Genomic DNA, 57,671 nt, shown 5'->3' with positions numbered 1-57,671 from the left:
AATCCGAAAGGGTGAGTGCCTTGGAAAGATATAATTCACTCGCAGTCGATAATAATTGCTCATCCTGAATTTGTGGGATTTTATGTAAGTCTGCAATGCACTCATTTGGTGTTTGCATACACACTTTGGCTTCTTTGCCAGACATCGACAGGACATTGAGGCTGGCTTCGCTGAGCTTTTTTTGCGTAAGAATACTATTACGTTCGTTAGCAATCGTTACATTCACTGCTTGCTGCTTAAGACTGACAACTTGGCAGCCACTGATCAGCATGGTGCTGAATAGAGAGATAAAAAATAAACGTTTATTGGGGTTAAATGCTAGCATGATATGTCAGCAAGTTCGTTGGGAGATTCTTGCTATAATACGAAAATCGAATGTTTTTTCAATGACAGATAAAAAAATAGACTGTACACGACAGTCTATTTTTACAAATCTAACCAGTTCCAATTAGTTGAGAACTTGCCATACATTCCAGCGTTTGCCAGTTTCAACTTCTTTGATCAAGCGGTCAGTCACTTCCGCTTCATCTGGATAGCTTACTTTGTAGTTTTTCAAAGTTTGAATCGCATTTTTCTTTTGCTCTAACCAGAGATAGTTGTTGGCAGCAGAAAGATAAGCTTCTTGAACACCACCTTTCATGGCTTTGTCTAAATAAGGAATGGCTTCACGTTGACCGCCACCTTCAGACAAGCCAAAACCAAACCAGAAGTTAGTTTCTGGGTCATTTGGGTTAATTGCAAGAATACGTTGTGCATAAGTCAAGGATTTTGAGGTGTAAGCGGTACCTAAGTCGAGGTTACGTGCCATCACACTTGCTTTAAAAGCACGCGTCAATACGTCTAGAGAGGCATTTGGCTTTTCAGCTAAAGCATCTAATTTCTGTGTCGTTTCTCTTAACTTGACTTCATAACCTTTACGTTCTTGACGTTCAGGGAAACGAGGTGGGTAGTGGCGGGCTTTACCTTCTACCAGTTGTAAAAAGTCATCAATTTCAGTGACATCAACTTCATTATCACCAGCAAGAACTGCATATTTCATGCTGCGTTGCTTGTTATCAATGGTTGGAATAATCAGTTTGTTGATATCCAGCGTGGTTGATTTTGTTGGATCGCTTTGTAAGGTCACGACCATTTTTGTGACAGGCTGAGCAGCTGCATCTTTGATCGCAACTTCAAAGCTTGGTGGAGCATCATATTTAACTGGATTTAAAGCATAGAATGCAGGAGTTGGATCTGGTTCCTTGAACACAAATGGTTCAGCAACCTTGTCTTTTTTAACTGGGGCGATGCCACAGGCCGTCAAAAAAGAAGTTGAAAGTACAAGTAATGCCAAAGGCTTAAAATTCATGCTTTACATCCATTAATTTTAGTTAAATGAGAAGTAGATCGTTGGTTTCACCAGTCTAGGAAAAGCAAAACCAACTTGCAATGAAAAGCGTGTTACATTTTTTATATATGTGACTATGTTGCTGAAGTTTTGTTCTGTGCTTCGCACTCACGTCTAACTTCTTCAATAATTTTGAGTTCTTCTTTACTCAATGGTTGAGTTTTTGAGTTTTGTGGTTTGAAACTTGGATCAAGTTCAGACAATCGCTTGCAGAGTACATTCATTTGTTGTTCATTTTTCTGCATACGATCTAATAAAACACGAATACCTTCCAGAATTGGATCAGATTGATCTTGGGTCGTGGCATAAGGTTGGAAACCAATGCTTTCAGCATAGTCACGACGGCTAGCTTCGTCTGGTTCAATTTGAGTCTTGTCTTTAAAAATATAGCGGGCAGGGTTGCCGACAGCAGTTACACCTTCTGGAACCTCTTTGGTGACGACAGCATTTGAACCAACCTTAGCGCCTTTATGTACCGTAAATGGTCCTAAGATTTTTGCACCAGCCCCAACCACTACACCATCTTCGAGGGTCGGATGGCGCTTACCTTTATTCCATGTTGTTCCACCTAAGGTCACGCCATGATACAAGGTGACATCATCACCAATTTCAGCTGTTTCACCAATCACCACCCCCATGCCGTGGTCGATAAAAAAGCGTTTGCCAATTTTTGCACCAGGATGGATTTCAATTCCAGTGGCAAAACGGCTAAATGAAGAGAGTAGGCGAGCACTGCCTTTGTATTCTTTTTTCCAGAGTTCATGCGCCATGCGGTGCATGATCAAGGCATGAATCCCAGGGTAGGTGGTGAGGACTTCGAGCGTATTGCGGGCCGCGGGATCACGTGCAAATACAGCTTCGATATCTTCTTTTAGCTGTTTAATCATGAGTATGATCCTCCGTATTTGTTTTTTTCCATGAACCTTTGGCAAGCGCCTGTACGCGACTGAAAATCCCGCGCAATAAATGGTACTCCATACGATCTAATTGTATCCTTCCGAACAGGCGACGCAAGCGTAATGGCAATAAACGAGGATTATTCGGATCAAGAAACTCGATTTCTGTCAGCATTTTTTCTAGATGGGGATAGAACTGTTCCATTTGCTGTTGCGTGACTAAAGGCTCATCCCACTCCATGCTTTGTTGCTGTTTGAGTTGCATGTGATCAGTTGCTGTTTCTGTCACAGTGCTGTTTTGTTCCAATGCAGCCATTCTAAGTTCATAACAAACCACTTGAATGGCTTGAGCGACATTCAAAACACCGTATTCAGGATTTACTGGAATGGTTAAGTGATAATTGGCTAAAGCCAATTCTTCATTGGTGAGGCCACGATCTTCACGGCCAAATACAATTGCAATATGCTGTGCTTTGGTTGCGGCTTGTAGTGCTTCCTGTGCAGCAGGGCGAACATCCAGTAATGGCCATGGAATAGTGCGGCTACGGGCACTTGTTCCAAAAACCAAATGACAATCTTGAATCGCTTGTTCTAAGGTCTCAACAATTTCAATTTGTTCAATTAAATCTTGTGCACCTGCTGCCAAAGCATCGATATCGGGATGTGGGTAGGTTTTTGGTGCAACCAAGACCAGTTTTGATAAACCCATGGTTTTCATAGCGCGTAAGGCGCTACCAATATTGGCTGGCAGAGTGGTATTGACCATAACAATACGCACATGATCCAAATGTTTGGACACGCTATTTGAGTCAAACAGGTTCATATATCATCCAAAATTAAGAATATTGAGAGACATCGGCTTGGTAAAGATCAAGCGCTTCATCCATAGACATATTGTCTGGTGGCGGTGGCACAACACTGACTTTCGGTGCTTCAGCGACTTTGGCCGCTTTTGATTTTACTTGGTATTCGATGAAGATCGATTCTTTACCAAAATAATCACGAAGCTTACCAAGCAACTCATCCAGTGGCACCACTTTCCATTGCGGACCGAGATGGAGTTCCGCATTTGCAAAGCTTTGTTCTAGTTGAATTTGTAATCCAATGTGCTGGCACATATCGACATTGCAATAAGGCAATAGAATATTTTGCAAATCTTTGGCCAAAGATTTGGTCATGAGATCATGAGGTAGGCGAACCTGAATACTTTGCGCGCGTTTCTGACGAATTTCATTTAAGTTGAAGGCTTTGCTGAGGCGTGCCATTGGGCGATCAAAGCCTTCACGCTCGTAAATTTCACCTTCAATCACCACGACTTGTTCTAAGCGAATAATGTCTTTATAGCGCTGGAAACGTTCGTGGTTACAACTGATCTCAACACGGGCTGTACCATCATCTAGTGTGATCATGATACGGTTTGGGAAGTTGGCAATATCCACCACCAAACCCGCAAAAACCGTGGTAACACCTCGACGAGTCGGCGTCAGTTCATTGAGTTTTGCAGGGATAAATGATTTTAATTCAGGGCGATACACATCAATTGGATGACCTGTTAGGTAGAGACCAAGTGTATCTTTTTCACCTTTTAAACGGACTTCATCCGACCATGGTTTGACGGGCTTGGCGGGTTTGCGCTGAACTTCTTCAACTTCACCAAACAGATCCATAATCCCTGTTTCACGGTTGCTACGTGCTTGTTCAGCCGCTTGTACCGCTTCAGGTAACTGTGCCATCAGGCTAGAGCGTTCAATCCCCAGACAATCTAATGCACCTGCACGGATCAGTGCTTCTAAGGTACGCTTATTGATTTTTTTCAGATCAATACGATGGCAGAAATCAAATAAATCTTTATATGGACCTTCATTGATACGTGAATCGATGACCGATTGCATCGCTTGTTCACCGACACCTTTGATTGCGCCTAAACCATACACAATGGTTGCTTCGTCGCTGGCATGGAAATGATACAAAGACATATTTACGGAAGGTGGCAGTACCTCGAGTTTATTATTACGGCAGTCATCAATCAAAAACACGATACTGTCGGTATTCTGCATTTCCGAAGATAAAACGGCTGCCATAAATTCAGCAGGGTAATGCGCTTTTAACCAAGCCGTGTGGTAGGCAACCAAGGCATAAGCAGCCGCATGGGATTTGTTAAAACCATAGCCTGCGAACTTTTCCATATAGTCGAAGATATGGTTCGCAGTCGCTTCATCAATATCCTTTTTCGACGCACCTTCGATAAAGATCTGGCGCTGTTTCACCATTTCTTCAGGTTTCTTTTTACCCATAGCTCGACGGAGTAAATCGGCGCCACCGAGGGTATAGCCAGCACAGAACTGTGCAGCCTGCATCACCTGTTCTTGGTAAACCATAATCCCGTAAGTGGGTTCTAATACACCTTCAAGCAATGGGTGCAGATATTCAAACTCACCCCCATGCATACGATGGATGAAGTCTGGAATCAGATCCATCGGGCCAGGACGATACAAGGAAACGAAGGCAATAATTTCTTCGAATTTACTTGGTCTTGCTTCCTTGAGCATTTTTTTCATGCCCACGGATTCAAACTGGAATACCGCGGTGGTGTTGGCTTCCGCAAAGACTAAATAGGCATCTTTATCGTCAAGTGGGACATTGGAGATATTCAGTGGAATCTCAGATTTGATGCGTTTATTAATATTTTGAATCGCATCTTCAATGACGGTTAAGTTACGTAAGCCCAAGAAGTCGAACTTGACCAGACCCGCGGCTTCAACATCATCTTTATCGTATTGCGCAACACGGTTGGTGCCATCGGCATCACACAGGACTGCGGAATAATCCGTAATTTTCCCTGGCGCAATAACAACACCACCCGCATGTTTCCCGGTATTACGGGTGATCCCTTCGAGTTTGAGCGCCATTTCCCAAATTTCAGCCGCATCGTCATTGTCAGGGTTGGATGGGTTGGTGACGATATCTTTAAGCTGTGGCTCCATGTCAATCGCTGTGACCAAATCGACACCCAGCGGTTTAGTTGGAATCATTTTGGAAATACGGTCAGCAAGACCATAAGACTTACCTAAGACACGTGCCACATCTCGAATCGCACCTTTTGCCGCCATGGTACCGAATGTGGCAATCTGTGATACCGCTTGGCGACCATAGTTCTGTGCCACATATTCAATCACACGGTCACGGCCTGCGATACAGAAATCGACGTCGAAGTCGGGCATCGAAACACGTTCTGGGTTTAAGAAACGTTCAAACAGCAGATCATAACGTAAGGGGTCAAGGTCAGTAATTTTTAAACTATAGGCGACCAGTGAGCCTGCACCTGAACCACGGCCAGGGCCAACAGGAACACCGTTATTTTTCGCCCATTGAATAAAGTCCATGACGATCAGGAAGTAGCCAGGGAATCCCATTTTGAGGATAATATCGACTTCGTACTTGATCCGCTCATCATAAGGCTTGCGAATCTCGACCCAATCCTCATCACGTTCTTCAATTGGATAAAGATGGTTTAAACGTTCTTCCAAGCCCGTGCGTGATAAATGCTCGAAATAAGTATCGATGGTATAGCCATCAGGAATCGGGAAGTCGGGTAAGAAATAGGTGCCGAGTTGCAAGGCAACATTACAGCGTTTTGCAATTTGATAAGTGTTTTCAATCGCGCTTGGAATGTCTGAGAACAGCTCAGACATTTGCTCGCCCGTTTTAAAGTATTGTTCAGTGCTGTAGTTTTTGGGGCGTTTATCATCACCTAAGACATAACCATCAGCAATACATACCCGTGCTTCATGGGCTTCAAAATCGTCTTGTTCAACAAAGTGCACATCGTTATGTGCGACCACACCAACTTGATATTTGGCAGCGAGCTTGACTGCTTGCTGAATAAAATCTTCTTCACCGACGCGATCAGTGCGTGTTAAGGCCAAATAGACACGGTTACCAAACTTCTCAATCCACGCTTCTAACAAAGGTTCGGCTTTTTGCGGATTAGAAGAGCAGAGCATTTTGCCTACATCACTATGCTGTCCAAGCAAGACGATCAGATCATCGGATTGCTCAAGTACCCATTCTTTTTGCACGCATGGAATACTGAGTTGTTGACCTTCAATAAAGCCACGTGACACGATTTCAGTTAGATTCAGCCAACCTGTGCTGCTGGTTGCCAATAAGGTTGCACGGTGTTCTGCATCGTTGAGTCGAATCACGCTACCTAATATAGGTTTAATGCCTTTTTTTAAGCAAGCCTCATAAAACTTGACTGCGGCATGCAGGTTGGATAAGTCAGTGAGTGCTAAAGCAGGCATCTCATCTTTTATGGCAGCCTTGACCAAATCAGGTATGCGAACAATCGATTCCGTGATCGAAAATTCTGTGTGGATACCGAGATGAACAAACCGCATAGAAGGACTATCCTTTTTCAAAGCAACGCATAGTTTAGCATGCAAACCGAAAATGACATGCCTAATATTTTGGCAAACCGTGTTTTTGCTTTGTTATTTTTATAGAATATTAAAAATTAGTTTTTGATTTTTATGTAAATATAAATATTGGTTTACATAAAGTGTTTTGCCGTTAGAATATAACCGCATAAAAATGTAGCAATGTGAGCCAAATAATGAAATTAAAAAATATCGTACTTTCAATATTATTAACCAGCAGTTTATTTAGCATAAGCCATGCAGATGATGTGCCGTATAGCCCAGAATTGGTACAACAAGCTAAAAATGGTGATGCGATTGCTCAGAATAACTTAGGTGATGCTTATTATTATGGCATTGAAGTCGAACAGGATTTTGGTAAAGCATTGGAGTGGTTTAAGAAGTCTGCAGCAAAGGGTAATGCCGATGCAATTTTCTCTGTCGGCTATATGTATAACTATGGTGAAGGCACTGAAGAAGACAACCCAACCGCTTTAAAATGGTATACCCAAGCAGCGCAGAAAGGGCAGTTGAGAGCACAGTATTATCTCGGTTATATGTATCTGAATGGAGATGAAGGTGTTAAAGCCAATACCAAGAAGGGTTTAGAGTGGATGACCAAGTCTGCTGATGCGGGGCTGGATTTGGCACAAGTTGAGCTCGGTCATCTTTATAAAGAGGGAGATGAAGAGAAAGGTGTTGCTCAGGACTTGAATAAGGCGGTGCATTATTATCAATTGGCAGCTAAGCAAGATGAAGCTGGGGCGATCAATAATCTCGGTATTTTCTACTTAGAAGGGAATAGCGTGATTAAGCAGGACTATAAAGAAGCGATGCGCTTATTTAGTTTGGCATCCAAAGCGGAAGAGGCTTTAGGTTCTTATAATATGGCGTACATGTATGAAGAAGGCAAAGGCGTCGCGAAGAATTATAAAAAAGCGGTTGAATTTTATGAGCTGGCTTTTTCACAAGATGAAATGGATGCTTTGCTGTCTCTATCTCGTTTGTATGAAAAAGGCGGGTTTGGTTTAACCAAAAACTTAAAGAAAGCCAAAGAATACGAAGATTTATGGGATACCCTTCAATCAGCTGACGATTAATATGCTTTGATGGTGAATATGAAAATGAGGTATCTCCGCAAAAGATACCTCATAACTTAAATTTAGCGCATTTTTGCCAAGAAACGGCCTAAGCGATTAATAGCTTCACGCAGTTCATTTTCGGCAGGCAAGAACACCACGCGGAAGTGATCCGGTGTTGGCCAGTTAAAGCCAGTACCTTGAACCAGCAGCACTTTTTCGGCCTTTAAAAGATCCAGCATCAGTTTTTCATCATCTTCAATTGGATAAACTGTTGGATCAAGTTTAGGGAAGCAGTACATCGCACCATCAGGTTTAACACAGCTCAGACCTGGGATTTCATTCAGCATTTCCCATGCAATATTGCGTTGTTCGTATAAGCGACCGCCTGGGCGAATCAAATCATTAATCGACTGATAACCGCCGAGCGCAGTTTGGATCGCATATTGTGCTTGGTGATTGGCACATAGACGCATGGAAGCCAACATGTCTAAGCCTTCGATATAGTCAGCCGCACGTGCTTTGTTGCCTGTGATTGCCATCCAACCCGCGCGATAACCTGCAATACGGTAGGCTTTTGACAAACCATTGAATGAAATACACAGTTGATCGCCAGCCAAAGCTGCAACTGCCACATGCTCAATGCCGTCATAAACGATTTTGTCGTAAATTTCATCGGCAAATAAAATCAGGTCATGTTTTTTCGCTAGGGCAACAATTTGCTCCAACACATGGCGTGGATAGACGGAACCTGTTGGGTTGTTCGGATTGATAATTACAATACCACGCGTATTTGGTGTGATTTTGCTTTCCATATCCGCAATGTCTGGATACCAATAATTTTCAGAATCACATTTATAGTGAACTGCAGTTCCACCTGAAAGATTCACTGCCGCTGTCCATAGTGGATAGTCGGGCATAGGTACCAGCATTTCATCGCCGTCATCAAGCAGACCTTGCATCGCCATCACAATCAGTTCAGAAACACCATTTCCGACATACACATCATTGACATGCATATCAAAGATACCTTTCTGCTGGTAATACTGGCAGATGGCTTTACGTGCAGGGAAAATCCCTTTTGAATCGGTATAGCCAATTGCATTTGGAAGGTTTAATGCAACATCGTTAATAATTTCTTGAGGGGCTTCAAAACCAAAAGGTGCAGGGTTGCCGATATTTAGCTTGATGATCTTATGTCCTTGCTCCTCCATTTCATTGGCGGCGCGTAATACTGGTCCACGAATGTCATAACAAACATGCTCAAGCTTAGATGATTTTTTAATTTCTCGGCTTGATTGATTAGACTGGGAAACAACAGTATTTTTTGACATAGCTGGATTCACTTTTGCATATCGGTATAAATAACTTTTAAAGGTTTCGACGCTTACCAAATTCAGATCGTGTTGATCTCTCAACAATTCAACAATTTTTTCATGAGTAAAACCTGATTGTTGATATTGTCTGATCGTTGGTAAGAGGTTTTGAAAAACCACACTTTTTTTCTGAGACATTGTTTGCCCTATATCACCGTGCGAAATAAGCATAACACTATATTTGCTCACGAAGAAGACAATATTGTTAAAAGTTGCTTACTTTTGATTTTTAATTTGCTTTCTTTTTGCTATCAATAATTAAAGTGTTTAAATTTCACTAAATTATACGATCTGAGACTAGAGTTTTTTTTTTGAATGGCGTAAATATAAAACCTGATCATTAAGATAGTTCTAACATCAGAATAAAAGGTGCAGGTTATGGGAAAAGTGAATAAAACGGACCGAGAATGGCAAAGAGAATTATCACCTGAAGAATATCGCATCACTCGTCAAAAGGGCACAGAACCCGCATTTACTGGGCAATATTGGAACAATAAACAACATGGTACTTATGTTTGCCGTTGTTGCGGTGCGGAATTATTTTCTTCAGAAACAAAATATGATAGTGGTTGTGGTTGGCCGAGCTTTTTTAAACCTATTGATAGTGTTGCAATCGAAGAACATGAAGATGTATCACACGGTATGGTCAGAACAGAAATTGTCTGCCATGATTGCGATGCACATTTGGGCCATGTGTTTGAGGATGGTCCACAGCCGACAGGACTGCGTTATTGCGTGAATTCGGCATCATTACAACTTAAAACAGAAGAAAAGAACGACGAGGAAACGTATCCATGAGTAACATTTATCAGTTTGAAGCTGAATTGTTAGAGGGAGAAACAAAAGCGCTCGCTGATTATAAAGGCAAGGTCATGCTGATTGTAAATACTGCCAGCAAATGTGGTTTTACTCCGCAGTTTGCGGGACTTGAGAAACTTTATGAAAAATATAATGCTCAAGGCTTAGAGGTTTTAGGATTTCCATGTAATCAATTTGGAGGACAAGACCCAGGCACCAATAAGGAAATCGGGGCATTTTGTCAGCGCAATTATGGCGTCAGTTTTCCCATGTTTGCCAAGGTGGATGTGAAAGGACCTGAAGCACATGTGATTTTCCGTTATTTAACGCGTGAAGCGAAGGGGCTTTTGGGGAGTCGTAATATCAAATGGAATTTTACCAAGTTTTTGGTGGGGCGTAATGGTGAGGTTTTAGAGCGTTATGCACCTACTACCAAGCCAGATGCCCTAGAAGCTGATATTGAAAAAGCATTAGCGAAGAAATAAATGAGCAAAGTTTTGGTTGAGGTTTGAATTCTTTTGGACTCAACTGTTGAATTCTGGAGTGATCCAGACATGCCTTATGTGGAAACGCGTAGGGCATGTCAAAGTCGAATCTGCTATAAATCACATAGCCATCCGACCTTTTCGATTGGCGCAGTAGATGCGGGACAAAGTCATTTTTCAAGTTTTTTTGCCCAAGACCAACTGATTCAGGCTGGTAGTATTGTTGTTATTCCAGCTCATGTAGAACACTCCTGTAATCCTTTGCCAAATCAGGCATGGAGCTACCAGATGATGCATTTGGATGCGGCATGGTTGACTGCATTGATAGAGGAACTGCAACATCATACGGATCTAAACGTTGATTTTGATGCGCCGTATTTACCTCAATTAAAACCCAGTGTTATAAATGAGCTGAGTGTTTATCAGGCATTTTCGAGCTTAAATGCAGTTTTTTTTAATCCACAAATTTCACTATTAGAAAAAGAACATCATTTAATTCAGGTCTTAACCCATATATTACTCCCTTATTTTAACTGGGAGACAATTGAACCTCCTCGCTATTTTCAACAGTATTTACCTAATTTACTGGAATGTCTCGAGGACAATATTGAGGGACTGTCACTGCAACAGCTTGCTGAAAAGATGCAACTCAGCCGTTATGCATTAATTCGTTTATTTAAACATTATTTTGGCTTAACACCGCATGCCTATCAATTGAATGATAAGGTCAATCAAGCCCGTCAACGCTTGAGAAAAGGTTGTGATTTAGCGCAATTGGCATACGAACTGGATTTTACTGATCAAAGTCATTTTCATCGCGTTTTTAAACAACATACTGGCATAACGCCTAAGCAATATTATAAAAAATCTTAGTCCACGCAATTTTATACAAGAACGAAACGCAACACTTTTTTAAGCTGACTCCAATTCATTTGGAGAGTAGTTATGGAGCTATTTCTGAGCATTGCAATTACACATTTTATTGCGTTACTGACACCCGGCGCAGATTTCTTTCTAATTTTGAAAACCTTGATGCAGAGTCAGAAAAAGGCTGCGAGATTTACTTGTGCAGGTATTGCATTGGGGAATGCCATCATACTGATCAGCATCTATTTGAGTTTATTTATCATCGGTCAGGTGAATACCGAATTATTCATCCTCATGAAGTGGTTGGGTGTGCTTTATTTTGCCTATTTGGCGATTCAATGTTTTCGTTTGGCTCAATCAGCACAGAGGGTCAATCAACTTGCTGAGCAATGCGTTGATCAACCGCAAAAGTATGCTGAGTTGAAGGCTTTTCTATCAGGCCTACTTTCAAGTTTGTTAAACCCGAAAAATTTGATGTTCTATAGTGTCTTGGTGATCTTGATTTATCCGCAATATAATTTTGTTCAAAATGCTTTACTGTGTTTTTGGATGGTGGGTTTGGTGCTGATCTGGAATCTCGCTATCGTTCAATTGATCAGTTCAAACATTTACCTGTCTTGGTTAAATCGGCATCTACAGCATTTATATTATTTAGCAGGATTCAGTTTTTTGTTGTTTATGCTGGTACTGATTATGTATTAAATAAAAAGACGGTCAAATGACCGTCTTTTTATGCGAGTTTATTGAGTCTGTTCAACAGATTGAGGTGGTGTCTTCCTAAAGCTATGGATCTTGCGATTGATATCATCGATAAAGGTGTACACCACAGGAATCACCAATAACGATAAGAAGGTACTGGTAATCAAGCCACCAATGACCGAGATTGCCATTGGTGCACGGAAGCTTGGATCAGTCCCAATGCCGAGTGCAATTGGCAGCATTCCTGCACCCATTGCCAGCGTAGTCATGATGATCGGGCGTGCCCGTTTATGGCAGGCATCGAGTAGGGCATTGAATCGCGAATAATGCTTTTCATTCCTTGCGATAATCGCGTAATCGACCAGTAGAATGGAGTTTTTACTGGCAATCCCCATCAGCATAATCAGACCAATCAAACTTGGCATTGAGAAACTACTTTTGGCTAACAGCAGCATCACGAATGCACCACCCAGTGATAGAGGTAAGGCCACCAGAATGGTAATTGGCTGCAAGAAGTCTTTAAATAACAATACCAATACGACGTAGATACATAAAACGCCTGTCAGCATCGCTAAACCAAAACTAGAGAACAGTTCCTGCATCACCTCAGCATCACCAATATTGGTACGCTTTACCGTAGGGGGGAGATTCTTCATGGTTGGTAGTTGATCGACTTTGGCAGCAATATCCCCTAAAGGTTGATTATTTAGTTCAATATTAAAATTGATATTACGCAAGCGGTTAAAGCGGTCAATTTGTGATGGACCACTTTCAATATTAACGTCTGCAATAGTACCGAGCATCACAGGACCTCGACTCCCTTTCACCATCAAGCGTTTCATGAGCTCCTGATCTTGACGGGCAGTTAGTGGTAATTTAATCACTACAGGCACTTGGCGTTGAGACAGATTGAGTTTTGCCAAGTTTTGATCGAAGTCACCCGCAGTCGCAATGCGTAAAGTTTCCGCAATATCATAGGTGGTCACACCTAAATCAGCTGCTTTGGCAAAGTCTGGACGAATTACTAATTCGGGGCGAATCAAAGCCGCACTGGAGGTGATACTGCCTACATTTGGAATGGTACGTAATTCACGTTCAAGGCTACGGGCAGTTGCCATTAATGCTTCTGGATCATCACCTGATAAAGCCAGTTGGTATTGACTATTATTACCCGCTAAACCGACTTGAATACGTGCACCCGGAACTGGGGCAAGACGTTGGCGTAGTTGCTCCTCAATGTCTTGTAAGCTGGCACTACGATCAGAACGTTCCGTGGTTTGAATGGTGAGGGTCGCTTTACGTGGCTCACTGGATGCACCACCGGCAAAAGGATCTGTTCCCGCAGCACCACCACCAATGGTGGTATAGATGCTTTTAATCTCGGGATGATCTTTAATCAGTGTACGTGCATATTCAGCAGTGTTGAGAGTGTCTCCAAACTGTGAACCTGGGGTAAGCTCCAAACGAACCTGCGTTTGTCCTGTATCTGGTGGAGGAACAAAACCTGTTGGCAACAATGGAATCAGTAAAACTGAACAGACGAAGAAGGCAATTGCACCACTTAAAGTGAACCAACGATGATTGAGGCACCATGTCACCAATCGCATATAGCCACGCATGACTTTACCATCTTTGGCGCGGTCTTTGGCAAGACTGCTGCTACCTTGGTCGCTTATGACTTGGGCTGATGTAGATTCATCCTGTGGTTCGACTTTGCCTATCCAAGGTTTTAGCAGATAGGCGGACATCATCGGGGTGAGTAAACGCGCAACAAGTAGTGAAGCAAAAATTGCCAATGCCGCTGTCCAACCAAATTGAACAAAGAATTTACCTGCAATACCACTCATAAAAGCCGTGGGTAGGAATACCGCAATTAATGTGAAAGTGGTGGCAATCACGGCCAGACCAATTTCATCGGCTGCTTCCATGGCCGCTTCATACGGCGTTTTACCCATACGTAAATGCCGGATAATATTTTCAATCTCAACAATAGCATCATCAACCAGAATACCTACCACCAATGACATGGCCAATAGCGTCACTGTATTGAGGGTGAAACCAAAGAAATACATGCCAATTAAGGCAGGTAAAATTGATAATGGCAGGGCAGTTGCAGCAATGATGGTGGCACGCCAATCGCGTAAGAATAACCAGACCACCAAGATCGCTAATATCGCACCTTCATACAACAGTGACATTGAGCCTTCGTAGTTGTCCTGAACAGGTTTTACAAAGTTAAATGCTTCAGTAATTTTGATATCGGGATGTGCCGCTTTGAGTTTATCTAGAGCAACAACAACCCCTTTTTCAACATCGACCTCACTGGCACCCTTACTACGCGTGATTTCAAAGCCAATCACTGGTTGGCCATTCAATAAGGCTGCAGAGCGCCGTTCAGCCATGCCATCACGAACAGTTGCAACCTGATCCAAACGAATATGTCGGCCATCGCTGAGGGCAATATCCATTGCACCAATTTCAGCAGCGGTTTTTACCGTCGCAATGGTACGGATGGATTGTTCACTGCCTCCAATTTTGGTTTGACCACCTGAGGCATCTTGCTGAATCAAACGTAGTTGACGGGTAATGTCGGTTGCAGTTGCATTTAGTGCCAGCAGCTTTTCAGGATCAAGTTCGACTTCAACTTGACGCGTGACACCACCAACACGAGCGACAGCGCCAACACCTTTGACTTGTAACATGGCACGGGCAATATCATAGTCCACAAACCATGACAGTGCTTCTTCATCCATCTTTGGTGATTGGATGGTGTAGGTCAGAATCGGGGAACCAGAAAGATTGATTTTACTAACAATTGGATCTCTCAGATCGGCAGGGAGGTCAGAACGTACTTGTGACACGGCATTACGTACATCATCAACTGCTTCTTGCAGTGGCTTTTCTAGTTGAAATTCTGCTGTGACAGTGACGACACCATCTTGAATGTTGGTGTACTGATTCCTTAAACCTTGCAAGGTTGCGATTGAGTTTTCAATCTTACGTGCGACTTCGGTTTCAAGTTGCGGTGGTGCAGCACCAGGTAGGGCCGCAGTTACCGTCACCATGGGGAGCTCAATGTCGGGGAACTGCTGGATCTTCATCCATTTAAAACACAGCAATCCTGCCAAACCCAGCATAATAAATAACAGGATGCCGGGAATAGGATTGCGGATCGACCAAGCGGAGAAATTCATGCTATTTCTCCTGTGTAGTTACGAGCTGTTTGCTCAGTGGTGTTTCAGGAATTTCTTTGGCAATCGTGACCAGATCACCATCTGCCAAGAAACCTGTACCCGAGGAAACCACTTTCACGTTTGCAGCTAAATCTAACAGTTCAACACGATCTCCTAAACGGCGACCAACAGTGACTTTCTGTTGAGTGACACGATTCTTGTCATTAACAATAAAGACATAGGAAAAACCATCACGCAACAGTAGAGCTGTTTGTGGAACTGTCAATGCAAGTTTCTGACCTAAATCAAATTCACCTTTAACAAACATGCCCATACGCACAGCCTGTGTGGTTGGAATATCCACATAAACCAAGCCATAGCGGGTTTGTGGATCAATCACAGGTGCAATCATTCTGACTTTACCTGTCACTGCAGGTTGCGCAGGGTCAGGTGAAACAATATGTGCGGTCATGCCTTGTTTGAGCTTATACAAATCTGATGTGGTGACTTCCGCGCGCCATTCCAGACGATGATCCCGAATCAAACGGAACAGTTCTTGACCAGTTTGTGCAAGAGAACCGACTGTGGCTGTGCGGGCTGAAATTACGCCATTGTCTGGTGAAACCACTTGAGTCTGTGCTAAGCGTAATTGATTACTTTCGATTTGTGCTTTGGCTGCATCAAGCCGTGCTTGAGCAGTGGCTTGAGAGGTTTGATACTGAGTAGACTCTTGCGCTGAAATTGCGCCTGTGTTTTTTAATTGCTGGATACGTTTATTGTTGGTGATCGCATCAGCTAGGACAGCTTGTGCTTCGGCATAACTGGCTTTGGCTGCTGCCAAATCTGCACGGATAGTTTCACTATTAATTTCAGCCAAGACTTGACCACGTCGAACTTCATCGCCGACATTGACATTGACCCTGGTGAGGCGCTGGCCTGAGAGTTCGCTGCCAATCACCACTTCTTGCCATGCCGCAATGTTGCCATTGGCAGTAAAGGTTTGTTGCCAGTTTTGTTGTTGCGGCGAAACCACGGTCACGGTGAGTGCTGCTTTCTGTGCAGTTGGATTGGTATTTTTTTGCTTTTCAGTCACCGTTGATTTTGGAGCAGTTCCAATCCGCCAAATCCCGATTGCAGCAATTAAAAATACAGCAATGATTGCTAAAATGAGCCAACCCTTTTTCTTTATTTTCTTGGGAGTTTGTGAAGTCATCTTTCCATAGTCATCAAGTTTTGATGGCTAAGTATAGACGAAGATTTCAACAGTTGGTCAATCGCCCATAGACAGATAAAAAAATTAATAAGGTCACTTATCTATATTGCTGTTCAGTAGAATAAAAGTGTGAAACGCTTCAATTCCACTCTCTTATGCTGTCATAAAGGCGAACTGCTGCTTTAGAGTGGCAGTAAACGATTGGAGACCACGTTTTTCATAACAATGGTTGAGGTCAAACGCTGGACATTGGGTAAGGCAGACAGGCTGTCATCATAGAGTTTTTGGAAACTGGCCAAGTCTTTAGCCACAACATGCAGTAAATAATCTGGATTTCCAAATAAACGTTGCGCCTGAATGACATTGGCAATTTCAATGACTTTTTCTTCAAAGGCAGACAGGGCTTTTTTATCCCCATCTTTTAAGGTGACAAAGATGATCGCCGAAAAATTAAGGCCGATTTTTGAAGCCTCTAGATCGGCATGATAGCCCTTAATGACTCCACTTTCTTCCAATGCTTTAACACGACGATGGCATGGTGACAGACTTAAACCGATTCTTTCCGCCAGTTCCGTGATAGATAATCGCCCATTTGCTTGTAGTTCAGCAATAATTTTCTTATCAATGCGATCCATTTAGAAGAATCTCCCTTCGGGCTTTGAAGATATAGAAGTATTTGGAATAACATTTTCACCATTAAAGCATATCCTTTCTCAACAATCTTCACCAAATGGTGAAAAAGAAAACGATCAAAGGTCGTATTGTCGATGTGGGAAGGGCTTTGCTTATGGAACTTAGTGTGATTTTTGCTTTTTGGTGCGTTTCGATCTTATTCGTATTAACGCCTGGCGCCGATTGGGCTTATGTCATTCTTGCAGGCATCAAAGGTAAATTTATTCTAAATGCCGTCACTGGTTTAGTGTTTGGGCATCTCATGGCGATCTTATGTGTTGCAGCAGGTGTGGGCGCTTTGGTGCAACATTATCCGATTTTACTCACTGCAATGACGATCATGGGAGCCTGTTATTTGTTATGGATGGGCATCAATCTATTTATACATCCAGCGACCATTTCAACTGAGACCGATGCTACGCAATCGCTTGATTCAGCAGGTTCATGGCTGATTAAAGGGGTGGGAATTAGTGGCTTAAATCCGAAAGTCTTACTGTTGTTTTTTGCCTTGTTGCCACCGTTTATTCATCCACAAATGGCATTTTCACCAACGGTACAAATTATTTTGCTAGGGCTCATTCATTTAATCAGTTGTGCTGTGGTGTATATGTTTGTCGGGATAGCAGCCAAGAAATTACTTAGAAGCAGACCGCGTGCAGTAAAAGCAGTCAGTCGTATTTCGGGCGGACTGATGATGCTCATCGCAGCAATTCTATTTATTGGGCAAATTTAAAATAAATGTTCCATTCTGCCTATTTATAAAGCTTTAAATTTATCATCATTGAATTCATGATCTTAATTTTAATAGGGTTCGGGTTTTAAAAATCATAAAATTGTACAGTGGCACATATAGGTAAAAAATAGTGTAAAACGTATCAATTCTCATTTATTATGCGATTTTTTAAGTCGGCTGGTAAAGATCATGGGTAGACAACTTAAACCATTAGTGCTGATGATGGCATGTGCTTCAATGGGGACAACGGCTGTTTTTGCAGATGAAGTGCAACAGGGGCAAGCAGCGGATGCAACCGTGACATTAAATACAATTCGTATTACTGCCAGTGCGGATGCATCAGCAGATGGTTTAATGGATCCTTTTGCAGGTGGACAAGTTGCCAGTGGTGGTCGGGTCGGGATCTTTGGTAATCAGAAGAACCTGGATACACCATTCAACTTAACCAGTTATACCAATGAATATATTCAGTCCAAGCAAGCTAAAAGTGTAGGCGATGTATTAAAGGCTGATCCAAGCGTTCGTGTTGGGCGTGGTTTCGGAAACTTTCAGGAATCTTATTACATCCGAGGTTTTAATTTAGGGTCAGATGATACGGCTTATAATGGGCTGTATTCCATTCTACCACGCCAATATATTCCAACAGAGTTATTTGAACGTGTCGAAGTGCTTAAAGGTGCTTCATCTTTCTTAAATGGTGCGATGCCGGGCAATGGCGGAATTGGTGGGGCAATTAATCTATTGCCAAAACGTGCAGGTAATGAACCATTAAATCGTGTTACGGTTGGTACAGATTTTAACGGTGGCCAAATTGCCAGTGATATGTCTCGTCGCTTTGGCGAAAACCAAGAGTTTGGTGTACGTGTAAACACCGCTTATCATGGTGGCAATACCAGCGTTGATAATGAGAAAAATTCATTAGGTTTAGCTTCTATTGGATTAGATTACCGTGGCGATCGTTTGCGTTTGTCTGGTGATATGGGGTACAGCAATAACCGTTTAGATGCAACACGACCTAATATTTCTCTTGCAGGTTTGACTGAAGTACCTGCTGCAATAAAGGCGAGTCGTAACTATGCACAAAAATGGACCTATTCTAATGAAGAGGACGTGTTTGGTAGTTACCGTGCAGAATATGATTTAACTGATGCTGTAACCGCTTATGCAGCTTATGGTTTCCGTCATGGTGAAGAGCAAAATAGTCTGGCAAATCCGACTTTAACCAATGTCTCTAATGGTGATGCGAAATATTCACGCTTTGACAATGGTCGGGTCGATATGGTGAATACTGGTGAAATTGGTGTTCGCGGTAAGTTACAGACAGGTTCTATCCAGCATAATCTAGTGTTATCAGGCTCTGCATTCCAGCAAAATACCCGTAATGGCTGGGCCATGAGCGGAAGTAACACCACTAATATTCTGCATCCAGATTATAGCAATGCACCTGAATTGACGATTGGTAATCCAGAGCGTGTCAATGATCCTAAGCTTGGTACACGTACCCGTCTAAGAAGTATCGCGATTGGGGATAATATTTCTGCGCTTGATGATAAGTTGATCGTGATGCTTGGCGCGCGCTATCAAAAGATTATGCAGGAAACTTATAACTATCAGACCGATGGAAGTAAAATCAATCCAGCATATAATGAGGCGAAATGGACGCCTGCTTTAGGTGTGACTTATAAACTGACGCCAGAATTTTCTGTGTATGCAAACTATATCGAATCATTGGCGAAAGGGTTAAGTAATACTACAGTGGATGTCACTACCACTCTTAAACCTTTTGTTGCCAAGCAAAAAGAAATTGGTGCTAAATACGAAAATGATCGTTTAGGTGCGAGTATCAGTTTATTTGACATTAATAAGCAGCGTGGTGTCTTGCAAGATGGGGTATTTAGTGATGCTGGTGAATATGTTCATCGTGGTGTCGAGCTAAATACCTATGGCAAGCTGACTGATTCAATTACGGTATTGGGCGGTGCGTCGTGGCTACATGCCAAGCAAAAGAATACAGGATCTGCCTTATATGATGACAATAATGAAGTTGGCGTGCCAAAGTTCCAAGCCAATTTAGGTGCTGAATGGGCGTTGCCAGTTCCGCAAGATATCTCCTTAAATGCACAATTGACTTATACAGGCTCGACTTATGCAAGTCTGGACAATAAGTTAAAAGTGAATGACTGGACTACGCTGGATATCGGTGCGAACTATAAAACCCAGCTTGGACAAACACCAACCACTTTCAACTTTAACGTGAATAATGTCTTCAATAAAGATTATTGGTCTTCTGTTGGCTTATCTGACAATATCAATAGCACTTCAAATACCAATAATGGTTATGTTGTAGCAGGTCTACCGCGTACCTTTATGCTCAGCGCAAGCTTTGATTTCTAATGTATTGATTTAAAAAAAATCCCCGAATATTCGGGGATTTTTTTATTTATAGAATTGCTTTCAGGCGTTTGACCACTTCTTCACACTGTGCCAAATCTGCAACCAAAGCCATTCTGACATGACCTTCACCCGGATTACCTTGTTCTGTGTCACGAGACAGATAACGGCCTGGTAAAACCTTGATATGCGCTTTTTCCATCAACATTTTGGCAAAAGTTTCATCGTTATCGACTTTTAACCAGTAATAGAAGCCCGCATCTGGTTTTTGTAAAGGCAATAAATGACCGAGTTCAGACTGGAATAAATCAAACTTGGCACGATATTGCTGACGGTTTTCTTCAACATGTGCTTCGTCATTCCATGCCGCAATTGAAGCCAACTGATTTTGTACTGGCATTGCAGCGCCGTGATAGGTGCGATATTGCAGATATGGTTTTAATAAAGCCGCATCACCTGCAACAAAACCAGAACGCATGCCTGGTAAGTTTGAACGTTTAGACAGGGAATGGAACACGATACAATTCTTATAATCATCACGGCCTATTTCGGCACAAACTTCTAAAAGTCCGATCGGCGCTTGATCAAACCAAAGTTCCGAATAACACTCATCCGATGCAATCACGAAACCATATTGATCAGACAGGGCAATCAGCTTTTTAAACTGTTCTTTTGACAGGACCGTTCCTGTCGGATTGCCTGGCGTACACACAAACAGTAAGGCTGTTTTTTCCCAGACTTCCGCTGGGACAGCATCAAAGTCACCTAAGTAACCATTTTCTTCAGTACAGTTAATAAAATAGGGTTTTGCACCTGCAAGTAGGGCTGCACCTTCATAAATCTGATAAAACGGATTTGGCATCACCACATAGGGTGCATCTTCACGCTTAATCAAAGCTTGTACAAAAGAGAAAATACCTTCACGTGTACCAGAAACAGGCAGGATATGATCTTCTGCACTAATATGATTCAACTTGAAGCGATTGCTGAGCCACTGTGCAATACTTTGGCGCAACTCGGGCAGACCTTTACTGTTCGGGTAAGTCGATAGATGGGCAAAATTATCAATAATCGCTTGTTTGACGAACTCTGGCGCAGGATGTTTAGGCTCACCAATTGATAAAGGAATCAACGGTAAATTGGCAGGTTGCACATCTTTAAAAAGTTGGTTTAACTTTTCAAAAGGATAGGGATGCAATAACGACAAGCTAGAGTTCATTTAAACAGTTACCAAACAATAAAATTTAAGACGGATTACAAATTTGATTCGATGCTTCATCTAAAGCGGCTTTTAAGCTTTCCGCAAAAGTTTTCACTTCTTCATCGCTGAGCAAGACACCATTTTTCTTAGTGACAAAGAAAATATCTTCTGCACGTTCGCCCAGCGTGGCAATTCTTGCAGAATGGATATCCAAACCTTGCAGCATGAACAAACCACCAATACGCGCCAGTAGACCTGGATGGTCGAGGGTTGAAATTTCAACCATGTGTTGCTGTAACGTCGGGTTTAGGACAATATCTACAGTATTTTGCACATCAAAATGACGCAAATGACGTGGAATACGGCGTTGCATGATACCCGGATATTGATCCGAATGACTCAATGCATCAACCAAAGCGGCTTTCACTTTGCGTTCGCGATCTGGATCAGTCAACAATGTACCAAAACGATCAAGGACCAGATAAGTATCTAAGCTGAATGACGTTGAGGCAGTGATAATGCGGGCATCTTGAACATCAAGATTCATACGATCTAGTACTGCAACCGTGGTGGCAAACAAGTTCGGTTGATCGCGGGTATAGATAAAGATCTGCACTGCATCATCTGCTGCATTACGATGCGCACGCAATAGAACTAAAGGTTCTGGATTATCGCCGTGTTGTAAAATTGCTTGGGTATGCCAAGCAATTTCATTGGCTGACTCTTTGACGAAGTATTCATCACCCAGCTCTTGCCAAACTTTCTCAACTTCAGCCAGAGAGAAGTCATTGACCAAGAGTTCACTGGCTGCAAACTTGGTATCTTCAATCAGCATTTGATAGTCAACTGGACGACCTAAGCCTGAGCGAATCACATCACGTGCATAGGTATAGAGCTGGCGCATCAAGGACGCACGCCAAGTATTCCACAGCTTCGGATTGGTTGCGTTAATATCGGCAACCGTCAAGGTGTAGAGATAATCGAGATGCTCCATATCACCGACTTTTTCAGCAAAGTCTTTGACTTCATCAGGGTCAGAAATATCTTTTTTCTGTGCTGTAAGAGACATCAATAAGTGATTGTTGATCAGCCATGCAACCAGTTTGCATTCACGCTCGGTAAAGCCATGGGTGCGGCAAAATTCAATCGCATCCAGTGCACCAAGTTCACTATGATCACCACCACGACCTTTGGCAATATCATGGAAAATTGCAGCCATATAGACAATGTCATGACGGGCAATACGCTGGAACACAGAGCTGACCACAGGGAATTCTTTAGCAAACTCAGGTTCTTTAAAGCGACTTAAATTGCGCAGCAATAACAGAGTATGCGCATCGACGGTATAAATATGGAACAGGTCATATTGCATCAAGCCTGTAATCTGTCCAAAAGCAGGGATGTAATTGCCCAACACACCATAGCGTTTCATTGCCACCATGGTGTCATATAAATGCGGTGAACGAATGATCGACATAAACAGTGCTTGATGTTCTGGATTATCGCGGAAGCGTTGATCAATCCGTTTTGCAGCAAGCACCAGCAGACGCAAGGTACGGGCACGAATACCAGTAATTTCAGGTCGATTTGCCAATAAGTAGAATAACTCTAAGATGGCAATTGGTTCTTCTGAAAATACTTTGTGATGTTGAACAGCCAATTTCCCATCGACAATTTTAAAACGTTCATTAATATCAATAATGTGGCGTTCATATTCAGGCAGGCGTGGGGTAATCACCGATTCATTGAAATAGGCGAGTAGCATTTCATTCAGCGTTGAAACTTGCTGTGCGGTACGATAGTAGCGCTTCATAAACTGTTCAACAGCAAAATTAACAGGCTGACCTTCTTCACGCACATAACCAAATTTTGCAGCGATATCACGTTGATATTCGAACAATAAACGGTTTTCATCGCGTTTGGCTAAACGATGTAAATGGGTGCGAATTTCCCATAAAAAGCTTTCAGCTTCTTCCAATACACCCAGTTCAAATTCAGTGATAAAACCCAAATGTACTAAATCATAAATACGATTGACACGGAAGTGACGTTTGGCAATCCAGCCAATCTGGTTGATATCGCGAATACCACCTGGGGCATTTTTAATATCAGGTTCTAAATTACTCTCGGTATTGTTGTGTTGTGCATAGCGTTTAGCTTGTTCAGCCATTTTGGCATCATAGAAGGTTTGATCTGTCCATGTTTGCGCAACGATACGGCGTGGCCATTTTGCCAGTTGCTGATTGCCTGTAATGAGGCGAGCTTCAATCAACGTGGTCGCAACAGTTAAATCATTAATGGCTTGTTCAACACAGTTTTGAATAGTACGAACGCTGATACCCGGTTTGAAATTGCCTACATCCCATAAAGAAGAAATAAAGGTCGAGATCAGTTTTTCTTGTTCTTCACTAATTTCATCCTCAGACAAAATCATGATATCAGTATCTGAATAGGGCAGCATTTCATGGCGACCATAACCACCTACTGCAAATAAGCCCAATTCTGTTTGATCTAAGCCTGCATGATTCCAGAGAAAGATCAGGGCTTCATCAATAGAGTCTGAGCGCGCTCCAATCACGTCACGAATAGGTTGACCATTTTCATAGCTCTCCTGTAATTGCTTTTCTACATCCGTACGCCATTGGTTGATGGCTTGAATATCATGAAGACTGGTGACGTAGTTCAACAAAGGAGAGGTCTTGATCATAAAGCTGGGTCTTCTATCAAAGCCCCTCTAAAAAGAGGGGAAGTTGTGATGATAATCACCTAAGGTCATCTTAAGCGTTGGTTTGTACACTCACTTGGTCTGCGGCGTGCTGTGCCAATTCACGTGCAAGATCCGTTGTTTCAGCGCGGGCAGTTGCAACGCCCATACGGCGACGTTTAAAGCCCTCAGGTTTGCCAAATAGACGTAAGTCTGTGTTTGGATTTGCTAAAGCAAGATTCAAGCCAGTGAAACTTAAGTTTTTAGCATCAACACCTGCATAAATCACTGCACTTGCAGCCACACTATGACGTGCTGTATTGACAGGTAGACCGAGAATTGCACGGGCATGTAATTCAAATTCACTCTGGAATTGCGAAGCTAAAGTGACTAGACCAGTATCATGAGGGCGAGGTGAAACTTCACTAAACCAAACCTTATCGCCTTTAATAAACAGCTCTACACCGAAGATACCACAACCGCCTAAAGCAACAGTGACTTTATTGGCAATGCGTTTTGCTTCTTCCAGCGCAGCAGGCGTCATCTGTTGCGGCTGCCAGCTCTCGACATAATCACCTGCATCTTGACGATGCCCAATCGGATCACAGAAATGGGTTTCAACTTCGCCTGTTTCTGGATTTTTTGCACGGACGGTAAGCAGGGTGATTTCAAAATCAAAGTCGATTTGTGATTCAATAATCACAGTACCTTGATTAACACGGCCACCTTGCATTGCATAGTCCCAAGCGGCATCCACTTCATCAAAGCTCTTCACACGAGATTGACCTTTACCTGAAGAAGACATCACAGGTTTTACAAAGTTTGGATAACCAATGTCATCACATGCAGCACGGAAGCTTTCTAAGGTATTGGCAAAGCGATAAGCAGAGGTTGGTAGGCCGAGTTCTTCAGCAGCTAAACGACGAATTCCTTCACGGTTCATGGTGAGGTTAACTGCTTTTGCAGATGGAATTACCGTTGCGGTTTGGCTTTGTTCAATTTCAATCAAAACTTCTGTGGCAATGGCTTCAATTTCTGGAACAATTAAATTGGGTTTGATTTTTTCAATCAGTTGTTTTAATTCGGCTGGATCAGCCATATTCAGGGTATAGGCATAATGAGCCACTTGCATGGCAGGCGCGTGATCATAGCGATCTGCAGCATGAACTTCGACACCTAAGCGTTGTAAAGAAATCACAACTTCTTTACCTAGCTCTCCAGAACCTAACAGTAAAACCTTAAATGCAGAAGATTGAAGTGGAGTTCCAAGAGTGACGCTCATGCGAATAATCCTATCCTGATTAATTTGTGTTTAAGCATAGCAGAACTTTTTGTCGAATTAAGCTTATACGCCACAAAAAACCTGCTTTTTGTTAGACAAAAAATAGCACTTCATCTGCGATTTGTCTGCTTATAGATTGACCTGATAATTCAGTTGCAATTCATCTGCATGTTGACCACGGATTCCCCAATTGCATTTCGGTGTTTCAAAAATTGTAATTTCAATATCTTGTGCTGAAATTTCACATTGTTGCTCAATATAAGTGAAAATGTTTTGAATTAAGCGTTTTTTTGCTTCAGTGCTTCTGCCTTCAAACATCGAAATTTCGATAATTAGATAATGCTGGCTCCGATCATTGGGATAGATAAAGTCTTCTTTCGCTAGCGCAATAAAACGCTGAAATTTCTTTTCGATGGGATAGTGTAAACTTTCAACTAGCGCTTGATGTATGGCATGTGAAAGTTGATGCCTAAACTGCTCAATCGTGGGTTGTAAGGCATAAATCTTGATTTGTGACATGGTGGTTTTCTTCCTTCTTGAAGTTTTAATTTTTTATATATGAGCAAGTCTGACTTTATGCTGAACAAGAATATAAAATCAATTGTTTAGAGTAAAAGGTATGCTGCTGAGTAAATAAGTAACAAGCATTGAGAATTATTCCCAAATTGACTAGCATAATGTCCAATTGTTTCCTCGGCGATTTGCTATGTCTCATCCAAACTCTCGTATAGCTGCAATATTGTTATGCAGTACTTTTTTATTGGCTGCTTGTGGAAACTCAAGCAATGAACCAAAAGAAAAGGTCGAAATCAAACCTGCGCCGAAGCTCAATAATGATGCCACCACCTATGCTAATGCGGCATGGAAGTTGATTAATGACATCGATCCGATTGTTTACAATAAACAGACTGCCGAGATTGAAGAAAAAGTCAGAAAACCGCTACGCCAGCTCAGTACTGATTGGCGTATCAATGTCAAAATGACTGATTCAGTGACAGAAGGGAAATATGCTTTGTGCCGTAAAGCACTCACCAGCTTGGATACTTGGGCACGTGAGGTAAAAGACAAGGCGAATGCATCGACTCAAAAGCAGGCTGATTATGAACGTGATAAAGCGCAATGCAAGGATGCAATTGATAATCCTGCATTAGGCAATACCTCTCCAAAGTAGGAGTGAAAAATGTATCTTCGTATCTTCTCGGTTTTCTTGATTCTATTTGGTCTGTTGGGAATAAACACCAGTTATGCCCAAGTAGATTTTCATCTTGCCTATCAGGTGCAAATGCCGAAGACGAAGCCTGTACATTTTTCTAATGATCGTTCATATAGATTTGTGAGTCTGTCTCCTTTTTTTACTGCCAATGAGTTAGTGAATGCAAAGGCGATTCTTGTTGAAGGAAGTGCTGTTGTTGAAATTGAAATTTCGGCTTCTGCACAGAAAAAGTTTAATCAGTTGGCCAATAGAAATACGCAAAGTCAAGATCAAGGTCTATTTAATCAGATGATTGGTTTAGGCGTTATGATTGATGGACAGCCTACAACGGTTATACAAGGGGTTTACAGACCTATTTCAGATCGAAAATTATGGTGTTTCCTGATAGATGATCGCTTACCCGTTCAGGAGCAATTGCGTCAGGCGAATGATATTGTGAAAAAAATGAAATTGACCCAAGCGCCACATTAAAATCATCTCGTTTGGAGTTTATCCCAGCTTAGATGTAGAGCTTGAATACAGAATGACAGGATGTCATTTCAATAAAAAAGCGAGATGTTTTATCTCGCTTTTTTATGGTTAAAGTTATCTGACGACTACTACGAGGTTTTGACCGTTTTTGCGGCTTCCTGTTTGGCTTTGCTTGCTGTCGTGCTAGCCACTTTTTTAGTATCTGTGGTTGCTTTCATTGTATCGTGTTTGGCTGTATCTTTCATTTTCGTCATGTCATGTTTTGCAGTGTCGGTTGTCTTGGTTGCTTCTTTCTTGGTTTTTACCACACTTGTTGCAACACATTTGCCACCTTTATGATTGGGCCCTGTACCACCTTGAATTTGAGTTCCTTTCGGGCAGGCAAATGCGCTAGCGCTGAGTACGGTAAATAGGCCTGCTGTTAAAATCGTTGCAATTTTTCTCATGATTGTCATCTGCATCGGGTAAGCGATAGTGCTTAGCTTTAATGTAGACGTGTTGAGAGGACGAAAGCAGACTGATTTTGTGAAATATTTTAGAGCATAAGTAGTATTTTATAGTGAGAGTTTATCTTTTAATTTATGTTTAAGCTTAAAAGCATATTGCAGAAAATGCTGTGCTTATGCATTTTAAATACAAAGTATTATACTTACGCTTTTAGGTGACTGGCGGTTGCCAATATTCTGAGGCGCTCTAAATCCAGCACTACAATTTTTTTAAAACCAAGCTGAATCACGCCTTGTTTCTCAAACTGATTCAGTTCCTGATTGACGGTCTGTCTAGATACCGTCAGCATGTTGGCCAACTGGTCCTGAGAGATCTGAATACTAAAATCCTGAATAAGTGCACGATTGCCATAACCTTCTAAAATAAACAATAAGCGTTGTGCCAGACGTTGGCTGATGCTTTGGGTTTGAATCGCAATTTGCTCTAAAAACACATAGCGTAATTTTTGACTGGTCAGCAAGGCAAAGTAGTACCAGTAATATGGATTTTGGAGTAAGAAATCATTGAGTGATTGTGCTGGTATTTGCAGCACCACGCTTTTCTTCAATGCAATCGCATCATGTGATCGCGGTTGTTGGTCGATTAAGGAAATTTCGCCAAACCACATGATCGGTTCTGCAATCGCTGCAATGGCTTCATTGCCATTCACATCGATATAGCCCAAGCTAATAGAACCTTCCAGTACGCCGTAAACACCGTCAAAAATATCTTGAGCCTTAAACACCGCCGCATTTTTTTCAACGATATGCTTTTTGCCATGTTGAATAATAAAGTTCTGAAAGGGTTCTGCCAGATGACTAAACCATGAATTTTGCTGCAAATGTTGAATATAAACACGATCTAACACGGCTGTTCCTTGATTAAAAATAAGTCCATTTGTCAGCTACATGACAACTTCGCTGCAATATTTCTTATAGATTAACAGTATAAACAAATGAAATGAGGAATGAGAAATGACAAATTTGGAACGTCTACTCAGCCAATATGCGGCTTATCACTTAGATCGAAATAATATTGTGACCCATTTTGTGGGTATTCCCTTAATTGTTTTTTCTATTCTATGTTTAACGGCACGTGCTGGCGTGGAAATTTCGGGCTTTTCAATTACTTTAGCCATGTTGCTCATTGTTCTAAGCAGTATTTACTATATTTCATTGGATAAGTTATTTGGTATTTTGATGCTGATTTTATTGGTCTTGGCATATCCATTGGCTGTGAATATTGCGGCTTTACCAATGTGGAGTTGGTTAGGCGCCAGTATCGGTATTTTTGTGGTGGGTTGGGTGTTTCAATTCGTGGGTCACTATTTTGAGAAGAAAAAACCAGCTTTTGTCGATGATGTGATTGGTCTAGCCATTGGGCCATTATTTGTACTGGCTGAATTTGTGTTCTTGCTTGGATTCCGTAAACCCTTACATCAGCGCATTTTAAAAGAGGCACAAATGAAACGTGCTGAAATGGATATGAAGCCACAAACAGTATCTTAAATTGCCAGTTGGATCTAAAAGTCCTGCATAAAACCTCTGAAAATGTCTAATTTTTAGGGGTTTTTTATGCAGTTTATTTATTTTAATCCGAATTAAATTTATAGCTTGAAAGCTAAGCTATAAAATAAAGAATACATCGAAAATTAGATTATCTTATCTTGAATAAATAAAGGAATAAGTTGTTTTATAAAATGTCCTAAAGTAGCAAATAAAAGACAGTGAGCTGAACTACAATAAATAATTAAATGGATTTTTTTTTATATAACAAGATTAATATGCGATTAAATAATATTGAATTCCTGTTGGAAAAAATAGGACTGACTGCACATAAACGTGCCATTCATATTCAGTTTGCAAATCAGAGTTTAAATCCTCAAATTTTTTTGCAGCATATTGAGGGCGTTCATGGCCTTAATCAAGGACTCAAGGCTGAACTAATCTGTCTGTCAACGGATGCTACCATTCCGCTCAAGCAATTCATTGGCAGTCAGGCTGCGATAGATACAGTGACGGATCAGGGGCAGCTTAGCCGTGTCACTGGGATTATCACCCAAGCATCACAAGGCCTATCTGACGGCAGTTTAAGCCTCTATAAACTGACTTTAGAAGATCCAACCGCGCTGTGGCATAAAAGGCGAAACTCTCGCGTATTTATGAATAAAAGCGTGTGTGAGGTGGTGCAAGTCATATTTAAGGAATGGCAACTAAGGAGCCCATTATTTGCTTCAAGCTTGACACTGGATTTAAGTGGGTTGCGCACAGACTATGATGTACGTCCATTTATTATGCAACATAATCAGACCGATGCAGAGTTTTTAACATTTTTGATGCGGAGTGAAGGGGTGAGCTGGGTGGTTGACGAAGCCCAGCTTATTGTTCCGACTAGCAATAGTCCAATCCAAGCGCAAAAACTACGTTTGATTGATGACAATAGCCACTATCAAGCCCTAGCGCGAAGAACGATTCGTTACCATCGTAGTGATGCCACCGAACAATACGACAGCATGACCACACTGAGGGCAGAACGCAGCTTACAGCCGACCGCCGTGCATATCCAGCGTTGGCAAGCCGATGCACTGGAACAAGAGGACGGAGCAGGTAGTGTTCAAAGCAAACATCAGCACAGTGAAGGCGATGATGTAGCCTCACTTGGACTCGAAGATGCATGGCATTTCAGTCCAGCATGGATGCAGGACCTAAAGGGTGAAGATGGTGTAACACCGTCAGGCCATGCGCAAATTGAAAAGTTTAACCAGCAGATTGGGCAATACCACGACTTACAAGCAAAGCAATTTGTGGCGAATAGCACCGTTCGAGACGCCCATGTCGGGTACTGGTTTGAACTGGCAGGACACCCTGAAATAGATCAACACCAAGGAGATGATAAGCAATTCCTGATCACTGCCAAGCAGTTTTATAGTCAGAATAATCTTCCGAAAGACCTAAGCCAACAGATCCAAGATCTGATCAACCAGAGTCAGTGGCAACAACAGAATATTGGCTCTGAACAACGTCAGGCAAATCAACTGACACTACAACGCCGTAATATCAAAATCGTACCTGAATATAACCCCTTAACTCATAGGCCAACTGCTCACCCAATGCGAGCTCGAGTTGTTGGCCCTGAAGGAGAGCAAATCCATGTGGATGAATGGGGGCGTATAAAAGTTCGTTTTCTATTTACCCGTACAGAAGACCATAGCCATGATGGTGGTGCAGGAACCAACGATGATGATACTGACTCAGCATGGGTCGATGTCCTGACCCCTTGGGCTGGCGAAGGTTTTGGTGCGCGGTTCTTGCCTCGCGTCGGTGAAATGGTGGTCATTGACTTCTTTGATGGCAACCTTAACCGCCCTTTTGTACTGGGGAGGATTCATGAAGCGCAGCGTTCACCCACACAGTTTGATCAAATAGGAAAACTCCCTGAGACCAAAAAACTGTCAGGTATTCGATCACGTGAATATAAAGGTGAAGGCTTTAATCAACTGCGTTTTGATGACAGCACAGGGCAGATCAGTGCACAACTGCAAAGTAGCCATGCCGCCAGTCAATTAAATCTTGGTCAGCTCAGTCATCCAAAAAACAAGGCTGAAAGCGAAGACCGTGGTGAGGGCTTTGAACTGCGTACCGATTTATGGGGCGCAGTACGTGCGGGAGAGGGTTTATTGCTTTCAACCCATAAGCAAGACCATGCACAAGCTGAACATCTGGATGCACAGTCAGCCAGACAGCAACTTGAAGCGAACCAGAATAATGCCCAAGCACTGAGTGAGGTCGCCAAAAATCAGCAGACCGATGAACTTGAATCGCTGGCTCAGTTAAAAGCGTTCGCTGCACAGATCGAAATAAAGATTGCCAAGTTCAATAAAGCATTGCTGTTACTGAGTTCACCCGAAGGTATTGGCCTGAGTAGCCATGAAGATATTCATATCTCGGCAGATAGACAGATCAATCAGATCGCAGGCGAGAGTATTCATCTGAGTACACAAAAAAATCTGATTGCCCATGCACAAAACAGGATCAGTTTGTTTGCTGCCCAAACAGGGATTAAACAGGTTGCGGCGAAGGGGAAGTTTGAAGTCCATGCACAAACGGATGGCATAGATTTATTCTCTAAACAAGGCATTCAAATTATTTCGACTGAAGATCGGATTGAAATCATTAGTGCAAAAGAAATTGTGATTACAGGCAAAGATTCTCAACTGAAACTAAATGGTTCAGGCATTGTTGCAACCACAGGTGGAAAATTTGAGGTGAAGGCAGGTCAGCATGTGTTTCAAGGGGGTGAAAATATTGTTGTACCAAAATTGAGTTTACCAACAGCCAAGACACTCTTTAGCAATCAGATTAACTATAACTGGGATATAGAATCAGAAGGAAATAAGCAGATTTTTATTATTGATCAGAAGACCAATCACTTAATAAAAACAAAAATGGATCAACTTGATGCTGAAAATCAGCTGAGTTCATTACGGTTCCATACACCGCAAGCCACAGACTTTACGGCACTCATCTTTAATTCGGATCTTCCTCGTTTAAAGCAGGATTTGCCTGATCGTGAAAATATTGATGAATTATTAGAGGAGGCACTTCTGGAAGAACAAAATGATGAGACCTATGCGGAGGAGGATGCTGAGCAATGAGTAACTTAGTCACTATTACAGCAAAATTTTATGATAAATCTGGAACTCATTTTAATCAGTTGAATGTTCAGTCGAGATATCAGGGTTCATCTAAGGCCAATACTCAACAAACTGATTCCAACGGCTTTTTTGTATTTCAGGCATCTCCAAACAGAAGAGTAGAAATATTAGCTAAGCCCCCGAATCAAAAAGATTATATTGTTTTTAAAACTATAGATTCTTCTATTCTTTCTTCAAAAGACAATCCTGTTAAAGTTCAACTGCCTAAAACCATAGATGAATATAAACAGGTTAAACAGCCTACACCTGCTAAAGGAATCGTAAGTACCTTTTTTAAGGTGGTGGATCGTAATGGGAAAGTGATGAAGAATTTTCCTGTTCAGTCTAGACCGAAAGGTAAAGGAAACTCACCCGATAAATTCACTGATGATCAGGGGATTGTAGAAGTGAAGTCTTCTCCGAATCGGGATATTGAAGTTTTGGTTCTGACATCTAATGATCAATTTATTCTAAAAAGTTCAGTCAATTCTGCTAGCGGAAGTTCACAACCGATTTTGATTAAATTAGATGAGCCTTATGCAAACTTTTTAAGTCGATCTATGATCAAAATCTTAGATCGGGATGGGAAGGCGTATGTTGTAGAAAAAACCAATGTAGAAATGTTAATTGTAGAGAGTGGCAAGAAGCATTTGTATAGCATATCCAACGGGAAATTAGCTTTAGAGAGTATGGTCGGGCAGAAACTGGAATTTACAGTGTATAAGCCCGACGGTAAACCATTGAAACCTCAGCCTTATATGGCGACACGAATAAAAAATAGTCCTGCTGAGTTACATTTGGATGTGGATGTAACCAAAGGAACGACGGCACCCAATGATCCAGAGATTAATAAAACGGTTACAGTTGATATATTAATTACGATGGAGCAAATGCAAAAAATGTGGCCAGGTATTGCGTCATCTAAAATTCAACCAATTATGGATGAGTTAAATGCAAATTTAGATGCATATCAGTTAAATACTAGATTAAGACAGTCTCATTTTTTCGCTCAAGTTTTTGGAGAAATTGGAGCAAAGTTTAGTCTTAGAGAAGATATCTCAAACTATACGGCAAAAAATTTAATGGCACTTTCATCATATTATAAAGCACACCCTGAGGAAGCGAAAATAGATGCCAAAATTTCTCCAAAGGAGTTGAAAGTTAAAGCTATTACGAATAAATGGTATATGGATAAAAATAGACCTAAGCATTTAGCTTTAGGTAATATTAAAGATGGGGATGGCTATAAGTTTCTTGGGAGAGGATTAAAACAGACTACAGGTCGATATAACTATTCGGTGTTCACTAAAATTTATCCCAAAATTTGGTCCGATGATAGTGAGGTTGATTTTACGGAAACACCAGAGCTATTAGAACAAGCTAAATATGCTTCTAGATCGGCGATAGTTTTTTGGCTAGATAAAAGCTTGTATACTGTAGCAGATACTGGAGCAACGGATACAGTGGTTGACAAAATCACCAAGGTAATTAATCAATATGCTCCAAATAAAAATGAAAGGAGATTATATTTTAAGAAAGCTGTAAATATTTTTATTTGAAAACTATTCTGAGGTGGATTGAGTTGGTTAAATTTTATCTAGTAATTTTATTTATATTTTTTACACAAACTACGCATGCTGAGAAAAAAGAGGATAATTCTTGTAATTTAAATCAAAAATATAAATTAAGTGTGTTTGGTAAAAATGATGCTACATTTATATCGAATAATTGTGAGATATCACCTGATAATCAATATGTTGAAAGTTTTTTAATTATACAAAACAAAAAAATGAATCTTAATAGAGTTAAAGGTCGAGTAGGGAATGGTGAAGGCACTGAGTTAGTTGCAGTTAGTTTGTATAGAAAAAAAAGTAAGTTGCCAGTATTAATAACCTTATACTCAGAAACTTATTGTTGCTATCCTCAGCCTAGTGGAAAGCTATATACAGTTGATTTATATAATATTGTTAAAAATGGAAACAATATATCATTGAAGCCGATTACTGATATTTTGGGTGATAATAGTTCAGGGCTTGAAGGTGTTTCTGATGACTATATGCACTTTAAATTTAAAGATGTCGCTTCGATTAAGAAATGGCTGAATAAGAATTATAAATGAGATTCTTTATTGGATTGTTTTTTTTCAAACCTCTCTCCGCGTGGAACAAAACAAGAATGTAATGTTAAGCTTAATAATTTTTTTTGAAAAGCCATTGCAATATTATGTGGATAATTTTATTTTTTATTTGAGTGAGATGGGGAAGTTAAAAATGCAAGTTTAATATGAATAATAACTAGTTTTAGATGGTGGGTTAGTCAGATTTTTTCAACATGGTGAATATAAATGGTTTATTTTATAAATAGAGGAATCATCTTTTTTTTTCTTTTTAGTACATCCTTTACTTATGCAGAAAATAAAGTTAAATTGAATGAAAATCAATGCGTTGATTTAAGGGTCAATTATGAAAAGCTGGATTTGTATCTCAGTGATTGTGTTGAAAAAATAAATAAAATTGACACTATTGAGGTTCCTAACGATATAGCAAAAATAGAGTATTCTCTTTTTAATAAAAATAATTTATATATAGCATTTTCTTATGATGAGAACTATAGAAGTTTAGATAATAAATATAGTTATGTTAATAAGTATTTTTTGATTAATGCTTATGATTGTAATGAAAAAAATAATTGTAAATATAATTCTGCTTTGTCAAATTATTTTGGTAATGGTGGAGATGTGTTTGATCGGGAAAGAAAAGAATTAGTTTATAGGTATCCATATTCTAGAAGGGATCTTTTAATGAAAGAGTTAAGCTCTGATAGGTTTAATAATTGGATGAGTGGTAAAATAAAAAAAGGAAAAGTTGTGAGAAAAACATTTGTTAACGAAGTTAATAATGTTTCAACTGAAAATAATGGTTATTTAATAAAAGGTGATATTTTTGAAGTGGAAGATATTAGCTCTGGGTGGTTAAATGTTAAATATACAAGTAAAGTGGGGAAGATAACAAAAGGGTGGGTTAATTGTAAGGATACAAATATTTGTGATTAATTTTTTTTACAGTATTTTTTTTAATATTTTTTGTAGGAACATCATATGCTGAGAAAAAGAATGATAATTTATGTAATTTAAATCAAAAATATAAATTAAGTATATTCGGTAAGAATGATTTTATTATAATTAGCAAATCTTGTGATTATAATGATAAGCATTTTTTAGTGAATTTTTTAATTAAAGGGAAACAAAAAATATTTATTAATAAATACAGTGTGGATGGTGGGAAGTGGCCACAAAAGTTAGAAGCTGTAAGTATTTATAAACAAAAGAACAAAGCCCCTATTCTTATTACTTTACATACCCAGCGATGGGATACTCCTACAATAGGTGGAGTAACTTATTCAATTAACTTATATCAAATAATTAATAATAATGAAGGTGTGAAGTTGATAGATATTAGTAAGAATCTTGGTAATGATCAAAGTGGTTTGGATGGTATTTCAGATGAATATATGCATTTTAAATTTAAAGACATTGCTTCGATTAAGAAATGGTTGGATAAGAATTATAAATGAGAGTATTTATTGGGTTGTATTTGATATGGTTAACTATGTATGTCTATGCAGATAAAAATATTCTGACTTGTAAACCTGAAAGTACTGTTTTTAATGATATATTGAATTGTTATTTAATTGAATACAAAGAAAATGACAAAGAGCTAAACTCAGTTTATAAAAATAAAATATCTAAACTTTCCCAAGATGAAAAAGAAAAGTTAAAAACATCCCAAAGAAACTGGGTTAAGAAGAAAGAAAAGCTATGTATTGCAAATGAAGATGAATTTGGACGAGAAAGTCATTTTGAAGCTATAGCATGCCAAACTGAAATGACAAAAGAGCGTATTTCTTTTCTAAAAAGATATTGAATTTTCTATGAAATTTAATATTAATATGTGAATAATATGGAATTGTGAAATGAAAAAGAAATTTATGCATTTTCTGTTTATTTTAATATTTTTCTTCTGTTATAAGAATGCGTGGGCAAAAGAGCACTGTCATCTTCATGAAGAGATAGCGTTAAGTATTTTTAAGAAAAATGACTATAAATTATTTAATTATACGTGCTCATCGGAGCAAGGTGAGATCTTAAAAAATTATATTGGAAATTCAAAAAAGGAGATTCTTGTAAATGAATATTTTGATTTTGCTGCTAAAGAAAGTCCTCAGCTTTTAGCCGTTAGTGTCTATAGACCAAAAATAAAGAAAATCCCCTTACTTATAACTCTTCACACATCATATTATTGTTGTACCCCGCAAATAGAAGGTAGTTCTTATGAAGTTAATCTTTATCAGATAGATAAAAATATGAAGTTAACAGAATTAACAAGTCTACTAGGTGATGATTCAGAAGGTTTTGAAGGACAGGTAGAGGGGCGGGTTTATTATAAATTCAAAGACATTGCTTCGATTAAAAAATGGCTTGATAAAAATTATAAATAAGCGTCTTTATTGGATTGTTATCTATACGCATCGGCATTCATAAAGTTTTTATTTTCGATGAGTATTTTAAATAAAAAAACCGCCAATAAGATCCTCATTGGCGGTTTGGAAATCAAAAAACTGATTTATACATTAAAACGGAAGTGTAATACATCACCGTCTTGCACAATATAGGTTTTACCTTCTAAACGCCATTTACCTGCTTCTTTAGCACCGCTTTCACCGTTGTATTGAATGAAGTCATCATAAGCAACACATTCAGCACGGATAAAGCCTTTTTCGAAGTCAGTATGAATCACACCAGCCGCTTGTGGCGCAGTCGCACCGACCTTAACCGTCCAAGCACGAACTTCTTGTACGCCCGCAGTGAAGTAAGTTTGTAAGCCAAGTAAGCTATAACCTGCACGAATCACCACGTTTAAGCCTGGTTCTTCCATGCCCATCGCTTCCAAGAATTCTGCGCGGTCTTCATCTTCTAATAATGAAATCTCAGCTTCGATCTGGTTGCAAAGCGGTACAACAATCGCATTTTCTTCAGCAGCAAGTTTTTTTACCGCTTCAAGATGTGGGTTATTTTCAAAACCATCTTCTGCAACGTTCGCAATATACATGGTTGGTTTAAGTGTCATTAAACCAAAACCGCGAACCGCTTTACGTTCGTCATCCGAAAGGTCAGCCGCACGTGCTGGTTTACCTTCATCAAGTAAAGGTTGGATTTTTTCTAATACAGCTTTAGTTGCAAGTGCTTCTTTATCGCCACCTTTCGCCGCTTTAGTCAAACGTAACAATGCTTTGGCAACGGTATCAAGGTCAGCAAGTGCAAGTTCAGTGTTGATGGTCGCGATATCATCTAAAGGATCAATTTTACCATTTACGTGAATCACGTTTTCATCTTCGAAGCAACGAACCACGTGTGCAATTGCATCTGTTTCACGGATATTGGCAAGGAATTGGTTACCCAAGCCTTCACCTTTAGATGCACCAGCAACCAAACCTGCGATATCAACAAATTCCATTGTAGTCGGGATAACACGTTGCGGTTTAACAATCGCTGTAAGTTTGTCTAGGCGTGGATCTGGAACAGGGACAATGCCTGTGTTTGGTTCAATGGTACAGAACGGAAAGTTTTCAGCCGCAATCGCTGCCTTTGTTAATGCATTAAATAATGTAGATTTACCTACGTTTGGCAGACCAACAATACCGCAATTAAAACCCATGAAACCACTCACAAATGTGTTATTTAAAAATTGCTGCTGATTTTACATGAAAGCCATGACAAAGTCAGGTCATGGCGCGTGCGGATTTTTATTTCGGACTTAAACTTTGCGTTTATCCAGTTGTTTGGCAATATTATCGCCTGTGACTTGTACCAACATCACCAAGACAATCAGCACTAAAATTACCGCCAGCATCACTTGCATATCAAAACGTTGATAGCCGTAACGGTAAGCAATATCGCCCAAACCACCTGCACCAATCGCACCTGCGATGGCAGAGGAACTGATCATGGTCACAATAGTCACAGTAAAACCTGCAACTATCCCTGGCAAAGCTTCAGGAAGCAACACATGCCAAAGAATCTGTTTACGATTACAGCCCATCGCTTGTGCTGCTTCAATCAGACCTTGATCGACTTCACGTAGGCTGACTTCGGCAATACGAGCAAAGAACGGAATTGCGGCGATGGTTAAGGGCACAATCGCAGCCAATACCCCATAGCTGGTGCCGACGATCCAACGGGTAAATGGAATCAAAGCCACCATTAAAATCAGGAAGGGCACGGATCGAGTGATGTTAATCACCCAGCCCAAAGGCTGATTAATTTTCTTGGATGGGTAAATCCCAAAATCTGCGGTACTGACCAAAATCAAGGCAATCGGCAGACCAATCAAAAAGGCCAGAATCGCAGAGACACCGACCATGATTAAAGTATCGGTCGTACCTGTGAGTAACAGATCAATGAGTTGATTGTACATAACCGATCACCTCAAGTTGTGTTATTGCAGGATGTTTTTCAAAGTGGGGGTGAGTTAAATCAAATTCCGAAGAGGGAACCCCGATAATCAATGAGCCAATCGTACGTTGCTGAATGCTATTAATTTGGCTGTGGTAGATTTGAACAGGACGATTAAAGCCATTCAGCAATTCATATAAATCGGGAACGGCTTGCGATTCACTGACATATTTTAGCTTTAAAATCTGATGCGTACTCTCAGGCAGAATGGTTTGACTCAGTTCAAAAGGTAAATTTACCTGCTCAAAATTGAGTAATTCCTGAGTGATCTGTTGTTGCGGATCGGAAAATACCGACCAGACTTGCCCAGACTCGATAATCTCACCCTGATCAATCACGATCACCTGATCACAAATTTCTTGAATGACTTGCATCTCATGGGTGATCAAGACAATGGTTAAGCCCAAGTCTTGATTGATCTGTTTTAATAAGGACAGAATATTGGCGGTACTTTCAGGGTCCAGTGCTGAGGTGGCTTCATCACAGAGCAGGATCTCGGGCTGAGAAACCAAGGCACGGGCAATGCCCACACGTTGTTTCTGTCCCCCAGACAATTGAGCCGGGTAATCATTTCGCTTTGCTGCTAATTCAACCAGCGTCAGTACATCACTGACCCGTTGTTTAATTTCGGTCTTGTCATAACCAGCAATACGTAGCGGTAGCGCCACATTTTCCCATACGGTTTTTGCAGACATCAGATTAAAATGCTGAAAAATCATGCCAATCTTCTGTCGAGTTTTAATCAACTCGACATGGCTGAGTTCAGCAATATTTTGCTGATGAATCAAAATACTGCCTGTATCAATCGACTCCAGACCATTTAAGGTACGCAGCAGGGAGGATTTACCTGCACCACTTTTTCCGATAATCCCGACAATCTGTGCTTTAGGAATATCCACATTAATGTCTTTTAATGCATGTAAGCGTTGGCCCTGTACCTCATAAAACTTATTTAAACCACGGATTTTCAGATGTGGAACTGAAAAATCAACTTGTGAACCAAAACTCACCATCATTGTTCTCCTTATTTCCAGCCTGGGAACCACAACGTTGGACCAAAATCACTATCCAAGGCTGCTTTGACTTTCGGTGAGTTTTGATAAATCTCGACAAATTTCTGTAGTTTGCTGTCTTTATCCTGATAGTCATCACGCACCACAAATAAAATCGCATAACGCTTATTGGTATTGTCATCAAACAATAAGGCACTTTCAGGATCAGCTGTTTTGGCTAAACGTAGGTAATGTGGATAGCCAAACGCCAGATCAACATCATCAATGGCACGTGCAGTTTGTGGGCCTTCAACTTCGGTAAATTTCAGGTTCTTCGGATTTGCAGTAATGTCTTTCAGAGCAGAAAGGTGATTATTGCTGTCTTTCAGTTCAATCAGCTTGGCTTGTTGCAACAGCAATAAAGCACGACCTTGATTCACAGGATCATTCGGAATGGCAACTGTTGCACCATTTGGCAGTTCCTCAAAGCTTTTATATTTTTTTGAATACAGTCCGACATGCGATGCTGCACCTGCCGCAAATGACTTTAATTTAAACCCCGTTTCTTTAATGGCATTGTCCAAAAAGGGCTGATGTTGGAAAAAGTTTGCATCAATATCACCATGATTTAGTGTAATGTTCGGCGTATTCCAATCGGAAAACTCCACCAATTTGACATTTAAACCCTGCTGTTTGGCTTCATCCGCAGCGACTTGTAAGGGATGTGCAAAAGACGGACTAATCCCAATTACCAGTTCACTGCTGGTGTTCTGTCTTTGTTTATTCCAAATCAATAAGGCAATAATCGCAACAACAACGACAAGACCAATACCCAACCATTTTTTAGAGGCTGTTTGAGCCATATATTTCTCCAATTCTATTCTTAAATGTTTAAATGCTAAGCACTAATTTCTTCAATTGTTTTTAAGTCATGTGTGTTGTTCTGCGCTCTACATCGAAACTGATCGGCAGGATGGCTTGCAGCTAAATGATCCCCTTGGGCAAACAGTTTATTGCGTAATGAACCTGTGGCATATTCAGTTTTATAACGTCCACGTTGCTGTAACTCTGGAATCACCAAGCGAATAAAATCATGATGAGATTCAGGAGCAACGGTACGAGTCAGGTTAAAACCATCAATGCCAGTTTGATCAAGTAGCTCAATCAGATATTCCGCAACTTCTGTAGCACTCCCGACAATCAGCGGATAACGTCCACCCAAAACATGCTGTGCTTTTAAGTCATTCTTGCTGATGCGCTGTTCTTTAAACTTCTCATTGACTGAGGCAATGCTATTGCTCTTTTGATAAGGAATCGCTTCATCATCTGCAAACTTGGCAAGATCAATACCGACTGAGCTGGCATAATGCGCTAAACCTGCTTCAGGGCTGGCATATTGGCGATATTCAGCCAGTTTCTGTTGAGCAAGTTCATGTGTTTCAGCCACAACTACGGTAATGCCGACAAAGATTTTAATCGCATCTTTATCTCGACCTTGCTGTGTTGCTTGTAGTCGTATCTTATTGACTTGCTGACGAATTTTTTCAGGCTGATCACCACCAATAAAGATACATTCCGCATGACGTGTGGCAAACTGTAGTCCTTTCGGTGATGCACCTGCTTGGAAGAGTGTTGGGGTACGTTGAACCGAAGGCGCAACCTGAAACACCCCTTGGCTTTGGTAATATTGGCCTTGATGATTGATCGAGTGGACTTTATTTGGATCGGTAAAAATACGCTGTTGCTTATCTTTCTTTAAGGCGTCATTTTCCCAAGAGCCTTCCCAATATTGATAGCAAAGCTGTAAAAATTCCTCGGCCTGATCATAACGGGCATCGTGATCTTTTAGACCTTTTTGCCCAATCAAGCGTTCAGCACTGTCCAAATAGCCTGTGACAATATTCCAGCCCAAACGACCTTGAGTTAAATGATCGAGACTGGCAAATCGCCGTGCAAATTGATAGGGCTGTTCATAGCTCAAATTGACGGTGACACCAAAGCTTAAATTTTGTGTGACTAAGGCCATTGCCGAAATCAGGGTCGATGGATCATGGCTCGGTAGTTGAATGGACTCTTTGAGGGTCAGATCAATCCCATTCTGATAGACATCATAAACCCCTGTAATATCCGCCAAAAATAAACCATCAAATAGACCTTGCTCTAGCGTTTGGGCTAACTCAGTCCAATAACTCAGTTCATTAAAGCGATGTGATTGATCACGAGGGTGCGTCCACAAACCATGATTGATATGACCGACACAATTCATATCAAAGGCATTCAGTAAAATTTTCTTCGGGAGATTTTGACCCATTACAATGTCCCCCGACGCGGTGGCAGAATGCCATTCAACACATAATTACCGATGAAGTAATATTTCCAACGTGCAGCATCGTGCAGGGTATGAACCCGTGCATTACGCCAATGTCGATCCAGTCCATCGGCACGTTGACTGCCACGACTACCTGCCAACTCAATCAGTTTTGATGAGGCTTTTAATGCTGTTTCGGTACTATGCGCACGCACTTTGGCGACATCAATTGAGGCTTTGGCTAAGGTCTCTGCATTGAGGTCCTGTTTGGCGATATCTACAGATCGAGCTGCTTGTTTGAGAAGTAATTCGCTGGCTTTAACATCGGTTGCCACACGACCCAGCTCTGATAGGGTCAACGGATCTTGCGTCGCAGATTCAATATTGGCATCAATCCAAGGACGCGCCACACGCACACGTTCCAGTGTTTCTTCAAAGGCAGCACGGGCAATGCCGACTTCAATCGCTGCATGCATGATCTGGGCAAAGGGGCCAACTAAAGACAGTTGCTTAAAGGCAGTATCAAAAGGAATCACATCCTCTTTGGCAACAAAGACCTGATTAAACTTAACTGTACCGCTGCCCGTGGTGCGTTGCCCAAAACCAGACCAGTCATCAATCAGTTCTAAGCCTTGGCTGTCGCGTTGTACAAAAGCCAGAAACTCATTGCCCGTTTCATCAACCACTAAAGTAGGAATACGATGTGCAAACAGGCTACCCGTGCAATAAAACTTTTCTCCTTGAATCAGATAGCCTTTCTCATTTGGAATCAATGTTGTTTGCTTATGGGCAGATGTGCGGGTTTTAAATTCAGCCAGCGCATTACCAAAGCGTGCACCTTGTAAGACTTCTTGATAGAGACGTTTCTTTTGCGCTTCTGTGCCTGTATTACGCAATACTTCCAATGCATAGAAGTGATTTTGTGGAATTTGTCCAATCGAACCATCCGCACCGCTAAACAGCGCAATGACTTTGGCAACAGTGAGGCTGGAAACCTCTGCACCACCATATTGTTTAGGTACGGTAATCGCCCATAAACCAGACTGGCTATAGCTTTCGATTTCAGTAAATGGCAAGTTTCGATTGGCATCGCGTTCAACTGCTGCTTGTTTAAACTGTTGGCTGAGTTGCGTGGCAATGTCCAGTGCTTCTGCATCACTTTGGATAATATGCGCTGCTTTAATATGGGTTTTGGCAAAACCTTGTAATTCTTGGTATGAGGTCATGATGTGCTCCTTAAATCCAAGCATGGCGGGCAGGGTGCGTACCATTGAGGTAATAGTCACCGATGGCATGGAATTTCCAACGCACAGGATCATGTAAGGTATGTACACGGGCATTGCGCCAGTGTTGATCAAGATTATGTTGGCTCAGGCTGGCACGGCTGCCACCAAGTTCGAGTAGCTTCTCTGAGATATGCAGGGCAGCATCATTGGCATAAATTTTTGCTTCTGCTACTAAAATAGAAGCGCGCGCGGCTTGCTCGGCAGAAATCTCAGCGATTTGATCAAGTTCATCCAGATATTCGGCAGCATCATCCAGCAATAAAATCGCTGCATCGAGCAGGATATTCAGTTTGCCAACTTCTTGTAAGGTGTAATGTTCTTCACTGGCTTTTTCTACGCCTGCATCAATAATGGGACGTGCTTTACGAATGCTGGATAAGGTGTCGTCAAAAGCTGCTTCGGCAATGCCAACATCAATGGCAACCTGCAAAAGTTGAGAATACGCACCGCGAACATTTGGGGTGTCGGCAATAATGCGCTCATCAAAAAATAGTGCAGGATCAACAACGACGTTGTGTAGTTTTACCGTTCCACTGGCTGTAGTACGTTGACCAAAGCCATTCCAGTCATTAATCACTTCAACGCCTTCGGCATGACGCTCAACCAGAGTCAATACGGTATAACCATCTGGATGTAAGGCTCGAATCGCTAACCAATCCGCAAAGCTGGTGCCAGTCGAGTAAAATTTTTCCCCGTTTAAAAAGTATTGACCATTTTCTAACCTTAATGTGGTTTGAATGGCTTTGGTATCTTTGGAGTTTTTTTCTGGCCCACCATTGGCAATGCGTTTGCCTGCCAAAATTTCAGTATAGACAAACTGTTTTTGTACATCTGAACCGGTGATATTGATAAAATTTAAAAGACCAAACTGGTTTTGTGGAATTTGTCCGACATTGGCATCGGCTTTCGTTAAAATACGAAACACATGTGCCAAGGTCTTATTGGAGACAAAAGCACCCCCATATTGTTGTGGTATACGGATTCCGCCAAGGCCTTTTTGGCTAAACTGGATGATTTGTTCTGTCGGCAGAATCCGATTTTGATCACGATGATTGCGATCTTCTAATGCAAAGTCAGCAACTTGATAGGCAGCATTGATGGCCTGCTGATCATTTGAAATCAGTTGTGTTTGAGCTTGGATCACTGATTGATTACTGGACATGTGAGCACCTCTAATAGATAAGAGATACTTTACAAAAGTTTTACTTTTCCACTAAACCATCAGTTATGCCTTATATATCACAATAATTTCTAAGCATTTATTATGAGAAAAATAACAGAAAAGTAGATAATAAATACTAATTAAAAAACATAAGCTTAGAGTTCTTGGTTCTTTGTTAACCTATGCGAAAAGTCTTTTTCTATGAAGTAATGGAATAATCTCACCACGAATATTTATAAAGCAAACTCGCCGAAATTATAGAAGATCGAGCAAAAAGGACATTGTATTGATTCACTTTTACTTCTACAGTAGGGAAAACCTTATGTTTGATCGAGTAGAAAAATAAATTTGGAGAGTCTATGCGGGTTTTATACCAATTTCCTTTGTCTCACTATTGTGAAAAAGCTCGCTGGTTGCTAGATCATAAGGAATTGGACTATGTGGCACATAATTTAATTCCTGGTTTTCACCGTGCTTTTACCTATCTAAAATCTGGGCAATACTTATTGCCAATGTTGAAAGATGGTAAACACTGGATTGCCGATTCAACGCAAATCGCCTTATATCTGGATAGCACCTATCCAGAGCATGCTTTATTGAGACGTGATGAACAGTTACGTGAGCAAGCCTTAGAAATTGACAAGTTAGCTGATGAACTTGGTGTCCATGTGCGTCGTTGGTCATTGGCGCATGCATTGTCAGTGGGTGACCATCCGCTTGAAATCATGATGGGTGAGCAAGGTTATTTACGCCAGTTTGAAAAAATTTCTAAGCCGATCTTAAAAAGCTTAGTTTCGACCAACTATAAGTTGAATCCTGAGCAAGTGACCGAGTCTAAGCTCAGAATGACTGAGTTGATTACGGATCTGAACCAGCGTTTGATTGATAATCAAGGACGTTATATGGTCGGTGATCGTCTGGGTTTGGCCGATATCGCGGTCTGTGCAATTCTTGCGCCTTTATTGGTGATTAAAGGGACACCGTGGGAATTGGAAAATGATGATATTGAGCAGTTTAACGGCGAACTAAAACAATATTATGATTATTTATCTGATCTGCCGATTGGACAATATGTACAGCGCATTTACGCCACTGAACGAAATGCACGAGTCGATTGGCGTGGTTTATAAATAAGTTGTTTTAGAAAAGCCCTGATTGCTTAATTGGGGCTTTTTTTATGGGAAAGAAAACAGAAAAATGACCGATAAAGTAAAAAATTATCGGTGAATAAAATTAATTTTTAAAAGAAAATTCGTTTTAAGCTGAAAATATTAGAAATTATTGCCAAATTTACTTTAAAAAAACTGAAAAGAGGGAAATAATTATAAAAAGGCTTTGCTATCTTATGTTTCAGGGTGTGATGGGGATCGAAACGAGTTGTTCAACAATTGGGAGATCAGTTGAACAGTTGCTCAAAAGGTCTTGTTTCGGCTTTGAGACAGAGATAAACCAAAAGTTTATCGGAATCATGTTTGCGTTATCCATGCAGCATCGTCAAAAGTTAAACGAATGTTTTCCCTTGACCCTTAAAAATTACTGAGTGCGCAGTTCCGATAAAAACATAAATTCAGAGTGAGAACTGTAGAATGGAATTAGATCGTTTTGATAAACAAATTCTGGAAATTTTGACCCATGAGGATGTCAATCTGAATGAGCTTTCAGAGCGTATTAATCTTTCAGTGAGTTCAGTACATCGTCGCATTAAAAACTTGATTGAATCGCAAGTGATGGGGCAACTGAAACGAGAAATTAATTTTAATAAATTGGGTTTTAGCTTACATATTCTTTTACAGGTTTCATTGAGCAAACACGATAGCGAAACCTTTGATAAATTTCTGCAAGAAATCGAAGATATTCCAGAAGTCACCAATGCCTTTCTTGTGACAGGGCAGAGTGCCGATTTTATTTTGGAATTAGTGGCACGCAATATGGATGACTATAGTGAAATTCTATTACGCCGTATTGGTAAAATTGACAGTGTCGTTGCACTACATTCAAGCTTCGTGATCAAAGAATATAATGTCTTTAACTGCTATAAGCTTTTAAATAAGCTATAAAAAATGCATCTAAAAAGATGCATTTTTTACTGATCTAAATGAATTAAGCATCAAGTTGCGTTAATACATCTTCAGAGAATTCAACGTTGGTATAAACGTTTTGAACATCATCAAGATCTTCAAGCATATCAATCATTTTCATGATTTGTTTAGCTTGATCGATATCGTTGATTTCAGCTTTAGTCGATGGGCTCATCACAACTTCAGCATTGTCAGATTTTAAACCTGCAGCTGTAAGTGCATCTTGGACATCACCAAAGCTTTCTGGGCTGGTAATCACCAAGATACTATCTTCGTCGATCTCGATATCATCAGCACCCGCTTCTAAAGCAACTTCCATGACTTTGTCTTCTAAAGAAACATCTTCAAAAGAAATTTCACCACGCTTGGTGAATAGGTAAGCCACCGAACCATTGGTTCCCAAATTACCATTGGTTTTAGAGAAGCAATGGCGAACATCTGGAACAGTACGGTTTAAGTTATCGGTCATGGTTTCAACGATAACCGCAACGCCACCCACGCCATAACCTTCATAGGTAACTTCTTTTAAATCATCATTGTCTTCACCACCTGCACCACGCTGGATTGCACGGTTGATGGTGTCACGTGTCATATTCACAGAAAGTGCTTTTTCAACAACAGCACGTAAACGTGGGTTGCTTGCAGCATCTGGCCCGCCTAAACGTGCAGCGGTTACGATTTCACGGATGTATTTAGTAAAAACTTTACCGCGACTGGCATCTTGTTTAGCTTTACGATGCTTAATATTGGCCCATTTAGAATGACCCGCCATGGAAGTAACTCCAAAAAATAAAACTTAAAAAAAGTGCAGGAATATTAGCATAGCGATGGTTTTGTTGAAAACTAGCATCACTCATATTCAAACTGTAAAATCTTGATCAAGCATCAAAGATTGATCAAATAAACTAAATGCTTTAGCTAATTTTTACGTCGATATCGTATTCCGCATAGAGCGCTTTGATTTTTTCCAGATCTTGTTGTAGATCGGATGGATAAATTTTCCCTAAAATACCACCTTGTTTGGTACGGGCATTAGCATACATCAAAATGATTGGCACATTGGCTGCTTTGGCAATATGCCAAAAACCCGTACGAATTGCTTTGCGTTCTTCACCATCTTTGGCGCGTGTTGCTTCAGGCGCAATCACCAGATTAAAGCTGGCATTTTGGTTAAATAGTTCAACCATTTGCGTCACGATATCTTTATTGGCTTTGCGATCAACAGGGATGCCTCCCAAGCGTTCCAAAATCGGTTTTAATGGTCCTTTAAATAATTCTTTTTTGATTAAGGTATGAATTTTTAACTCTAAAATTTCGAATAAAGCGAGGGAGAGGATGGTATCTAAGTTGGAGGTATGCTCGAAGCCGATAATGACTTGTTTCTTTTCTAAAATGGCTGGATCAACCTTGTATTCCCAACCTGTTGCTTTAAAAATAGATTTTCCTAAAAATTTTTTCATGTTTATCATCATAGGCTTTGAGTCGCAGCAGTGTAATACGACTTTTCAGGAAAATACATATCCGAAAATACCAGATCAAAATAAATTTAGATGTCTTATTAATGATCAAAATAGTGCAATATGATCTTTACTCAAGCTGTAAAGATCATATAGAATCAGCGCAGTTTATGATTTTTAACATTATTTTAGTAATTTGATAAAATCATCTGCTTGTAATTTAAGTTAAATTTTACTAAGATCAGGCAGCATTCATCATATACATAATATGATTCAAGTTTAGGGCCTATAGCTCAGTTGGTTAGAGCAGCGGACTCATAATCCGTTGGTCCCGTGTTCAAGTCACGGTGGGCCCACCATATAAAACAACCACTTAGGTGTACTAATCCTAAGTGGTTTTTTAATATCTAAATTTATGTCAGCATGATGTAAGAAATATTCATCAAGAATCAAGCGTATTGCATGTTGAATATAAAGTTTAAGAATATTATTAAGTCACCCCCCCTAAATCTAGAACGAAACCCATTTCATATAATCATTACGTTTTAGATACTTTTTTATTTTGTTTATTTCGACTTTATTTGCTAAATTACACTTTTTGATTTAATAGATTATTCAAGTGAATAATATCTTAGCTTTCACCATGATGTTATGTTTATTCGGGTGTGAGAGTTTTGATAGTCATAAGAGCAATGACTCTAATATTATAAACAATTTTGATCATCACTTAACCGAAAATGCTGATCAAAATCATGAGCATAATTCACTGAATAGCGATTCTTCGGTTCAGAATAAAGAGATGAATATTAATAAGGAAAAATTAATCGAGTCGTGTAAAAAGTTAATCATCTCAAATGTATTAAAGAACAATACAATTAGCTTCAATAAGAATATAGGAAGCAATTACTACATAAATAAAAATACTGGAGACGTTTATTTATATTTAGAGTTTTGTGCTGAAAATGAGGCGGGGAATGCACAAGAATTTAAAGGAAAATGTATATTTTTTATAGATGGACAAACGCAGATTACGATATCTGAATGAATAGCTGCGCATTGACGGAGAGAAGGATTCATTGGGGCTCTTTTTTGGGTGCAGAATTCATTTCATGTCGGATGGTGCTAACATTCTCGTAAATCACTTTACGTAATCTATTGACGGCACCTAATGGTCTATGCGCGGGTAAGGAGTGCCAAGGTGTAAATGAAAGATTTTCACAAAATGCATTTTGTTCAGGTGTATCAAAAACCTGTTGAGGAATATGAATTGTTGCAACTTGAAAAAAAGGGGCTTGAGACTCTTTCCATTCCGTCATCGAGTCTTCAATGTGCATTTTATTGGATGTACGCGGTTGGATCAGAAACACCATACATGCATCATCTTTTGCTAAACTATTTCGAAGCGCTACTCTTAAAAAATCATGAGTTGGGTTGTTTGGTCGGGTTGTTAAGTTTTGGGTGCAAGGCTTTGCTGAGTATTTAACAGCTTGGCGGTCGTTACCCAGTCCTAATTGATAAGGTGTCATTGACCAATAACGGGCTTGTAGTGGATTGGCAATTTTTGAGTTACTTGCTTTAAACGCATTCATAGTCCCTTGAAAGCCGAGAGCAAAAGGGATTCGTAATTTTTTGAGCGTACTTTCGCTATTTACATTTTCGATAAAAGATAAATATCGATGAGCTTCATTCACAAAAAATACAGGGTAGTTGATCATAATAAAATCTTGCGTCATCGCTTGATCATCGTTTTCCATGATCTTTTTCCCAGGTACGCCGAGAATTTTTATCGCCATACCTCGTGCATCTTTCTTATCGTCTGCTTGCGTGGCATCTCTCGAAGCATTGGAAAAACGAATCCATGCGGAATATGTTTTATCAGGTATAAAAATGCCTTGAGCTAAATTTGTTGGTAATGATTTTGAAACATGGAATTCTGCCCAGACGCAGCCATGAGCTTTGGGGTGCGCATCTCTTTGTGCATGACCTAATACGTATTGTTGGCGGATAGATTGCCCAATAGATTCAGATATTTGTTGAGCAAATTGTTTTTCATTAGGTTGAAGCTTTTCACCTAAAACAGTGTCTATCACTGGATATGGGATGTTCTTTGTTGTGGCTAGAATTGCTGGTTTTTGCTGATCGTAAGCACAGCCACTCATATTTAGTAAGAGTGGGCTAAGTAGGAGCAATACATTAAAGCGTGACTTAAGATTTCGCATTTATTTGCTCCTTCACTTTACTGATTTAATGAATAACCAGAGTCAGCATGGGATGATGGCCTATGATTAGTTATCTAATTGATATTATCCTAAAGTCATTCGATGCGTTTTCCAAAATGGGCTATTTAACCATCTCTGCTCTTGTTGATATAGCGCAGATCGACGGCTTTCATAGGTTTTAATAATTTGATTGACTTCAGTAGAATACTGATGGGTGATTTGTTTATTCTGTTCAAATTGTACAATCGTTTCGGCAGCTTTCATGGCTGTATAAATTGCATTAAATAAACCTTGTCCTGCAATGGGATCAAAGGCCAATAATGCATCACCACATGCAATCCAACCTTCACCAAAACTCTGTTTTAACCAACTACTGCGTGCATCATGGCAAAACACATTCTTTCCAAAGGTGATATTGGTAAAGAGCTCAGTTATTGTTGTATTTTTTCGAATAATTTCGTCCCAATGGACTGGGTCATTGTGCAATTTCGCGGCTATCTTAGGCGTAGTATGATAACCAATCACCCAATTTTGTGCTGAAATCTTACCTGCATAGTACCAGCCATGCTGATTTGCAGAGATGATGGTTTTATTGAGTAAACTGTTTTTTTCGGGGATAAAGGTACGATAGAGTGCAACTAAGGGCATACCGCGGTGGCGCTGGATTCCCAAGAGATGAATGATTTTAGCACTGCGACCAGTTGCATCAACGACCCATTTTGTAGCGATGGATTCACCCGTTTCTAAAGTGATGTTCCAGATATTTTGATCTCTTTTTAAATTTAAAATGTGACTATAGATCTTTTGAATACCTTCGATATCAGCATGCTGGGTTAAAAGTGCATCGAATTTTTGCCGATCAATACGGAGTCCACAACCATAAGGGTCATATAAGGCATCCGTGACTAGTGCTGAGTCACTGCCCCAAAAAGACATATTCCCAGCTACGCGAGATGAGTTGTTCTGGTGAGTAGACTGAGTATTTAGTAAAGAATCAGTGACGGATTGTAGGCCAAGCTTATTTAATAATCGGATTGCCGATCCAGGCAAGGTTTCACCAAATTTATGTATTGTATGATTCGGGCTATCGATAATCATGACTGATAACCCTGCACATGCAAGCTGTCTAGCTATGATGATGCCAGCAGGTCCTTGACCTGCTACACATACATCTACGGTGAATTTATTCATACTAGCGCTTCTGTACACGTACAGAGCGGAATGCTAATAACTGTTCATGACTTGACCAGCCTGCTTTTTCCAGATTGGTTAGTGGTTCAATCTTACTTGTTAATAAATGGGTTGCGTGTTCCGCCGCAGTTTTTAATTGGCCCGCAATTAAAGTTTCTACATAGAGATATTCAGGAATATCAGGGTCATCTTGTAAGCCTGCACGAACTTCAACAATACCCAACTCATTAAAACGTTCAATCATTCGATGCATGACTTCAGCCGTATTGGCATCTTGGATTGCTCTTAACCAACTTTGTCTTTGATTAAAGGCGGCAATACGTTCTTCTCGAGGAAGCGTAGTGTTGATCACTTTCTGGTAATCTTGTTCAGTCAAAACGTGGTTTGGAACACGTGCAGCCCAGAATGTTGGAAGATAGGGATCAAAATCTGGATCATAGCCAGAACGACAGAATGCTGTATCGCCTTGCCATGGAATCGCCATCCAACGTGTAATACTGCCTGCTCGCTGTGCATATAAGGGACCATCAACTTGCTGAACTTTGACTGGTGTCATGGTAGCACCATAGTCTGGTTCGGGATCATTATCATCACGTAAGCGGATTCTAAACGGTGAACTGTACATACTGGCATGACGCATTGGCCAAGTCATCTCACAGCCTGGATGGAAAGTATCAGCCAGACAATAGTGCAAGGCTGCTTGATCTAAGCTGCGTGGTTGATCAGATAGTGGAACTTGATCTAGAGATGACGGCGCTTCAATTTTTTCATTAGACCAGTCGTCAACAAAATTGCCTTCAGCCCAACGACGGAGCAGTCCTTCCTGTAGCCCCGTCATGGTCAGCATATTTCCGGTTCCATTTTCTGAAAAACTACCAAACGCATCTCCGTAAATCCAAGGCCAGATATGTGGCCACTGTACAGGTTCAGCCACTATTGGCTTTGATGGTCTGAAACTATGGAAGATAGCACGGCGTAATTCGGTGTAGGGATCTGCTCCTGTTTTATCTTTGGGTTGATATGAAAGCTTAGCAAGCAATATTGGATTGTTAAAATCCATTGGGCAGCCTTTACCAAAGTATGCAGCAAAACCTTTATTGACCCATTGTAAACCGCCTAAACGTTTTAAAAGTGGCCATATATCTTTGGTAAATGATGGCTTTTCAGGCATGACCATCCAACCTGAATTGACATAGACATCACACATCAAATCGTACATGGTACGCCAATTTACCACATCTGGTGCATAGTTCGGCGGAGCGACCACCACCCAAGCGGATTCAACGGGGATTGCCAGACCATGAATCGAAACGGTTGCAGTCACTGGACCATCTGAGGTGTCATCATACCAGTCATCCGCATTATTAAAACTAGGTGGATGATCTGGATCATAGACAGCAGCATGGGTTGGTGATGCGGATTGACCATGTCCACCCAAAAAGATGAGACGACCATTTTCATCGGTTTGAATTTCCCCTAAAGGAACGGTAACAGGCTGTTCGGCAGCAGCCTGAAAGGTACCTGTATCAAAACGATATTCTGCACCACCTGCAACATTACGACCCCGAATACTGCGTGGTCCAGGATCAATGGCAAGTTTGTGACGTTGTGGGGATTTAACTTTCTCGTTACGCAGCGTAAATGCATTATCTACTGCATTTACGGCTTCTGGAATATCAAGCGCGTACTGGAACTGATACCATTCAGCTTTGCGATTGGCGACATGAACGGTCCAGATAATATCAGCATTGTCTGGATTAAGCTCTCGAACCACTTCTCCAGCAGCATTGTAACCATAGATACGAAAACGGGCAGCTTGCCGCTTAATCGCACCTGTCTTATCTCGATAATGATTCGGTTGTTGAGTTAGGTTCGCAGGTGCATCTACCACTTCAGGGCCAATAAAAAACTCATTTTCGCTATTGCCCACACGTGCAATTCCAATCGCTGGATGAATAGCGGCTCGAACAATCGTGCTATCAATACATGCAGCAGGTGAAATAATAGGGCGGGGTGTATCAGGCTCTCCTAGAGGTACGCCGTTTACATTACGTCTTAATTCAGCCGAAGCTGCGTATACCACACGTCGCGCCTCTGCAATTGAACCTACGGGAGTATGTTCTGCAGTGACACGCCAAATATTCATGGATAAATTTTCACCATACTGGGCTTGCCCACGTGCAGCAATATCTTGAATAGGAATCACAATATCAGCGACATGAATTGGCGGGCTTAGATCTTCTGGCCAGACTACGGTCGCTTCATCAAGTGGCATCCGCTCAGGGTCTGTTCTAAGCTGAACCATAAAACGAAAACGAGCTGCTGAGGTTTTTAATCTCGAAATGAGATCATTGGCCAAATAAGATGGATCATTTGGTGAGTGGATGGGCGGATCAAGATAAAAGTCTGGTTCTAATTTGTATTTCACATATTCATTTTGACCGAATTGAAAGGGTAAACCACTCCAATACGGGGAAGATAAAACACTGGCAACGGGTTTTGCCATCGCATCCAGCAAGTCAGAAGTTTTTGGATGCGCTTTTAGATAAGGATCATAATCACCGTCGACTACACCAGCTTTGGTAAATTCACACATATCTTTTGCAGTATCGACAAAAAAAGCATCAAAATTCTGCAGGAGGAAATCGAAGGTGCTTGCATCAGGATTCCCCAGTATTTTTGCCCCCTCTACATCAAAGAGTTTGATCCCAATACCAAGCGTAGATTTAAAATCTGTATTTGTGGGGGTGGTATCTGATGAAAAGCGAATCCAAGTAGGATAACGTTTACCTAAATTGGAAAATAATCCAACACGTAACTTTTCAGGTAAATCACTGCGAATAATGAACTCAGCCGCGGCGATCCCATGTGGTTTCAGAAATACAGGGCGCATAGCAGGGCATTGGCCTTTGCCGATTCTTCCAGCTTGTACCATATCTACAAACATGGCTTTTAGCGAAGCAATTGGGTCCAGCGAGCAATCTACACAAGCAGTATTGTTTGTCGAATCGGATTTTAAATGATCCATTATTTGTCCTTATTATTTTAAAGTGTTTTTATTTTCATCAACTAAGAAATTATAGAAAATATTTTCCCTGGTCAATATGTGTTCGCCAGAATGTATGAAATAATTAAGTGCGCTATTTTTATTAAACTGTTTTTTTAATTTTACTTATAGGTTGTTTTTTATTCAGGCGATAAAATTAAATAAGTTGTATTGATGTTAATTAAAACTAAACTGCAGTTTAGTTTTTTTAGTATTATGATGGAATCAAAATTTAGATAAAATATGTGAACTAATCTAGTTTAATGTTAATTAGTTCACATCTTTCCATATATTCTATTAACTAGTAGTAACTTGCAATAAGTACAGCATTCTTTTGATCTGGAAACTGCTCAAAGCTAATCTCAGTCATCATATTCTTTTGGGGTGAAGGACTTAAATCACTCAAGGAAATCGATTGAGTTTCAACCTTTTGACGTAACGTGTTCAATTGCTGACATTCATTGGTTTGAAGCTGTTGCGAGCATGTATCCTCTACAATACTTCCATTCAACTGGATTGTGCTGGCAGCATAACTGACCGAAGCAAATGCCATTAATGATAAAAGTAGGGCAGATTTATAGATATTTTTATACATGATTATTGCCTTTTATAAATGTATTAAGTATTAATTAACATGACTTTTATTATTAAGGCAATATTAAAATTAAATATTATTAAAATAGTTATTTAAAGTGTGATGCATTTAGGGTTTTATTTTAAAATTGATAATTAATATATTTATTTAAATTTGTTAATTGCATCACATATTTTTATTTTAATGAGAAATTAAAAAACTGACTGGTTTGGTATGTATTATCTACTTGCTATCTTCTATTTTAAAATTCAAATACGGAACTTAGGTCTAAAATTACAATTGGAAATTATTCGATTTCTATTTTTTAGATAAGAAAGCCTAATCGTGTGATTAGGCTTTTGACTTTATACAATACAGGTTAAATGACATTACCACAGATGTCTGTTGTGCCTTGAGGGTAGCTGAATTGCAGAGCGTTTCGGTCAGTGATCAGCTCAGATGATAGTTCTTGTCCATCAAGATAATTGGAATATATTGCAATGTTACTAGAAATGTTAAAACTCAGGTTTTTAAGTGCTTCAGGTAAAGTAGATTGATAGCCTTGATCAACGCCATTGAGTATAAATCCAATCTGTTTTGTTGATTGATTGATATAGATACCTAAACGTTGATAATTATTTGTACTACTCGTAATTTTGTTTCTTTGATAGTGACCGACTGTGGTTGGCCCACTCCCGTCACTTAATTGGTATCTTAGCGAATTGAATAAAATAGGTGGATTTTCCCCAAAGTCTGGATCATATGTACCAGACTGGAAGCCAAAATCTGATTGAATTGCATAGCCGTTATCTGTGATGCCTCTGATCCAGAATGAAGAGGTGTATGACGAGTCACCTGTGGGTGGTGGTGTTGGAATTTTTAGCTGCATTTCAAATGCAATAGTGCCTGTTGTAGGTAGAGGGAAATCACCATTATCGTTTGTTGGTTCCAATGCAGTTTTACTGGTTGCAACGTAATTAATGTAAGCTTCTTCTTCGACAGGCGTGGAGCTAACAATGAAACCGAACTTTTGACCATTGATTTCAGGAAATTGTGTGGCTGGGATATATCCTGGGTTTTGTAGGTTCCATGCCTCATAGTCTTGTTGTGTTGCATCGAAGTTATATTGGCATGTTTGTGCTTGGCTAGAACTACGTAAGCTAAAGTTGCTGGATGTGGTAGTTGTTGATTGAGTATTGGCATTATTTTGCGAACTGTTCTGATTGTCACCACAGCCGAGCAAGGCTAGGCTAAGTGCAAATATACTCAGTTTTTTCATTTGATTGTTCCTCTGGTGTGTTGTTTGCGGTTTATTATCGAAATTAAGAAAGGCGTCTTTTTAATAAATAAATTTTAAAAAATAATTACTTAGAGATATTCTGTTTTGAATTTTATAAAAAAAAGACCTCTCGTTTGGGAAGAGGTCTTATAAAAAGTTTAATCGTATTGAATGGTTACGGTTGCCATTGCGCGGACTTTACCCGCAGTGACATTGGTTGCGGTTTGATAATAGCGAGCAGTGAGTGGAACATTATATTGAACTGTTTGATTTGATTTCACAGTTCCTAGTTCTAACTTATTACCTAGACCAATCACTTGATTTTTATTTTGGTAATTCCATACAAGCTGTACACCAACACCATTTGCTTTAGTCGAATTGGGTTCAAGATTCTTTAAGACTTGAGTGTTATTACCTTCTTGTTGATAGTCAAAGGTTAGACTGATGAGGTTTTTTTCTTCATAGCCTGTTGGATTTTCGCCACCATTACAAAGAATATTGAGTTCAAAAGATTGTTCGCCCTGAGTTGAACCAACACCTTTAAAGCCTGACTTCATCACTGTTGGAAGTTGTACTGCTTTATTAATATCACCTCTCCATTCACATGACGAAGAAGCAATCGTAATCGCGTTACCGTAAACGGTACTGGTTAAGAAGGGGCGATCGCTTCTGTTTCCAGCATAGTAGGTACTATAAACACCCGGAACTAATGTTCCTGAGCCTGTATTTTCTGCTGTTTTCACAATCTCAACAACAAAATAGCCTTCGGCAAGCTTAATGCTAGTACTTGGTACTGGTCGAGTGTAAGGGTAATATCCAGAGAAATTTGTTGCATTAAATGCTTCTCGGTATAGACGAATTCCAATTCCAGGGATGTTGGTTGAATAGATATTATCGCCAAGTGGGCTAATTGCATAGTTTTGTAATAATCGTGCGACCATCATATCACTACGATTACAACTATAAGTTGTGTCTTTGTTGGGCCGAATCTCAAAAAGAGATTTAACCAAGACTTTACCAACAGGGTCACTTGGTCGAACCACGACACGCCCAACTTGCATAGAGACATCAATAGTGGTGAAGCCTGAGCTCGTTGAACAAGCTGCTTGAGCTGCTGTATTAACACCAAAGCCTGCCGCAATTAAAGCACTGCTTAAAAGTAATTTTTTCATTTGCATACGGCCTCAGTCATGATCATGCTTTGCTGATCGTTAGAAATTTGTGCTGTAACATCATAACTGAAGTGGCACTGTTCATTGGCTTCTTCACCCCATTTTACATACAAATCACCTTTTGGCTCTTGTGTACGTAAATACACCATACTGCCTTGC

51 protein-coding genes and 1 tRNA gene (2 of these 52 cut by a window edge) are annotated in these 57,671 nt (G+C 40.4%); 21 read left to right on the top strand and 31 right to left on the bottom strand.

Annotated elements, in window-relative coordinates; all coding sequences use genetic code 11:
• From NG55_RS06820 to dnaE, 5 genes are all read right to left on the bottom strand, one after another.
• Nucleotides 1-325, bottom strand: partial view of an esterase/lipase family protein gene (locus NG55_RS06820; protein ID WP_065342806.1) — the 5' end (the start) only. Its footprint begins 1,694 nt before the window's first position; 325 of the gene's 2,019 nt are visible here — the first part of the coding sequence; the start codon lies at nucleotides 323-325; the stop codon falls past the left edge of the window.
• Between the two features lie 123 nt (nucleotides 326-448).
• Nucleotides 449-1,348 carry an ABUW_2363 family tetratricopeptide repeat lipoprotein gene (locus NG55_RS06815; protein WP_016543256.1) on the bottom strand — a complete coding sequence of 300 codons (900 nt, stop codon included), beginning with the start codon at nucleotides 1,346-1,348 and terminating at the stop codon, nucleotides 449-451.
• A 113-nt stretch (nucleotides 1,349-1,461) separates the two neighbouring features.
• The gene (gene cysE / locus NG55_RS06810) at nucleotides 1,462-2,274 is read right to left on the bottom strand and encodes a serine O-acetyltransferase (protein ID WP_016543257.1); all 813 of its coding nucleotides are present in this window, start codon (nucleotides 2,272-2,274) and stop codon (nucleotides 1,462-1,464) included.
• On the bottom strand, nucleotides 2,267-3,106 hold the full coding sequence (locus NG55_RS06805) for an RNA methyltransferase (protein ID WP_016543258.1): 840 nt from the start codon (nucleotides 3,104-3,106) through the stop codon (nucleotides 2,267-2,269). Before NG55_RS06805 ends, cysE begins: the two co-directional genes overlap by 8 nt.
• Before the next feature lie 13 nt (nucleotides 3,107-3,119).
• A complete protein-coding gene (gene dnaE, locus NG55_RS06800; protein ID WP_065342805.1) occupies nucleotides 3,120-6,683 on the bottom strand; it encodes a DNA polymerase III subunit alpha in 3,564 nt (1,187 codons plus the stop codon).
• Nucleotides 6,684-6,898: 215 nt separating this feature from the next.
• On the opposite strand from dnaE, the gene NG55_RS06795 reads away from it, so the two are divergent.
• The gene (locus tag NG55_RS06795; protein WP_016543260.1) at nucleotides 6,899-7,801 is read left to right on the top strand and encodes a tetratricopeptide repeat protein; all 903 of its coding nucleotides are present in this window, start codon (nucleotides 6,899-6,901) and stop codon (nucleotides 7,799-7,801) included.
• A gap of 62 nt (nucleotides 7,802-7,863) precedes the next feature.
• Here the strand turns inward: NG55_RS06795 and NG55_RS06790 are convergent, their stop codons facing one another.
• Nucleotides 7,864-9,294: a pyridoxal phosphate-dependent aminotransferase gene (locus NG55_RS06790; RefSeq protein WP_065342804.1), complete on the bottom strand. Its 1,431-nt coding sequence runs from the start codon at nucleotides 9,292-9,294 to the stop codon at nucleotides 7,864-7,866.
• A 240-nt stretch (nucleotides 9,295-9,534) separates the two neighbouring features.
• Here NG55_RS06790 and msrB point away from each other — a divergent pair, with 240 nt between their 5' ends.
• The 4 genes from msrB (at nucleotide 9,535) to NG55_RS06770 (ending at nucleotide 12,008) form a co-directional block, all read left to right on the top strand.
• Nucleotides 9,535-9,954: a peptide-methionine (R)-S-oxide reductase MsrB gene (msrB, locus tag NG55_RS06785; RefSeq protein ID WP_016543262.1), complete on the top strand. Its 420-nt coding sequence runs from the start codon at nucleotides 9,535-9,537 to the stop codon at nucleotides 9,952-9,954.
• Nucleotides 9,951-10,439: a glutathione peroxidase gene (locus tag NG55_RS06780; RefSeq protein ID WP_016543263.1), complete on the top strand. Its 489-nt coding sequence runs from the start codon at nucleotides 9,951-9,953 to the stop codon at nucleotides 10,437-10,439. The genes msrB and NG55_RS06780 overlap by 4 nt, the downstream gene beginning before the upstream one ends.
• A gap of 33 nt (nucleotides 10,440-10,472) precedes the next feature.
• Complete coding sequence (locus NG55_RS06775; RefSeq protein WP_407638700.1) at nucleotides 10,473-11,312, top strand: AraC family transcriptional regulator; 840 nt, start codon at nucleotides 10,473-10,475, stop codon at nucleotides 11,310-11,312.
• Between the two features lie 72 nt (nucleotides 11,313-11,384).
• Nucleotides 11,385-12,008, top strand: a complete 624-nt coding sequence (locus tag NG55_RS06770) for a LysE family translocator (RefSeq protein ID WP_065342802.1) — start codon at nucleotides 11,385-11,387, stop codon at nucleotides 12,006-12,008.
• A 38-nt stretch (nucleotides 12,009-12,046) separates the two neighbouring features.
• On the opposite strand, the gene NG55_RS06765 is transcribed toward NG55_RS06770, so the two are convergent.
• The 3 genes from NG55_RS06765 to NG55_RS06755 all read right to left on the bottom strand — a co-directional run bounded on the left by NG55_RS06765 (nucleotide 12,047) and on the right by NG55_RS06755 (nucleotide 17,026).
• Nucleotides 12,047-15,199: an efflux RND transporter permease subunit gene (locus NG55_RS06765; RefSeq protein WP_065342801.1), complete on the bottom strand. Its 3,153-nt coding sequence runs from the start codon at nucleotides 15,197-15,199 to the stop codon at nucleotides 12,047-12,049.
• Nucleotide 15,200: 1 nt separating this feature from the next.
• Nucleotides 15,201-16,391: an efflux RND transporter periplasmic adaptor subunit gene (locus tag NG55_RS06760; protein ID WP_065342800.1), complete on the bottom strand. Its 1,191-nt coding sequence runs from the start codon at nucleotides 16,389-16,391 to the stop codon at nucleotides 15,201-15,203.
• Between the two features lie 182 nt (nucleotides 16,392-16,573).
• Nucleotides 16,574-17,026 (bottom strand): Lrp/AsnC family transcriptional regulator, encoded by a 453-nt coding sequence (locus NG55_RS06755; RefSeq protein WP_016543268.1) that lies wholly within the window; start codon nucleotides 17,024-17,026, stop codon nucleotides 16,574-16,576.
• A 152-nt stretch (nucleotides 17,027-17,178) separates the two neighbouring features.
• Here NG55_RS06755 and NG55_RS06750 point away from each other — a divergent pair, with 152 nt between their 5' ends.
• Both NG55_RS06750 and NG55_RS06745 read left to right on the top strand, forming a co-directional pair.
• Nucleotides 17,179-17,796: a LysE family translocator gene (locus NG55_RS06750; RefSeq protein WP_016660622.1), complete on the top strand. Its 618-nt coding sequence runs from the start codon at nucleotides 17,179-17,181 to the stop codon at nucleotides 17,794-17,796.
• Nucleotides 17,797-17,985: 189 nt separating this feature from the next.
• A complete protein-coding gene (locus NG55_RS06745; protein ID WP_065342799.1) occupies nucleotides 17,986-20,190 on the top strand; it encodes a TonB-dependent receptor in 2,205 nt (734 codons plus the stop codon).
• Between the two features lie 46 nt (nucleotides 20,191-20,236).
• On the opposite strand, the gene dapC is transcribed toward NG55_RS06745, so the two are convergent.
• The 4 genes from dapC to NG55_RS06725 form a co-directional block, all read right to left on the bottom strand.
• Entirely contained in the window at nucleotides 20,237-21,406 is a 1,170-nt protein-coding gene (gene dapC / locus NG55_RS06740; protein ID WP_065342798.1) for a succinyldiaminopimelate transaminase, read from the bottom strand.
• A 25-nt stretch (nucleotides 21,407-21,431) separates the two neighbouring features.
• Nucleotides 21,432-24,095 carry a [protein-PII] uridylyltransferase gene (gene glnD, locus NG55_RS06735; protein ID WP_065342797.1) on the bottom strand — a complete coding sequence of 888 codons (2,664 nt, stop codon included), beginning with the start codon at nucleotides 24,093-24,095 and terminating at the stop codon, nucleotides 21,432-21,434.
• Between the two features lie 70 nt (nucleotides 24,096-24,165).
• A complete protein-coding gene (gene purT / locus NG55_RS06730; RefSeq protein WP_171257950.1) occupies nucleotides 24,166-25,383 on the bottom strand; it encodes a formate-dependent phosphoribosylglycinamide formyltransferase in 1,218 nt (405 codons plus the stop codon).
• Between the two features lie 120 nt (nucleotides 25,384-25,503).
• Nucleotides 25,504-25,893: a tautomerase family protein gene (locus NG55_RS06725; RefSeq protein ID WP_065342795.1), complete on the bottom strand. Its 390-nt coding sequence runs from the start codon at nucleotides 25,891-25,893 to the stop codon at nucleotides 25,504-25,506.
• 187 nt (nucleotides 25,894-26,080) lie between these two features.
• On the opposite strand from NG55_RS06725, the gene NG55_RS06720 reads away from it, so the two are divergent.
• Both NG55_RS06720 and NG55_RS06715 read left to right on the top strand, forming a co-directional pair.
• Nucleotides 26,081-26,545, top strand: coding sequence for a hypothetical protein (locus tag NG55_RS06720; RefSeq protein ID WP_065342794.1), 465 nt, complete (start codon nucleotides 26,081-26,083; stop codon nucleotides 26,543-26,545).
• A 9-nt stretch (nucleotides 26,546-26,554) separates the two neighbouring features.
• Nucleotides 26,555-27,058 carry a hypothetical protein gene (locus tag NG55_RS06715; RefSeq protein WP_065342793.1) on the top strand — a complete coding sequence of 168 codons (504 nt, stop codon included), beginning with the start codon at nucleotides 26,555-26,557 and terminating at the stop codon, nucleotides 27,056-27,058.
• Between the two features lie 128 nt (nucleotides 27,059-27,186).
• Here the strand turns inward: NG55_RS06715 and NG55_RS06710 are convergent, their stop codons facing one another.
• The gene (locus tag NG55_RS06710) at nucleotides 27,187-27,504 is read right to left on the bottom strand and encodes a hypothetical protein (RefSeq protein WP_065342792.1); all 318 of its coding nucleotides are present in this window, start codon (nucleotides 27,502-27,504) and stop codon (nucleotides 27,187-27,189) included.
• A 203-nt stretch (nucleotides 27,505-27,707) separates the two neighbouring features.
• Nucleotides 27,708-28,412: a Crp/Fnr family transcriptional regulator gene (locus tag NG55_RS06705; protein ID WP_065342791.1), complete on the bottom strand. Its 705-nt coding sequence runs from the start codon at nucleotides 28,410-28,412 to the stop codon at nucleotides 27,708-27,710.
• A 106-nt stretch (nucleotides 28,413-28,518) separates the two neighbouring features.
• On the opposite strand from NG55_RS06705, the gene NG55_RS06700 reads away from it, so the two are divergent.
• The 8 genes from NG55_RS06700 (at nucleotide 28,519) to NG55_RS20995 (ending at nucleotide 36,734) form a co-directional block, all read left to right on the top strand.
• Nucleotides 28,519-29,052 (top strand): Mpo1 family 2-hydroxy fatty acid dioxygenase, encoded by a 534-nt coding sequence (locus NG55_RS06700; RefSeq protein ID WP_065342790.1) that lies wholly within the window; start codon nucleotides 28,519-28,521, stop codon nucleotides 29,050-29,052.
• 275 nt (nucleotides 29,053-29,327) lie between these two features.
• On the top strand, nucleotides 29,328-32,198 hold the full coding sequence (locus NG55_RS06695; RefSeq protein ID WP_065342789.1) for a type VI secretion system Vgr family protein: 2,871 nt from the start codon (nucleotides 29,328-29,330) through the stop codon (nucleotides 32,196-32,198).
• Nucleotides 32,195-33,796: a glycoside hydrolase family 19 protein gene (locus NG55_RS06690; RefSeq protein WP_065342788.1), complete on the top strand. Its 1,602-nt coding sequence runs from the start codon at nucleotides 32,195-32,197 to the stop codon at nucleotides 33,794-33,796. The genes NG55_RS06695 and NG55_RS06690 overlap by 4 nt, the downstream gene beginning before the upstream one ends.
• Before the next feature lie 23 nt (nucleotides 33,797-33,819).
• Complete coding sequence (locus NG55_RS06685; RefSeq protein ID WP_141669886.1) at nucleotides 33,820-34,356, top strand: hypothetical protein; 537 nt, start codon at nucleotides 33,820-33,822, stop codon at nucleotides 34,354-34,356.
• A 225-nt stretch (nucleotides 34,357-34,581) separates the two neighbouring features.
• The gene (locus NG55_RS06680; protein WP_065342787.1) at nucleotides 34,582-35,289 is read left to right on the top strand and encodes a hypothetical protein; all 708 of its coding nucleotides are present in this window, start codon (nucleotides 34,582-34,584) and stop codon (nucleotides 35,287-35,289) included.
• Between the two features lie 167 nt (nucleotides 35,290-35,456).
• Entirely contained in the window at nucleotides 35,457-35,810 is a 354-nt protein-coding gene (locus NG55_RS06675) for a hypothetical protein (protein ID WP_081408972.1), read from the top strand.
• Nucleotides 35,807-36,160: a lysozyme inhibitor LprI family protein gene (locus tag NG55_RS06670; protein WP_065342785.1), complete on the top strand. Its 354-nt coding sequence runs from the start codon at nucleotides 35,807-35,809 to the stop codon at nucleotides 36,158-36,160. Before NG55_RS06675 ends, NG55_RS06670 begins: the two co-directional genes overlap by 4 nt.
• 49 nt (nucleotides 36,161-36,209) lie before the next feature.
• Nucleotides 36,210-36,734, top strand: coding sequence for a hypothetical protein (locus tag NG55_RS20995; RefSeq protein WP_065342784.1), 525 nt, complete (start codon nucleotides 36,210-36,212; stop codon nucleotides 36,732-36,734).
• Nucleotides 36,735-36,859: 125 nt separating this feature from the next.
• Here NG55_RS20995 and ychF read toward each other — a convergent pair whose 3' ends face one another.
• The 7 genes from ychF to NG55_RS06630 all read right to left on the bottom strand — a co-directional run bounded on the left by ychF (nucleotide 36,860) and on the right by NG55_RS06630 (nucleotide 44,496).
• Nucleotides 36,860-37,951: a redox-regulated ATPase YchF gene (ychF, locus tag NG55_RS06660; RefSeq protein ID WP_005271118.1), complete on the bottom strand. Its 1,092-nt coding sequence runs from the start codon at nucleotides 37,949-37,951 to the stop codon at nucleotides 36,860-36,862.
• Between the two features lie 99 nt (nucleotides 37,952-38,050).
• The gene (locus NG55_RS06655; protein WP_005062303.1) at nucleotides 38,051-38,710 is read right to left on the bottom strand and encodes a methionine ABC transporter permease; all 660 of its coding nucleotides are present in this window, start codon (nucleotides 38,708-38,710) and stop codon (nucleotides 38,051-38,053) included.
• On the bottom strand, nucleotides 38,691-39,761 hold the full coding sequence (locus NG55_RS06650; protein WP_065342783.1) for a methionine ABC transporter ATP-binding protein: 1,071 nt from the start codon (nucleotides 39,759-39,761) through the stop codon (nucleotides 38,691-38,693). Before NG55_RS06650 ends, NG55_RS06655 begins: the two co-directional genes overlap by 20 nt.
• 11 nt (nucleotides 39,762-39,772) lie before the next feature.
• Nucleotides 39,773-40,603: a MetQ/NlpA family ABC transporter substrate-binding protein gene (locus NG55_RS06645; RefSeq protein WP_065342782.1), complete on the bottom strand. Its 831-nt coding sequence runs from the start codon at nucleotides 40,601-40,603 to the stop codon at nucleotides 39,773-39,775.
• 35 nt (nucleotides 40,604-40,638) lie between these two features.
• Nucleotides 40,639-42,051 (bottom strand): LLM class flavin-dependent oxidoreductase, encoded by a 1,413-nt coding sequence (locus NG55_RS06640; RefSeq protein ID WP_065342781.1) that lies wholly within the window; start codon nucleotides 42,049-42,051, stop codon nucleotides 40,639-40,641.
• A complete protein-coding gene (locus NG55_RS06635) occupies nucleotides 42,051-43,274 on the bottom strand; it encodes an SfnB family sulfur acquisition oxidoreductase (protein ID WP_016543288.1) in 1,224 nt (407 codons plus the stop codon). The genes NG55_RS06640 and NG55_RS06635 overlap by 1 nt, the downstream gene beginning before the upstream one ends.
• A 10-nt stretch (nucleotides 43,275-43,284) precedes the next feature.
• A complete protein-coding gene (locus tag NG55_RS06630; RefSeq protein ID WP_023269977.1) occupies nucleotides 43,285-44,496 on the bottom strand; it encodes an SfnB family sulfur acquisition oxidoreductase in 1,212 nt (403 codons plus the stop codon).
• A 359-nt stretch (nucleotides 44,497-44,855) separates the two neighbouring features.
• Between NG55_RS06630 and NG55_RS06625 the strand changes: the two genes are divergently transcribed.
• Entirely contained in the window at nucleotides 44,856-45,626 is a 771-nt protein-coding gene (locus NG55_RS06625) for a glutathione S-transferase family protein (RefSeq protein WP_065342780.1), read from the top strand.
• 456 nt (nucleotides 45,627-46,082) lie between these two features.
• Nucleotides 46,083-46,553, top strand: coding sequence for an Lrp/AsnC family transcriptional regulator (locus NG55_RS06620; RefSeq protein ID WP_004661600.1), 471 nt, complete (start codon nucleotides 46,083-46,085; stop codon nucleotides 46,551-46,553).
• A 43-nt stretch (nucleotides 46,554-46,596) separates the two neighbouring features.
• Here NG55_RS06620 and NG55_RS06615 read toward each other — a convergent pair whose 3' ends face one another.
• Nucleotides 46,597-47,346: a YebC/PmpR family DNA-binding transcriptional regulator gene (locus NG55_RS06615; RefSeq protein WP_004653079.1), complete on the bottom strand. Its 750-nt coding sequence runs from the start codon at nucleotides 47,344-47,346 to the stop codon at nucleotides 46,597-46,599.
• A 142-nt stretch (nucleotides 47,347-47,488) separates the two neighbouring features.
• Nucleotides 47,489-48,034 carry a 1-acyl-sn-glycerol-3-phosphate acyltransferase gene (locus tag NG55_RS06610; protein ID WP_016543291.1) on the bottom strand — a complete coding sequence of 182 codons (546 nt, stop codon included), beginning with the start codon at nucleotides 48,032-48,034 and terminating at the stop codon, nucleotides 47,489-47,491.
• A 279-nt stretch (nucleotides 48,035-48,313) separates the two neighbouring features.
• On the opposite strand from NG55_RS06610, the gene NG55_RS06605 reads away from it, so the two are divergent.
• Both NG55_RS06605 and NG55_RS06600 read left to right on the top strand, forming a co-directional pair.
• A tRNA-Ile gene (locus NG55_RS06605) sits at nucleotides 48,314-48,390 on the top strand.
• 284 nt (nucleotides 48,391-48,674) lie between these two features.
• Entirely contained in the window at nucleotides 48,675-49,076 is a 402-nt protein-coding gene (locus NG55_RS06600) for a hypothetical protein (protein ID WP_065343056.1), read from the top strand.
• Between the two features lie 28 nt (nucleotides 49,077-49,104).
• Here NG55_RS06600 and NG55_RS06595 read toward each other — a convergent pair whose 3' ends face one another.
• The 7 genes from NG55_RS06595 to NG55_RS06565 form a co-directional block, all read right to left on the bottom strand.
• A complete protein-coding gene (locus NG55_RS06595) occupies nucleotides 49,105-50,250 on the bottom strand; it encodes a catalase family protein (RefSeq protein WP_065342779.1) in 1,146 nt (381 codons plus the stop codon).
• Between the two features lie 84 nt (nucleotides 50,251-50,334).
• Nucleotides 50,335-51,441, bottom strand: coding sequence for an FAD-dependent monooxygenase (locus tag NG55_RS06590; protein WP_065342778.1), 1,107 nt, complete (start codon nucleotides 51,439-51,441; stop codon nucleotides 50,335-50,337).
• A gap of 1 nt (nucleotide 51,442) precedes the next feature.
• The gene (locus NG55_RS06585; protein WP_065342777.1) at nucleotides 51,443-54,469 is read right to left on the bottom strand and encodes a LodA/GoxA family CTQ-dependent oxidase; all 3,027 of its coding nucleotides are present in this window, start codon (nucleotides 54,467-54,469) and stop codon (nucleotides 51,443-51,445) included.
• A gap of 319 nt (nucleotides 54,470-54,788) precedes the next feature.
• Entirely contained in the window at nucleotides 54,789-55,082 is a 294-nt protein-coding gene (locus NG55_RS06580) for a hypothetical protein (RefSeq protein ID WP_065342776.1), read from the bottom strand.
• A gap of 358 nt (nucleotides 55,083-55,440) precedes the next feature.
• Complete coding sequence (locus tag NG55_RS06575) at nucleotides 55,441-56,340, bottom strand: DUF4882 family protein (RefSeq protein WP_065342775.1); 900 nt, start codon at nucleotides 56,338-56,340, stop codon at nucleotides 55,441-55,443.
• A gap of 158 nt (nucleotides 56,341-56,498) precedes the next feature.
• Nucleotides 56,499-57,512, bottom strand: coding sequence for a fimbrial protein (locus NG55_RS06570; protein WP_016660347.1), 1,014 nt, complete (start codon nucleotides 57,510-57,512; stop codon nucleotides 56,499-56,501).
• On the bottom strand, nucleotides 57,509-57,671 hold the 3' portion of the coding sequence (locus tag NG55_RS06565; protein WP_065342774.1) for a fimbria/pilus outer membrane usher protein. It continues 2,411 nt past the right edge of the window; the window shows 163 of its 2,574 coding nt (coding positions 2,412-2,574); its start codon lies beyond the right edge, outside the window — the gene reads right to left on this strand; it ends in the stop codon at nucleotides 57,509-57,511. Before NG55_RS06565 ends, NG55_RS06570 begins: the two co-directional genes overlap by 4 nt.

Origin of the sequence: Acinetobacter gyllenbergii (assembly GCF_001682515.1) — a bacterium.
Taxonomy (GTDB): domain Bacteria; phylum Pseudomonadota; class Gammaproteobacteria; order Pseudomonadales; family Moraxellaceae; genus Acinetobacter; species Acinetobacter gyllenbergii.
This window is presented reverse-complemented; position numbering and strand designations above follow the sequence as displayed.

Bases quoted from the DNA above. Each gene is read 5' to 3' on its own strand.
- NG55_RS06595 (WP_065342779.1), bottom strand. From the start codon at position 50,250: ATGCGAAATCTTAAGTCACGCTTTAATGTATTGCTCCTACTTAGCCCA.
- NG55_RS06670 (WP_065342785.1), top strand. From the start codon at position 35,807: ATGAGAGTATTTATTGGGTTGTATTTGATATGGTTAACTATGTATGTC.
- NG55_RS06680 (WP_065342787.1), top strand. From the start codon at position 34,582: ATGGTTTATTTTATAAATAGAGGAATCATCTTTTTTTTTCTTTTTAGT.
- NG55_RS06630 (WP_023269977.1), bottom strand. From the start codon at position 44,496: ATGTCCAGTAATCAATCAGTGATCCAAGCTCAAACACAACTGATTTCA.
- NG55_RS06790 (WP_065342804.1), bottom strand. From the start codon at position 9,294: ATGTCTCAGAAAAAAAGTGTGGTTTTTCAAAACCTCTTACCAACGATC.
- NG55_RS06625 (WP_065342780.1), top strand. From the start codon at position 44,856: ATGCGGGTTTTATACCAATTTCCTTTGTCTCACTATTGTGAAAAAGCT.
- NG55_RS06770 (WP_065342802.1), top strand. From the start codon at position 11,385: ATGGAGCTATTTCTGAGCATTGCAATTACACATTTTATTGCGTTACTG.
- NG55_RS06700 (WP_065342790.1), top strand. From the start codon at position 28,519: ATGACAAATTTGGAACGTCTACTCAGCCAATATGCGGCTTATCACTTA.
- NG55_RS06760 (WP_065342800.1), bottom strand. From the start codon at position 16,391: ATGACTTCACAAACTCCCAAGAAAATAAAGAAAAAGGGTTGGCTCATT.
- NG55_RS06795 (WP_016543260.1), top strand. From the start codon at position 6,899: ATGAAATTAAAAAATATCGTACTTTCAATATTATTAACCAGCAGTTTA.
- NG55_RS06655 (WP_005062303.1), bottom strand. From the start codon at position 38,710: ATGTACAATCAACTCATTGATCTGTTACTCACAGGTACGACCGATACT.
- dapC (WP_065342798.1), bottom strand. From the start codon at position 21,406: ATGAACTCTAGCTTGTCGTTATTGCATCCCTATCCTTTTGAAAAGTTA.
- NG55_RS06755 (WP_016543268.1), bottom strand. From the start codon at position 17,026: ATGGATCGCATTGATAAGAAAATTATTGCTGAACTACAAGCAAATGGG.
- NG55_RS06780 (WP_016543263.1), top strand. From the start codon at position 9,951: ATGAGTAACATTTATCAGTTTGAAGCTGAATTGTTAGAGGGAGAAACA.
- NG55_RS06805 (WP_016543258.1), bottom strand. From the start codon at position 3,106: ATGAACCTGTTTGACTCAAATAGCGTGTCCAAACATTTGGATCATGTG.
- cysE (WP_016543257.1), bottom strand. From the start codon at position 2,274: ATGATTAAACAGCTAAAAGAAGATATCGAAGCTGTATTTGCACGTGAT.
- NG55_RS06715 (WP_065342793.1), top strand. From the start codon at position 26,555: ATGTATCTTCGTATCTTCTCGGTTTTCTTGATTCTATTTGGTCTGTTG.
- NG55_RS06650 (WP_065342783.1), bottom strand. From the start codon at position 39,761: ATGGTGAGTTTTGGTTCACAAGTTGATTTTTCAGTTCCACATCTGAAA.
- NG55_RS06640 (WP_065342781.1), bottom strand. From the start codon at position 42,051: ATGGGTCAAAATCTCCCGAAGAAAATTTTACTGAATGCCTTTGATATG.
- msrB (WP_016543262.1), top strand. From the start codon at position 9,535: ATGGGAAAAGTGAATAAAACGGACCGAGAATGGCAAAGAGAATTATCA.
- NG55_RS06585 (WP_065342777.1), bottom strand. From the start codon at position 54,469: ATGGATCATTTAAAATCCGATTCGACAAACAATACTGCTTGTGTAGAT.
- NG55_RS06635 (WP_016543288.1), bottom strand. From the start codon at position 43,274: ATGACCTCATACCAAGAATTACAAGGTTTTGCCAAAACCCATATTAAA.
- NG55_RS06580 (WP_065342776.1), bottom strand. From the start codon at position 55,082: ATGTATAAAAATATCTATAAATCTGCCCTACTTTTATCATTAATGGCA.
- NG55_RS06725 (WP_065342795.1), bottom strand. From the start codon at position 25,893: ATGTCACAAATCAAGATTTATGCCTTACAACCCACGATTGAGCAGTTT.
- NG55_RS06815 (WP_016543256.1), bottom strand. From the start codon at position 1,348: ATGAATTTTAAGCCTTTGGCATTACTTGTACTTTCAACTTCTTTTTTG.
- NG55_RS06720 (WP_065342794.1), top strand. From the start codon at position 26,081: ATGTCTCATCCAAACTCTCGTATAGCTGCAATATTGTTATGCAGTACT.
- NG55_RS06600 (WP_065343056.1), top strand. From the start codon at position 48,675: ATGATGTTATGTTTATTCGGGTGTGAGAGTTTTGATAGTCATAAGAGC.
- NG55_RS06745 (WP_065342799.1), top strand. From the start codon at position 17,986: ATGGGTAGACAACTTAAACCATTAGTGCTGATGATGGCATGTGCTTCA.
- NG55_RS06695 (WP_065342789.1), top strand. From the start codon at position 29,328: ATGCGATTAAATAATATTGAATTCCTGTTGGAAAAAATAGGACTGACT.
- NG55_RS20995 (WP_065342784.1), top strand. From the start codon at position 36,210: ATGAAAAAGAAATTTATGCATTTTCTGTTTATTTTAATATTTTTCTTC.
- dnaE (WP_065342805.1), bottom strand. From the start codon at position 6,683: ATGCGGTTTGTTCATCTCGGTATCCACACAGAATTTTCGATCACGGAA.
- NG55_RS06570 (WP_016660347.1), bottom strand. From the start codon at position 57,512: ATGAAAAAATTACTTTTAAGCAGTGCTTTAATTGCGGCAGGCTTTGGT.
- glnD (WP_065342797.1), bottom strand. From the start codon at position 24,095: ATGATCAAGACCTCTCCTTTGTTGAACTACGTCACCAGTCTTCATGAT.
- NG55_RS06765 (WP_065342801.1), bottom strand. From the start codon at position 15,199: ATGAATTTCTCCGCTTGGTCGATCCGCAATCCTATTCCCGGCATCCTG.
- NG55_RS06575 (WP_065342775.1), bottom strand. From the start codon at position 56,340: ATGAAAAAACTGAGTATATTTGCACTTAGCCTAGCCTTGCTCGGCTGT.
- NG55_RS06690 (WP_065342788.1), top strand. From the start codon at position 32,195: ATGAGTAACTTAGTCACTATTACAGCAAAATTTTATGATAAATCTGGA.
- NG55_RS06750 (WP_016660622.1), top strand. From the start codon at position 17,179: ATGGAACTTAGTGTGATTTTTGCTTTTTGGTGCGTTTCGATCTTATTC.
- NG55_RS06710 (WP_065342792.1), bottom strand. From the start codon at position 27,504: ATGAGAAAAATTGCAACGATTTTAACAGCAGGCCTATTTACCGTACTC.
- NG55_RS06615 (WP_004653079.1), bottom strand. From the start codon at position 47,346: ATGGCGGGTCATTCTAAATGGGCCAATATTAAGCATCGTAAAGCTAAA.
- NG55_RS06590 (WP_065342778.1), bottom strand. From the start codon at position 51,441: ATGAATAAATTCACCGTAGATGTATGTGTAGCAGGTCAAGGACCTGCT.
- ychF (WP_005271118.1), bottom strand. From the start codon at position 37,951: ATGGGTTTTAATTGCGGTATTGTTGGTCTGCCAAACGTAGGTAAATCT.
- NG55_RS06620 (WP_004661600.1), top strand. From the start codon at position 46,083: ATGGAATTAGATCGTTTTGATAAACAAATTCTGGAAATTTTGACCCAT.
- NG55_RS06610 (WP_016543291.1), bottom strand. From the start codon at position 48,034: ATGAAAAAATTTTTAGGAAAATCTATTTTTAAAGCAACAGGTTGGGAA.
- NG55_RS06645 (WP_065342782.1), bottom strand. From the start codon at position 40,603: ATGGCTCAAACAGCCTCTAAAAAATGGTTGGGTATTGGTCTTGTCGTT.